Annotated in this window: 56 protein-coding genes and 4 pseudogenes (1 of these 60 running past the window's edge); 15 read left to right on the top strand and 45 right to left on the bottom strand. The window is 39.3% G+C overall.

The window, feature by feature from the left end:
* A protein-coding gene (gene pbp3, locus BN1356_RS11515; protein WP_093651526.1) for a D-alanyl-D-alanine carboxypeptidase PBP3 crosses the window boundary here: on the top strand, positions 1-749 show its 3' portion. Its footprint begins 493 nt before the window's first position; 749 of the gene's 1,242 nt are visible here — the last part of the coding sequence; its start codon lies beyond the left edge, outside the window; it ends in the stop codon at positions 747-749.
* Between the two features lie 328 nt (positions 750-1,077).
* On the opposite strand, the gene sufB is transcribed toward pbp3, so the two are convergent.
* From sufB to BN1356_RS11475, 8 genes are all read right to left on the bottom strand, one after another.
* The gene (sufB, locus tag BN1356_RS11510; RefSeq protein ID WP_093651525.1) at positions 1,078-2,490 is read right to left on the bottom strand and encodes a Fe-S cluster assembly protein SufB; all 1,413 of its coding nucleotides are present in this window, start codon (positions 2,488-2,490) and stop codon (positions 1,078-1,080) included.
* Positions 2,491-2,746: 256 nt separating this feature from the next.
* Complete coding sequence (gene sufU, locus BN1356_RS11505; protein WP_093651524.1) at positions 2,747-3,190, bottom strand: Fe-S cluster assembly sulfur transfer protein SufU; 444 nt, start codon at positions 3,188-3,190, stop codon at positions 2,747-2,749.
* Positions 3,177-4,409 (bottom strand): cysteine desulfurase, encoded by a 1,233-nt coding sequence (locus BN1356_RS11500; protein ID WP_093651523.1) that lies wholly within the window; start codon positions 4,407-4,409, stop codon positions 3,177-3,179. The genes sufU and BN1356_RS11500 overlap by 14 nt, the downstream gene beginning before the upstream one ends.
* Before the next feature lies 1 nt (position 4,410).
* Positions 4,411-5,673: a Fe-S cluster assembly protein SufD gene (sufD, locus tag BN1356_RS11495; RefSeq protein WP_093651522.1), complete on the bottom strand. Its 1,263-nt coding sequence runs from the start codon at positions 5,671-5,673 to the stop codon at positions 4,411-4,413.
* A 124-nt stretch (positions 5,674-5,797) separates the two neighbouring features.
* Entirely contained in the window at positions 5,798-6,574 is a 777-nt protein-coding gene (gene sufC / locus BN1356_RS11490; protein WP_093651521.1) for a Fe-S cluster assembly ATPase SufC, read from the bottom strand.
* 149 nt (positions 6,575-6,723) lie between these two features.
* On the bottom strand, positions 6,724-7,884 hold the full coding sequence (locus tag BN1356_RS11485) for a glycosyltransferase family 4 protein (RefSeq protein WP_093651520.1): 1,161 nt from the start codon (positions 7,882-7,884) through the stop codon (positions 6,724-6,726).
* Positions 7,881-8,606, bottom strand: coding sequence for an adaptor protein MecA (mecA, locus tag BN1356_RS11480; protein ID WP_093651519.1), 726 nt, complete (start codon positions 8,604-8,606; stop codon positions 7,881-7,883). Before mecA ends, BN1356_RS11485 begins: the two co-directional genes overlap by 4 nt.
* An 85-nt stretch (positions 8,607-8,691) precedes the next feature.
* Positions 8,692-9,540, bottom strand: coding sequence for an undecaprenyl-diphosphate phosphatase (locus tag BN1356_RS11475; RefSeq protein WP_093651518.1), 849 nt, complete (start codon positions 9,538-9,540; stop codon positions 8,692-8,694).
* Between the two features lie 162 nt (positions 9,541-9,702).
* Here BN1356_RS11475 and BN1356_RS11470 point away from each other — a divergent pair, with 162 nt between their 5' ends.
* Together BN1356_RS11470 and BN1356_RS11465 are read left to right on the top strand one after the other, a co-directional pair.
* Positions 9,703-11,229 (top strand): ABC transporter substrate-binding protein/permease, encoded by a 1,527-nt coding sequence (locus tag BN1356_RS11470; RefSeq protein WP_425423532.1) that lies wholly within the window; start codon positions 9,703-9,705, stop codon positions 11,227-11,229.
* Positions 11,229-11,969 carry an amino acid ABC transporter ATP-binding protein gene (locus tag BN1356_RS11465; RefSeq protein WP_093651516.1) on the top strand — a complete coding sequence of 247 codons (741 nt, stop codon included), beginning with the start codon at positions 11,229-11,231 and terminating at the stop codon, positions 11,967-11,969. The genes BN1356_RS11470 and BN1356_RS11465 overlap by 1 nt, the downstream gene beginning before the upstream one ends.
* Before the next feature lie 553 nt (positions 11,970-12,522).
* On the opposite strand, the gene BN1356_RS11460 is transcribed toward BN1356_RS11465, so the two are convergent.
* The 6 genes from BN1356_RS11460 to BN1356_RS11435 form a co-directional block, all read right to left on the bottom strand.
* Positions 12,523-12,732: a capsule biosynthesis transcriptional regulator gene (locus BN1356_RS11460; protein ID WP_018166113.1), complete on the bottom strand. Its 210-nt coding sequence runs from the start codon at positions 12,730-12,732 to the stop codon at positions 12,523-12,525.
* Positions 12,733-12,848: 116 nt separating this feature from the next.
* Complete coding sequence (locus BN1356_RS11455) at positions 12,849-13,736, bottom strand: SPFH domain-containing protein (protein WP_093651515.1); 888 nt, start codon at positions 13,734-13,736, stop codon at positions 12,849-12,851.
* Between the two features lie 26 nt (positions 13,737-13,762).
* A complete protein-coding gene (gene ilvA / locus BN1356_RS11450; protein WP_093651514.1) occupies positions 13,763-15,013 on the bottom strand; it encodes a threonine ammonia-lyase IlvA in 1,251 nt (416 codons plus the stop codon).
* 252 nt (positions 15,014-15,265) lie between these two features.
* Positions 15,266-16,288 (bottom strand): ketol-acid reductoisomerase, encoded by a 1,023-nt coding sequence (ilvC, locus tag BN1356_RS11445; protein ID WP_093651513.1) that lies wholly within the window; start codon positions 16,286-16,288, stop codon positions 15,266-15,268.
* Between the two features lie 95 nt (positions 16,289-16,383).
* Positions 16,384-16,860, bottom strand: coding sequence for an acetolactate synthase small subunit (gene ilvN / locus BN1356_RS11440; RefSeq protein WP_093651512.1), 477 nt, complete (start codon positions 16,858-16,860; stop codon positions 16,384-16,386).
* Positions 16,853-18,556: an acetolactate synthase large subunit gene (locus BN1356_RS11435; RefSeq protein WP_093651511.1), complete on the bottom strand. Its 1,704-nt coding sequence runs from the start codon at positions 18,554-18,556 to the stop codon at positions 16,853-16,855. The genes ilvN and BN1356_RS11435 overlap by 8 nt, the downstream gene beginning before the upstream one ends.
* Before the next feature lie 349 nt (positions 18,557-18,905).
* On the opposite strand from BN1356_RS11435, the gene ilvD reads away from it, so the two are divergent.
* Positions 18,906-20,624 carry a dihydroxy-acid dehydratase gene (ilvD, locus tag BN1356_RS11430; RefSeq protein WP_093651510.1) on the top strand — a complete coding sequence of 573 codons (1,719 nt, stop codon included), beginning with the start codon at positions 18,906-18,908 and terminating at the stop codon, positions 20,622-20,624.
* A 125-nt stretch (positions 20,625-20,749) separates the two neighbouring features.
* On the opposite strand, the gene BN1356_RS11425 is transcribed toward ilvD, so the two are convergent.
* The 7 genes from BN1356_RS11425 to BN1356_RS11395 all read right to left on the bottom strand — a co-directional run bounded on the left by BN1356_RS11425 (position 20,750) and on the right by BN1356_RS11395 (position 28,237).
* Positions 20,750-21,094, bottom strand: a complete 345-nt coding sequence (locus BN1356_RS11425) for a metal-sulfur cluster assembly factor (protein ID WP_093651509.1) — start codon at positions 21,092-21,094, stop codon at positions 20,750-20,752.
* Positions 21,095-21,192: 98 nt separating this feature from the next.
* Complete coding sequence (locus BN1356_RS11420) at positions 21,193-21,642, bottom strand: pyridoxamine 5'-phosphate oxidase family protein (protein WP_093651508.1); 450 nt, start codon at positions 21,640-21,642, stop codon at positions 21,193-21,195.
* 99 nt (positions 21,643-21,741) lie between these two features.
* Positions 21,742-21,861: a putative metal homeostasis protein gene (locus BN1356_RS12680; RefSeq protein WP_093651507.1), complete on the bottom strand. Its 120-nt coding sequence runs from the start codon at positions 21,859-21,861 to the stop codon at positions 21,742-21,744.
* A gap of 365 nt (positions 21,862-22,226) precedes the next feature.
* Positions 22,227-22,586, bottom strand: a complete 360-nt coding sequence (locus BN1356_RS11410; protein WP_141651845.1) for a DUF7296 family protein — start codon at positions 22,584-22,586, stop codon at positions 22,227-22,229.
* Between the two features lie 58 nt (positions 22,587-22,644).
* A complete protein-coding gene (locus tag BN1356_RS11405) occupies positions 22,645-25,284 on the bottom strand; it encodes an AAA family ATPase (protein WP_176694280.1) in 2,640 nt (879 codons plus the stop codon).
* A gap of 251 nt (positions 25,285-25,535) precedes the next feature.
* Positions 25,536-26,291 carry a hypothetical protein gene (locus BN1356_RS11400; RefSeq protein ID WP_093651535.1) on the bottom strand — a complete coding sequence of 252 codons (756 nt, stop codon included), beginning with the start codon at positions 26,289-26,291 and terminating at the stop codon, positions 25,536-25,538.
* Positions 26,292-26,497: 206 nt separating this feature from the next.
* Positions 26,498-28,237, bottom strand: coding sequence for a KAP family P-loop NTPase fold protein (locus BN1356_RS11395; protein ID WP_093651505.1), 1,740 nt, complete (start codon positions 28,235-28,237; stop codon positions 26,498-26,500).
* A gap of 164 nt (positions 28,238-28,401) precedes the next feature.
* Here BN1356_RS11395 and BN1356_RS12940 point away from each other — a divergent pair.
* Positions 28,402-28,989 (top strand): annotated as a pseudogene (locus tag BN1356_RS12940) (site-specific integrase); the annotation flags it as partial.
* A 948-nt stretch (positions 28,990-29,937) separates the two neighbouring features.
* Here BN1356_RS12940 and BN1356_RS11385 read toward each other — a convergent pair.
* Positions 29,938-31,542, bottom strand: a complete 1,605-nt coding sequence (locus tag BN1356_RS11385) for a hypothetical protein (protein WP_093651504.1) — start codon at positions 31,540-31,542, stop codon at positions 29,938-29,940.
* A gap of 219 nt (positions 31,543-31,761) precedes the next feature.
* Entirely contained in the window at positions 31,762-32,088 is a 327-nt protein-coding gene (locus BN1356_RS11380) for a helix-turn-helix domain-containing protein (RefSeq protein ID WP_093651503.1), read from the bottom strand.
* A 121-nt stretch (positions 32,089-32,209) separates the two neighbouring features.
* On the opposite strand from BN1356_RS11380, the gene BN1356_RS11375 reads away from it, so the two are divergent.
* From BN1356_RS11375 to BN1356_RS12675, 3 genes and pseudogenes are all read left to right on the top strand, one after another.
* Complete coding sequence (locus BN1356_RS11375; protein ID WP_093651502.1) at positions 32,210-32,392, top strand: hypothetical protein; 183 nt, start codon at positions 32,210-32,212, stop codon at positions 32,390-32,392.
* Positions 32,393-32,479: 87 nt separating this feature from the next.
* Positions 32,480-33,594, top strand: a pseudogene (locus tag BN1356_RS11370) (transposase).
* A gap of 379 nt (positions 33,595-33,973) precedes the next feature.
* Positions 33,974-34,207, top strand: a complete 234-nt coding sequence (locus tag BN1356_RS12675; RefSeq protein WP_176694279.1) for a hypothetical protein — start codon at positions 33,974-33,976, stop codon at positions 34,205-34,207.
* A gap of 134 nt (positions 34,208-34,341) precedes the next feature.
* On the opposite strand, the gene BN1356_RS11365 is transcribed toward BN1356_RS12675, so the two are convergent.
* Complete coding sequence (locus BN1356_RS11365; RefSeq protein ID WP_093651501.1) at positions 34,342-35,445, bottom strand: hypothetical protein; 1,104 nt, start codon at positions 35,443-35,445, stop codon at positions 34,342-34,344.
* A gap of 207 nt (positions 35,446-35,652) precedes the next feature.
* On the opposite strand from BN1356_RS11365, the gene BN1356_RS11360 reads away from it, so the two are divergent.
* The 5 genes from BN1356_RS11360 to BN1356_RS11340 all read left to right on the top strand — a co-directional run bounded on the left by BN1356_RS11360 (position 35,653) and on the right by BN1356_RS11340 (position 39,872).
* Positions 35,653-36,000, top strand: a complete 348-nt coding sequence (locus BN1356_RS11360) for a hypothetical protein (protein ID WP_245620347.1) — start codon at positions 35,653-35,655, stop codon at positions 35,998-36,000.
* 239 nt (positions 36,001-36,239) lie between these two features.
* On the top strand, positions 36,240-37,286 hold the full coding sequence (locus BN1356_RS11355; protein WP_245620346.1) for an FtsK/SpoIIIE domain-containing protein: 1,047 nt from the start codon (positions 36,240-36,242) through the stop codon (positions 37,284-37,286).
* Between the two features lie 136 nt (positions 37,287-37,422).
* Entirely contained in the window at positions 37,423-38,274 is an 852-nt protein-coding gene (locus BN1356_RS11350; protein WP_093651498.1) for a rolling circle replication-associated protein, read from the top strand.
* 47 nt (positions 38,275-38,321) lie between these two features.
* Positions 38,322-38,582 (top strand): helix-turn-helix domain-containing protein, encoded by a 261-nt coding sequence (locus tag BN1356_RS11345; protein WP_093651497.1) that lies wholly within the window; start codon positions 38,322-38,324, stop codon positions 38,580-38,582.
* Positions 38,583-38,651: 69 nt separating this feature from the next.
* Positions 38,652-39,872 carry a site-specific integrase gene (locus BN1356_RS11340; RefSeq protein ID WP_093651496.1) on the top strand — a complete coding sequence of 407 codons (1,221 nt, stop codon included), beginning with the start codon at positions 38,652-38,654 and terminating at the stop codon, positions 39,870-39,872.
* A gap of 110 nt (positions 39,873-39,982) precedes the next feature.
* On the opposite strand, the gene rpsI is transcribed toward BN1356_RS11340, so the two are convergent.
* The 6 genes from rpsI to rlmB form a co-directional block, all read right to left on the bottom strand.
* On the bottom strand, positions 39,983-40,375 hold the full coding sequence (gene rpsI / locus BN1356_RS11335; protein ID WP_093651495.1) for a 30S ribosomal protein S9: 393 nt from the start codon (positions 40,373-40,375) through the stop codon (positions 39,983-39,985).
* Between the two features lie 19 nt (positions 40,376-40,394).
* Positions 40,395-40,841 carry a 50S ribosomal protein L13 gene (gene rplM / locus BN1356_RS11330; protein ID WP_093651494.1) on the bottom strand — a complete coding sequence of 149 codons (447 nt, stop codon included), beginning with the start codon at positions 40,839-40,841 and terminating at the stop codon, positions 40,395-40,397.
* A 272-nt stretch (positions 40,842-41,113) separates the two neighbouring features.
* A complete protein-coding gene (locus BN1356_RS11325) occupies positions 41,114-41,305 on the bottom strand; it encodes a helix-turn-helix transcriptional regulator (RefSeq protein WP_093651493.1) in 192 nt (63 codons plus the stop codon).
* Positions 41,302-41,820: a hypothetical protein gene (locus BN1356_RS11320; RefSeq protein WP_093651492.1), complete on the bottom strand. Its 519-nt coding sequence runs from the start codon at positions 41,818-41,820 to the stop codon at positions 41,302-41,304. Before BN1356_RS11320 ends, BN1356_RS11325 begins: the two co-directional genes overlap by 4 nt.
* 598 nt (positions 41,821-42,418) lie before the next feature.
* The gene (locus BN1356_RS11315; RefSeq protein ID WP_093651491.1) at positions 42,419-42,931 is read right to left on the bottom strand and encodes an NYN domain-containing protein; all 513 of its coding nucleotides are present in this window, start codon (positions 42,929-42,931) and stop codon (positions 42,419-42,421) included.
* A gap of 26 nt (positions 42,932-42,957) precedes the next feature.
* Positions 42,958-43,713, bottom strand: coding sequence for a 23S rRNA (guanosine(2251)-2'-O)-methyltransferase RlmB (rlmB, locus tag BN1356_RS11310; protein WP_093651490.1), 756 nt, complete (start codon positions 43,711-43,713; stop codon positions 42,958-42,960).
* A 152-nt stretch (positions 43,714-43,865) separates the two neighbouring features.
* On the opposite strand from rlmB, the gene BN1356_RS11305 reads away from it, so the two are divergent.
* Entirely contained in the window at positions 43,866-44,825 is a 960-nt protein-coding gene (locus BN1356_RS11305; RefSeq protein ID WP_093651489.1) for an aromatic acid exporter family protein, read from the top strand.
* A gap of 26 nt (positions 44,826-44,851) precedes the next feature.
* Here the strand turns inward: BN1356_RS11305 and BN1356_RS11300 are convergent, their stop codons facing one another.
* From BN1356_RS11300 to BN1356_RS11270, 9 genes and pseudogenes are all read right to left on the bottom strand, one after another.
* A complete protein-coding gene (locus BN1356_RS11300; RefSeq protein ID WP_093651488.1) occupies positions 44,852-45,259 on the bottom strand; it encodes a Mini-ribonuclease 3 in 408 nt (135 codons plus the stop codon).
* Positions 45,252-46,595: a cysteine--tRNA ligase gene (gene cysS, locus BN1356_RS11295; protein ID WP_093651487.1), complete on the bottom strand. Its 1,344-nt coding sequence runs from the start codon at positions 46,593-46,595 to the stop codon at positions 45,252-45,254. Before cysS ends, BN1356_RS11300 begins: the two co-directional genes overlap by 8 nt.
* Positions 46,596-46,612: 17 nt before the next feature.
* Complete coding sequence (locus tag BN1356_RS11290; protein ID WP_093651486.1) at positions 46,613-47,134, bottom strand: dihydrofolate reductase family protein; 522 nt, start codon at positions 47,132-47,134, stop codon at positions 46,613-46,615.
* Positions 47,135-47,308 carry a hypothetical protein gene (locus tag BN1356_RS12670; RefSeq protein WP_176694278.1) on the bottom strand — a complete coding sequence of 58 codons (174 nt, stop codon included), beginning with the start codon at positions 47,306-47,308 and terminating at the stop codon, positions 47,135-47,137.
* Between the two features lies 1 nt (position 47,309).
* Positions 47,310-47,486, bottom strand: coding sequence for a hypothetical protein (locus BN1356_RS12665; protein ID WP_176694277.1), 177 nt, complete (start codon positions 47,484-47,486; stop codon positions 47,310-47,312).
* Positions 47,480-48,262 (bottom strand): nucleoside phosphorylase, encoded by a 783-nt coding sequence (locus tag BN1356_RS11285; RefSeq protein ID WP_093651485.1) that lies wholly within the window; start codon positions 48,260-48,262, stop codon positions 47,480-47,482. The genes BN1356_RS12665 and BN1356_RS11285 overlap by 7 nt, the downstream gene beginning before the upstream one ends.
* A 20-nt stretch (positions 48,263-48,282) precedes the next feature.
* Positions 48,283-48,906, bottom strand: coding sequence for a serine O-acetyltransferase (gene cysE / locus BN1356_RS11280; RefSeq protein WP_093651484.1), 624 nt, complete (start codon positions 48,904-48,906; stop codon positions 48,283-48,285).
* A gap of 234 nt (positions 48,907-49,140) precedes the next feature.
* Positions 49,141-51,381, bottom strand: coding sequence for a polyribonucleotide nucleotidyltransferase (gene pnp, locus BN1356_RS11275; RefSeq protein ID WP_093651483.1), 2,241 nt, complete (start codon positions 51,379-51,381; stop codon positions 49,141-49,143).
* Positions 51,382-51,616: 235 nt separating this feature from the next.
* Positions 51,617-52,773 (bottom strand): annotated as a pseudogene (locus tag BN1356_RS11270) (ISAs1 family transposase).
* 156 nt (positions 52,774-52,929) lie between these two features.
* Here BN1356_RS11270 and BN1356_RS11265 point away from each other — a divergent pair.
* Positions 52,930-53,457 carry a GNAT family N-acetyltransferase gene (locus BN1356_RS11265; protein ID WP_093651482.1) on the top strand — a complete coding sequence of 176 codons (528 nt, stop codon included), beginning with the start codon at positions 52,930-52,932 and terminating at the stop codon, positions 53,455-53,457.
* Between the two features lie 176 nt (positions 53,458-53,633).
* Here BN1356_RS11265 and BN1356_RS11260 read toward each other — a convergent pair whose 3' ends face one another.
* From BN1356_RS11260 to BN1356_RS12935, 6 genes and pseudogenes are all read right to left on the bottom strand, one after another.
* Positions 53,634-54,434 (bottom strand): formate/nitrite transporter family protein, encoded by an 801-nt coding sequence (locus BN1356_RS11260; RefSeq protein ID WP_093651534.1) that lies wholly within the window; start codon positions 54,432-54,434, stop codon positions 53,634-53,636.
* A gap of 161 nt (positions 54,435-54,595) precedes the next feature.
* Positions 54,596-54,835, bottom strand: coding sequence for a GlsB/YeaQ/YmgE family stress response membrane protein (locus BN1356_RS11255; protein ID WP_093651481.1), 240 nt, complete (start codon positions 54,833-54,835; stop codon positions 54,596-54,598).
* A 62-nt stretch (positions 54,836-54,897) separates the two neighbouring features.
* A complete protein-coding gene (locus BN1356_RS11250) occupies positions 54,898-55,674 on the bottom strand; it encodes an ABC transporter permease (RefSeq protein WP_093651480.1) in 777 nt (258 codons plus the stop codon).
* The gene (locus tag BN1356_RS11245) at positions 55,667-56,308 is read right to left on the bottom strand and encodes an ABC transporter ATP-binding protein (protein ID WP_093651479.1); all 642 of its coding nucleotides are present in this window, start codon (positions 56,306-56,308) and stop codon (positions 55,667-55,669) included. Before BN1356_RS11245 ends, BN1356_RS11250 begins: the two co-directional genes overlap by 8 nt.
* 673 nt (positions 56,309-56,981) lie before the next feature.
* Positions 56,982-57,251, bottom strand: a complete 270-nt coding sequence (gene rpsO, locus BN1356_RS11240) for a 30S ribosomal protein S15 (protein ID WP_093651478.1) — start codon at positions 57,249-57,251, stop codon at positions 56,982-56,984.
* 238 nt (positions 57,252-57,489) lie between these two features.
* Positions 57,490-57,671, bottom strand: a pseudogene (locus BN1356_RS12935) (IS5/IS1182 family transposase); the annotation flags it as partial.

The raw sequence follows: 57,671 nt of genomic DNA, 5'->3' as shown, positions 1-57,671 counted from the left end.
ACAGTTATCTCGGTGATAATCTCTACCCAAATTCAAGCAAAGAAGATGAGAATCAATTGTCTGCCATGGATGTAGCTGTCATTGCTCGTCGCTTAATCTTAGATTATCCCCAAGTATTGAAAATGACTTCGCAATACAGCTATAACTTCCAAGGATACACTTATACTTCTACTAACCAAATGTTGGCAGAGGGTACTTATAAATATCCTGGAGTCGATGGTTTAAAGACAGGAGCAGGGGAAAAATCAGGTACTTCTTTTGTGGCAACCATCCAACAAAATAATATGCGAATTTTGACTGTTGTTCTTGATGCAAACGATAGTCTAGAATATCCTGACAATCGTTTCTCAGCGACAAACGAATTAATTAAATACATTTATAATACATTCACACTAATTTCCTTGGTCGAGAAAGATGAAAGTTATCAATCTTCTAATATAGAAGTTTTCAATGGACAAACAAAAGAAGTCAAATCCGTTGCTGCTAAGGACTTAAATGCTATTGTTCGAAAGGGTGATCAACCCGCCATCTCAGCTAAATACAGTGCTAAAAAAGATACTTTGAATGCCCCTGTTCAAAAGGGACAAGTTCTCGGGACATTGACTTTAGTAGACAAAGACTTAATCGGAAAGGGTTACCTAGAAACACAACCCAGCGTTGATATGGTCACTGCCAAAGACATCTCAGCCGCTCCTTGGCCTGTCTCTTGGTGGAATCATTTTGTCCGCTATGTTAACGAAAAACTGTAAGAAGACTAGCGATGACTGAGCTTTCTTTTGATTGTAGGGTAAACCTATCCAATACGACAGAGAAAAAGCCTTTATTTCCCGGTTTTTCAATTCGATATTATACTCACAACAACTGACAAAACCTTCCGCACGAGCGAAAGGTTTTTCAATTTCCAAGATCCGTTGGAGTAATATTGGATTGGATCTAACCCAACGAATGAGGAAAATCAGAGAATTTCCTTATCTCCCGCTTCTATCTTGGTGGGAAAAGCCTTGCTTTTCCTAATGATATATCGAAATTTTGTAAATTTCGAATTCAGTCGGCAAAAAAGAGTCCCCCGACTCTTTTTTATCCGACTGAACCCTCCATCTCATAGGCGATCAAGCGGTTGAGCTCGACGGCATATTCCATTGGGAGTTCTTTGGTAAAGGGTTCGACAAAGCCCATGACAATCATCTCTGTTGCTTCTTGCTCTGAAAGACCACGGCTCATAAGGTAATAGAGTTGCTCTTCTGAGATTTTAGAGACTTTGGCTTCATGCTCCAAAGCTACTTGTGAGTTATGAATTTCATTAAAGGGAATGGTATCTGAACGAGAAATATCATCCATAAGAATGGTATCACACTCAATATGGCTGATGGATTTCTTAGAATTTTTGTTAAAGGTTACTTGACCTCGATAATTGACCTCTCCGCCGCCACGAGCAATCGATTTAGAGACGATAGAGGAGCTAGTATGGGGAGCATTGTGAATCATCTTGGCACCCGTATCCTGATGCTGACCTTTGTTAGCAAAGGCAATAGAAAGCATGGTTCCACGCGCACCTTCTCCCTCAAGATAGACGGCTGGATACTTCATAGTGGTGTGGGCTCCTAGGTTTCCATCAATCCACTCCACAGTGGCATTTTTCTCGGCACGCGCACGCTTGGTAACCAGGTTATAGACATTATCTGACCAGTTTTGAATGGTAGTATAACGCATATAGGCGTCATCATGGGCAATGATTTCGACAACAGCAGCATGGAGACTGGCTGTTGTGTAGGTCGGTGCAGTACAACCCTCTACATAGTGGATGCTGGCACCCTCGTCCACGATAATCAAGGTCCGCTCAAACTGACCAGTTCCTTCGTTATTGATACGGAAATAGGTTTGAAGTGGGATTTCACATTTGACACCTTTTGGCACATAGATAAAGGTCCCTCCAGACCAAACGGCAGAGTTGAGGGCAGCCAACTTATTATCTGTTGGTGGTACCAATTTGGCGAAGTACTTTTTGAAGAGTTCTGGGTGCTCACGTAGAGCAGAATCAGTATCTGTAAAGATGATACCCAACTTGTCGTATTCTTCTTTCATGTTGTGGTAGACTACTTCAGATTCATACTGAGCAGCAGCACCAGCTAGGTAAGCACGTTCTGCTTCTGGTATACCAATCCGTTCGAAGGTTTCCTTGATTTTATCTGGGACATCATCCCAACTACGAGCTGGTTTTTCAGAGGCTTTTTGGTAATAGATGATTTCATCGAAATCCAATTCAGACAAATCAGCACCCCAGGTTTGCATAGGCATTTTTTTGAATGCTTCATAGGATTTTAAGCGAAAATCCAACATCCATTCTGGTTCATCCTTGGCAGCAGACAACTCACGAATAACTTCTTCGCTAAGCCCCTTTCCTGTCGAATAGATGGGTTCTACATCATCATGAAAACCAAATTGGTATTCACCCAGATCAATAGCTGTTGGTTCTACAATTTCTTCTGACATATTATTCCTTTCATAAGATACTAAGGCGTTTAGCGACATACGGTAAAATAAGCGGTAAGTCAGAAATCTTTGATTTCGTTGACGCACCCTCGTCAGGACTACTAGAGCTCTCAATGTCTGCGAAGGCGAAGAGAGTTCAGACGTCCACGACGTTTTTAAGACGCAGATGTTTTCCACATCTAGGAAGACTTTGTCTTTTTACAAAGTGTCGTAGCCGGGTTCAATTCATAAGATACTGACCTAGTAATCAGTTTCTTTATTTTTGTTCTTGATGACGTTCAATCGCTTTCTTAAGAGCATTCCAGGAAAGGGTAGCACATTTGATGCGTTGAGGGAACTTGCCTACACCCGCTAATAGTGCGGCTTCCCCTAGACTTTCTTGCTCCTTTTCTTCATGACCTTGAATCATAGAAGAAAAAATGTTTGCCAAATCTTGCGCCTCATCCAAGGTTTTGCCAATAACGGCATCGGTCATCATGGAAGCTGAAGCGGTCGAGATGCTACATCCATCTCCGTCAAAAGCAATATCAGCAATTTTTCCTTGTTCATCAATTGAAATGGATAGTTTAATCACATCCCCACAGGTGGGATTATGCATCTCTAGCACTTCTACATTGTCCAACTTCCCACGGTGATGGGGATGTTTGGAATGGTCGGATATAACTGCCATATAGAGAGAGTCTAATTTAGAGAGTGCCATTGAAAAACTCCTTTGTTGCAAGGATAGCTTGGATTAACTTATCGCAATCTTCCTTACTATTATAAATATAAAAGCTGGCGCGAGCAGTTGATGCAACACCTAGATGTGCAATGAGCGGTTGGGCACAATGGTGACCAGCTCGAACGGCCACTCCTTGATAATCTAGGGCTGTGGCTACATCATGAGGATGCAAGTTATCTATATTGAAAGAAATGACACCTGTGCGTTTGGCCAAATCTTGACTGCCATAGATCGTCAAGCCTGGAATGTCTTGTAATTTCGGAAAGACATACTCCATCAATTCTAATTCATGGTCGGATATGGCATCCATACCAATCTCCGTCAAGTAATCAATGGCTGCACCTAGGCCAATTACGCCAGCAATATTGGGCGTACCAGCTTCAAATTTCCAAGGTAGTTCTTTCCAAGAGGCCGATTGTTGACGGACAAAGTCAATCATTTCTCCACCGAATTCGACAGGTGACATAATCTCTAGGATTTCCTCTTTACCATAGAGAACACCGACACCAGTTGGACCCATCATCTTGTGAGCTGAAAAGGCAAAGAAGTCCACATCCAAATCTTGAACGTCAATAACCATGTGAGGCGTTGACTGGGCACCGTCCACCACCATGTATGCACCAACTGCATGAGCTAGTTGAGCAATTTCTTTGATGGGATTGACCACACCTAGAACATTGGACACATGGGCCAAAGAAACAAAGCGAGTTTTTGGACCAATCAGGTCTCTGAGACCTTCCATGTCCAATTCTCCATCTTTGAGGTAAATATAATCCAGCTTGGCACCTGTTTTTCGACAGGCTTCTTGCCAAGGAATAATATTGGAATGGTGCTCCATGATGGAGATAATAACCTGATCCCCTGGTTTTAACATTTCCTCTGCAAAACGTGCCACCCAGTTTAGGCTGGTGGTTGTTCCTCTAGTAAAGAGAATCTCCTTGGTTGACTTGGCATGAATAAAATCCGCCACCTTCTGGCGCACTCCTTCATAAGCTGCGGTTGCTCGCTCTGCCAAGGTGTGTACACCACGGTGAACATTGGCATTATCCTTTTTGTAGTAGTGCTCGACCGCCTGTAAGACCTGCACTGGCTTTTGCGTTGTGGCCGCATTGTCCAGATAAACGAGAGGTTCATCATGAACTGTTTGTTTTAAAATCGGAAAATCTTGGATCAGTCTTTCAAAATCAATTTTTGTCATATTATCTCTTGCTCAATTGGTCTTCGATAACCTGGACCATCTCATCACGAACTTCTTTGACTGGAATCTCAGTAATAACCGACCCCAAGAAACCACGGATAACCAAGCGTTCAGCTGTAGCTCGGTCCAAACCACGACTCATCAAGTAGTACATATCTTCTGGATCTACCTGGCCGATGGACGCGGCATGACCTGCCGTGACTTCATTTTCATCAATAAGCAAAATAGGATTAGCATCTGAACGTGCCTTGTCCGATAACATAAGAACCCGACTTTCCTGCTGAGCATCGGCTCCCTTGGCACCGCGAATGATATGCCCGATACCATTAAAAGTGAGCGTTCCACGTTCTAAAATAACACCATGTTGAAGAATGTGGCCGACTGAATGCTGGCCATAGTTGGTCACTCGACTGTCAATCCCCTGAATCTGACATCCGCTGGATAAAGCGACAACTTTGAGGTCAGCATGACTACCATTCCCCATTAAATCGCTATCGAAATCGGCCACAACATTTCCCTGATTCATCACACCTAGTGCCCAGTCAATGCTGGCATCTTTTGATAGACGACCACGACGGCTCATATAAGTCGTCACGTGTTTGCCCAGGCGATCAATAGCTGAGAACTTGACCTGACTACCTTCTAGCGCCAATACTTCAACAGTGATATTAGCAGATACTTCCAGTTCACCATTTCCTAGGCTTTCAAAACGTTCTAAGTAGTTGATCTGGCTATTTTTACCAGCAATAATGAGGACACGTTTATTAAAAGGTACAGAGCTGGTTGCATCTTGGTAGTAGAGCCCCTCAATCGGTTGTTCTACAACGACATTATCTGGAACATATAGGACAGCGGTCGCATTAAAGTAAGCTGCATTGTAAGCTGCCAATTTGTCTTCATCAATTTTGAGGGCTGTTCCAAAATATTTTTTAATAACTTCTGGAATAACTTCTAAGGCCGAATAAAGGTCCGTGAAGACGACACCTTGTTCTACTAAATCAGCTGGTAGTTGCTCCAGAACAGTTTGTGTCCCAACTTGAACAAGCTTAGGGTTATTATCAAGGGCAGTAAAATCTGGAACATTGGCTAAGCCTTCATTTTCAGCAATAGTGCCATCGCCTAAGTTCCAACGATGCAACTTGACACGTTCAATAACTGGCAACTCTAGGCGATCAATCTGTTCGAAAGCTGACTGGCGTAAATCGGACAACCAAGCTGGTTCAGCATGTTCTAAAGAAAAATTTTGAATCTGTTCTTTGGTCATTTATTCTCTCTTTCTAAATAGCAAAAGTTGTACTAACAAATAGATAAAACTAAGGAAGAAGATAATACATCAATGAAAACAAACAGAATCCTAAGCTTCATGCAATTTGCTACAATGACAAAGATTAGGCTTCTTCTTGCTCTGAGTAGTCAATACCCAGTTCAGCTGCTAAATGAATGTAACCTTCTTTTTCAAGACGTTGAGCTAATTCAGGTCCACCCGAAGCCACTACACGACCTTCCATCATGACATGAACCACGTCAGGCGTGATATAGTTGAGGAGGCGTTGGTAGTGAGTGATAATCATAGCACCAAAACCTTGACCACGCATAGCATTGATCCCTTTAGAAACGACTTTGAGGGCATCAATATCCAAACCTGAATCAATCTCGTCCAAGATAGCAAAGGTCGGCTCAATCATCAGTAATTGCAAAATTTCATTGCGTTTTTTCTCACCACCAGAGAAACCTTCGTTCAGGTAACGCTCTGCCATTTCTTCCTTCATATTGAGGAGAGCCATTTTCTCATCTAACTTTTTAATAAATGGAAGAACAGCTATTTTCTCATTTTCTTCTTTGCCAGCATTCATGGCCGCACGTAGAAATTCAGCATTGGTAATTCCTGGGATTTCTGATGGGTATTGCATAGCCAAAAAGAGGCCCATGCGTGCACGCTCATCCACTTCTAATTCCAAGATGTTAACGCCATCAAAGAGAACCTCTCCTTGAGTTACTTCATAACTTGGATTTCCCATGATAGCTGCGGACAAAGTTGATTTCCCTGTCCCGTTTGGTCCCATAATAGCAGCAATTTCACCTGTTTTTAGAATCAAGTTGACACCTTTGAGGATTTCTTTTCCTTCAATCTCAACATGTAGGTCTTTAATTTCTAATACTGACATGACAAACTCCTTCTCAAGATATGTGTTTAAAATTTTATTTTGCTATTATATCAAATTTTCCCCCTTTTTTCTCCTCCGAGGTCTTGTAAAAGGAGGATCTATCCTATTTTTTAGGAGTAAAAAAGAGCTTCTCAGCTCTTTCCTATTTCTTATTTAGAATGTCGACTTTTCCATTTGGCGATGGCTTCCTGCCTGTAGGATGAATTCCCAATAAATTTAAGGGTATTTAGAAGGGGTGTTCGATTTTCTCCAAAAATGCCTATCATCTCACTAAGAATCAAGACTCCTAAAACCAAGGAAACCATGAGCAATACGCCACCAAAACGGCTGGATACATTCAGCAGGAGTGACGTTAAGGAGAAAATAAAGGAAATGGCGTAGATAACCAAGACTGTTCCTCGATGAGTCAGTCCCATTGAAAGAAGGCGATGATGGAGATGCATACGGTCCGCTTCATAAATCTTCTTTCCAGAAAGACTACGGCGAATGATAGCTACCACAGTATCTGTAATGGGGACACCCAAAATAACCATGGGAGTTACCACCGCAACAGCTGTTGAATTTTTCAACCCTTGTAGGGACAAAACCCCTATCATAAAACCAATAAAGAGGGCACCTGTATCACCTAAATAGATGATAGCCGGGTGATAATTATAGGGTAAAAAACCTGTAATAGAGACTGCCAAAATAAAGATTGTCAGGGGAAGAAAAATATTACTATCATGGAGAAAAAAGTAAGAGACCAAGCCCATTGTGGTTAAAGAGATGATAGACACCCCTGATACCAGACCATCTAAACCGTCGATTAGATTAACAGCATTGGTAATCGCCACTATCCAAAGGATGGTTAAAAAGAAGGAGAGCCATGTGGGGAAAGCCAATAGTGGCCCACCAAAAGGAATCTTAAAGTGATCAAACTTAAAGTCTGTCCAAATCCAGATAATACTTGCAGCCAGGAGAATCCCCATCAATTTAGGCAGGGGTTTCAATTCTTTGATATCATCAACCAAACCTGTGACAATGATAATGCCCCCGGCAATGACTAGGGGCAAAACGTAATGGAAATAAGCACCATTACCATTCAGGTGCTGGATGATACGTGGTAGTAATCCCAGAGTTGAGACAGTAAAAGCAAAAAAAACAGCTAAACCACCAGCCGTAGGCATGGGAACCTTGTTAATACGGCGGGCATTGGGATTGTCCACGGCACCTATTTTGAAGGATAAAAAACGAACAAGAGGGGTAGCTATTGCAGAAACAATGAGAGTTGAAATCAGGACGATGATATATTTCAATGCGAATGGTATCATGTCAAGTCAACCTTTCTCAGCTCCTCAACTGCATCTGTCGGCAAAATCAGTTTCCCATGTTCTTGAAGAACAGGACGACTGATAGCCGTATCATCTGCATGTTCCAACATGCGTGACAAAAGATAATCCGGATATTGCCTAGATCGGTTTTCGACATTAATGAGCACAGTCATAAAATAGCGAGAATCCATCTTATACAGTTCTGAAGTATCTACTTGAAAATCAATGGTCTTGGCAAAACGAACGGCTTGTCCCAGATCTTTAAAATCTAAAATATAGTAAATATATTTTTGTTCTTCATCATCTTCTTGATCTAACTCTTCTACCTCTTCTAGATGGCGAACAGCTGCTTGATCTCCCCTAGCCAAACTCTTATCACGGGTTGATTTTTCCAATGTTTTCAAAAACTCATCCGGTGTCATTTGCGAGATTTCTTCCAAGTTTGCAAAATCAGCCAAATCCTCAAAGTCCATATTGCGATCAATATCGGACTTGGTCACAAAAATATCCACCTTGTCTGGCTTAGGCGTCACACGAAAGCTCAACATTCCACTCTCACGGAAGGTAATCGGCAGATCTAATTCATCCAAAACGGCATAGAAAAAGTCTTCTGTCTTCTCTTGCGGAATCAGAAAATCTGCTAGTTCCATACCTCTTTCTTCTAAATCATCCATCTTGATGGTGATTTTCAGTGTTGAATCACTGATTTGTTTCATCTTCATAGCACTACCTCATACATTTGTCTATCCATTATACAGGAAAAGACACATTTTTACAAAGGAAAAGCCGGACAAGCCGACTTAACTACTACCATTTAAAAATTAGTTTAGCAAGATAATAAGCCATCAACACAGCGCCCAATCCGATACGGTATTTACCAAAAATCGTAAAGTCATGTTTTTTCACATAATCAGTCAGGAAACGAATAGCCAGGATAGAAACTCCAAAAGCTGTTACCATAGCCAGAATCAAGAGCAACCATTGTCCCCCTGTTACCGAAACCCCACTGGCTAGGATCTTAACTAACTTGAGGAAACTTGCTCCAAACATAATGGGAATTCCGAGGAAGAAGGTGAACTCAGTCGCCACTTGACGACTAGTTCCCAGCAAGATACCGCCCAAGATAGTGGCACCAGAACGGCTGGTCCCTGGAATCAGAGCCAAAACTTGGAAAAAACCGATGAAGAGAGCTGTCTTATAAGGTAAACGACTCAAACTAGAAACCGAAGGTTCTAAATTTTCATTTCGTTTCTCAACATAGAGAAAAGCAAAACCATAAGCAATGAGCATGAGAGCAACCGTGATAAAGTTATAAAAAGTTGCATCTAACCAGTCATCTAAAAAGAGCCCCAAAACTGCAGCTGGCAATGCCGCTACAAGCACTTTAGCCCAGAGTTGCCATGTCAATCGAACTTGTTTTTCGCTTTTGCCCCTTTGGAAAGGATTGAGCCTTTCAAAATAAATGACCATAACCGCTAGAATAGCCCCCAGCTGGATGACCACATTAAACATGGACATAAAATCATCACTGACATTGCTGAATTTAACAAACTCTTGTACCAAAATCAAGTGACCTGTACTAGAAATAGGCAACCACTCTGAAATTCCTTCGACAATTCCATAAAAAATGGCTTTTAAAATCTCTAAAATCATGATTTTCCCTCTCTTTCGCTTGTATTATTATATCACACTTCCTAATAATCATAGAAAAAAATTCAAGAGATTGAAATTTTTCAGAATTTTTTATACAATGTAACAAATACTTTTTAAATAGGAGAATTTATGAAAAAGAAATTTGGCCTGCTCATTTTGCTCTTCATGGCCTTTGTAAGTACAGGATTGAGCGTCAAAGCAGATGATTATCTCCGCGTCGGTATGGAAGCAGCCTACGCCCCATTTAACTGGACACAAGACGATGCTTCAAATGGAGCTGTACCAATTGAAGGAACTAGCCAATTTGCCAATGGATACGACGTTCAAATCGCTAAGAAAGTCGCAGCGGATATGGGCAAGGAGCTCTTGGTTGTCAAAACATCCTGGACTGGATTAATTCCAGCTTTAACTTCAGGGAAAATCGACATGATTGCCGCGGGAATGAGTCCTACGGCTGAACGTAAAAAAGAAATCGCCTTTTCAGACAGTTACTATACCAGCTACCCTGTACTGGTTGTTGCAGCAGATGGAGTTTATGCAGATGCTAAATCTATTAATGAGTTCAAAGGTGCGAAAGTCACTGCTCAACAAGGTGTTTGGCACGTTGACCTCTTGACTAAAATTCCGGATGCCGTTCCACAAACACCGATGGGTGACTTCTCTCAGATGCGTCAGGCACTCTCATCAGGTATCATTGATGCCTATATTTCCGAGCGTCCAGAAGCTATTACAGCTGAACAAGCAGATAAGAAATTCAAGATGATTGCTTTGGAAGAAGGATTTGAAGTCCCTGAGGAAAATGCTGCAACTGCTGTTGGACTTCGCAAAAATGATACAGAGACTTTAGAGAAAGTCAATGCTGTGTTGGCTACTATTACCAATGAAGACCAGGTAGCTCTCATGGATCAGATGATTGAAATCCAACCAGTTGAAAATGCTGATCAAGAAACACCTAGTTTCTTCCAGCAGATGCTTACTATTCTGACCAACAACTGGAAACAATTCTTACGCGGTACAGGAATCACTCTTCTTATTTCTATGGTTGGTACCATCACAGGACTTCTTATCGGACTCCTTATCGGGGTCTACCGTACTGCTCCAAAAGCTGCTAACAAAGGCCTTGCTATCCTTCAGAAAGTTTTTAGTTGGTTACTGTCAGCCTATATCGAAATCTTCCGCGGCACCCCTATGATTGTACAATCTATGGTTATCTACTACGGAACTGCCCAAGCATTTGGTCTTTCTCTTGACCGTACTCTAGCTGCCATCTTTATCGTTTCCATCAATACAGGCGCTTATATGAGTGAAATTGTTCGCGGGGGTATCTTCGCCGTTGATAAAGGACAATTTGAAGCAGCTACTGCTCTCGGATTTACTCATGGACAAACCATGCGTAAGATTGTTTTGCCACAGGTTATTCGCAATATTTTACCAGCAACTGGTAACGAATTTGTTATCAATATCAAGGATACTTCTGTATTGAACGTTATCTCTGTTGTCGAACTTTACTTCTCAGGAAATACAGTGGCAACTCAGACCTATCAATATTTCCAAACCTTTACCATTATCGCTATCATCTACTTCATACTCACCTTTACTGTGACTAGAATCCTCCGCTATGTGGAGAAACGTTTTGATGCCGATAACTACACCACTGGTGCTAATCAAATCCAAACGAAGGTGGTTAAATAATGTCACAAGCAATTTTAGAAATCAAGCATTTAAAGAAATCTTTCGGTGCCAATGAGGTCCTCAAGGATATTTCATTAGCCGTCCATAAAGGAGAGGTTATCTCCATCATTGGTTCATCCGGTTCTGGTAAATCAACCCTTTTACGTTCTATCAACCTTCTAGAAGAGCCTTCTGGCGGCCAAATCATTTTCCATGGTCAAGATGTTTTGGAAAAAGGTTATGATTTGAATACTTACCGAGAAAAATTAGGGATGGTTTTCCAATCCTTTAACCTATTTGAAAACCTCAATGTCCTGGAAAATGCCATTGTAGCCCAAACAACTGTCCTCAAGCGTTCTCGTACAGAAGCAGAGGAAATTGCAAAAGAAAATCTCAACAAGGTCGGTATGACGGAGCAGTATTGGCAAGCAAAACCAAAACAACTTTCCGGCGGTCAAAAACAACGGGTTGCTATCGCTCGTGCTCTCTCTGTCAATCCAGAAGCCATGCTCTTTGATGAGCCAACTTCTGCCCTGGACCCAGAAATGGTCGGTGAAGTTCTCAAGACAATGCAAGAGTTGGCTGAGACAGGATTGACCATGATTATCGTGACGCATGAAATGGAATTTGCGAAGGATGTTTCAGACCGTGTCATCTTCATGGACAAAGGTGTTATTGCCGAGCAAGGAACACCAGAAGAAATTTTTGAAGATCCCAAAGAAGAGCGGACAAAAGTTTTCTTACAACGTTTCCTAAAGTAAAAATAGAGAAATCTCCCAAGTTTATGGAACTGGGAGATTTTTTATAAGTTCATTTATCAAATGAATCCTTAAAGAATATCAAAGCAGGTAAGCTAAAGCGGTATAGACATCCTTGGTAGTAAGCAAGAAGCCTTAACAAAGCATCATCTTGATTGTCAAAGAGTATAAGTTAGACATTTTTTCCGCCCAAGCAACTTGATTCTCATGAAAATTTTCTTCTAACAAACTATAACTCTAAAAAATAGTTTCTCAATTACACAAGAAGAATCCCCAGTAAATTAAATGCATTTTTATTATAAATTTAGGGTCTTTTATCAACTTATCAAAGGAGACTTTTTACTCATTTATCTATTTTATTTCTTATCTACAAAGAAAAGTAAAAATAGGTAGGGTCGAGCGACGTAGATATCCTTAGCACTAGGAAAGGAACTTCTAAAAAATAGCTTTTTGATTATCAAAAAGTATGAAAATCCATCCTATCACTCATTATTATCTATTTTTAAACAGAAAACGCAACTCCTTCGAGCTGCGTTCATTGTTGAAATGAATACGATTATCCTTCGTATTTTTTATGATTTTTGTCGTAAAAATCAATCAAACCCAAAGCAGTCGCAAATGAGATATTATCAATCTTTGCTCTACCTTGTGCAAGGGCAATAACAGACATTTCGCGGGCATTTGTTTCTTTGCTGATACGGTATCCAGTGATTTTTTTATCACGGACCCAACCCACTACTGCTGCAACCTTTTCATAGCTTGTCATGAGGAACCCCTTTCTTTTAAACTATTTATCTTAGTAATTATAGTATAGCTTTTTTAGAATGTCAAGATACATCAAGCTATTTTTCGAACAAAATTGGACATTTTATTCAAAAAAGTCTATTTAGCCTTTAAGGCCGACAACATTTGACTTCTGATATCTTCAACTCCATTTGGTGAATTCGGCAGAAATAGAGTTTGATTCCCTGCTTGAGCAAACTGATTAAGGGTATCCAAATACTGGTTGGTCAAGAGGATAGCCATAATTTGTTCTTCGGACATGCCAATATTTGCTTCCTTGAGTTCTGCAATGGAGTCTGCCAGCCCATCCACAATGGCTTTACGTTGTTGAGCAATACCAACACCATGAAGTCGATCCTTTTCAGCTTCCGCTTCTGCAGCAGTAACAATCTTAATTTTATCTGCATTGGCCAATTCTTGAGCAGCTACACGTTTACGCTGTGCAGCATTAATTTCGTTCATGGATTGTTTCACTTCAGAATCTGGTTCCACTTTGGTAATCAGAGTTTTCACAATAATATAGCCATAAGTAGACATTTCTTCTGCTACTTGTCGTTGAACTTCTAAAGCAATTTCATCCTTTTTCTCGAAGAGTTCGTCCAAGGTCAACTTGGGTACTGAAGACCGCAGAGCATCCTCAATATAGGACTTGATTTGCTCTTCTGGTCGCATCAGTTTGTAATAAGCATCCATAACGTTTTGCTCGTTGACACGGTATTGAGTCGCAATGTTGAGGGTAACAAAAACATTATCATTTGTCTTGGTTTCCACAATCAACTCACTCTGAAGCAGGCGAAGTTGAATGCGGGCTGCAATTTTATCAATTCCAAATGGCATACGGACATGGATACCACTTGAGACGGTTGCTTGATATTTACCAAATCGCTCGACAATGACCACTGTCTGCTGCCTAACGACATAAAGTGTACTAGCGATAATAGCCACTGCTACAATGATCAAAAATAATGGAAAAATAAGATATACCATATAACACCACCTTTTCTAAAAAAATATTAAACCAACATTTGATAGAGAGAGTCATTCTCATGCAAGTTTACGTAGTTAGGGTCAAATGCTTCTAGGCGTGCAATGAAATCAGGGTAATCATTTTTATCACCTAGAGCAATACCAATCAATACAGGGCCAGTCCCTTTATTCGCACGCTTAATATACTCAAATCGTGTAATGTCATCCTGCTCTCCTAGAATATCATTTACAAATTCCCGAAGAGCACCTGGACGCTGTGGAAAATTAACAACGAAGTAATGCTTGACACCGGCATAAATGAGAGAACGTTCTTCCATTTCCGGCATGCGGTTAATATCATTGTTGCCCCCTGAAATGATACAACAAATTGTCTTGCCTTTAATCTGGTCTTTGATAACTTCTAGAGCAGCAATCGACGCTGCCCCAGCCGGTTCAGCTACAATTCCTTGTTTGGAATAAAGATCCAAAATCGTCTCGGAAATCCAACCTTCATCCACCCCAATCAACTGATCAACATATTTACGGGACACTTCATAAGTAGTTGTTCCAACCTTTTGAACAGCAATGCCATCTGCAAACTTATCAATATGATCCAGTTTGACAGGCCGGCCTTTATCAAAGGCTGCTTTCATAGACCGAGCTCCGCTAGCCTCTACACCTGTTACTTTAATTTCAGGTGCCCGATCTTTTAGGTAAGTTGAAACTCCAGCAATGAGTCCACCACCACCAACTGGAATAAGGAGTTGATCGAAGGCAATGCCTTGATGATCAGCTTGCTCTAAGATCTCAACCGCTACTGTACCCTGACCGGCTTGAACATCCTCGTCATCAAAGGGGTCAATAAAAGTCTTATTGCTTTCTGTGCTATAGTCCAAGGCTGCCCGTGCCGATTCATCAAAGGTATCACCCGTAAGGCGAATAGTGACCTGGTCCCCACCAAAAAACTTTACTTGGCTAATTTTTTGTTGAGGTGTCGTGACTGGCATGAAGATGGTTGCTGGAATTTTCATTTCATTACAGGTGTAGGCAACACCTTGAGCATGGTTACCAGCTGATGCACAAACAACTCCAACTACTTTTTCCTCTGCGGACAACTGGGAAATAGCATAATAAGCTCCACGAATTTTAAAGGAACGAACTCTTTGTTCATTCTCTCGTTTGGTATAGATTTCCGCCCCATATTTTTCTGACAAATATCGGTCATAGTGCAAAGATGTTTTGACGACCACATCTTTTAAGACCTGATAAGCTTCTTCGACATTTCTAGCTGAAAGCATGTTCTTAACCTCCTCGTTCATTACCAAATATGGTTCCATTTTATCACAAAGTCTTAAGCTCCGTGCAAGTTATAAGATAATTTCTCTATAAACTGACACAGATTTCAGCTCTTTTTTATTATAGCACCTGTCGAAAGTTTAAGCAAATAAATTATAGAAAGTCCTTACAATTTAATTTAACGGGCTCTATTCTTTGTGATTTTGATGCGAAAAAACGGGTTTCCCCGTTTTTCGATATTTTATTGGATTCAATTAATTATAGATTTTAAAGGAATCATCGTCGTTACGACCAACAAACGGCATGGCTTTGCGCAATTCTTCACCGACTTTTTCGATTTCAAGACCAGCTGCTGCATCACGGTAAGCTTGCATTTTCGGACGACCAGCCTTGTAGTCATTCACAAAGTCGTTTGCAAATTTACCAGATTGGATATCTGCCAAGACAGCCTTCATGTTTTCTTTCACTTGATCTGTGATAACACGAGGTCCGGATACATAATCACCATACTCGGCAGTATTTGAGATAGATTGGCGCATCTTCTTAAAGCCACCCTCATAAACCAAGTCAACGATGAGTTTCATTTCATGTAGTACTTCGAAGTAGGCCAATTCTGGTGCATAGCCAGCTTCTGTCAAGACTTCAAAACCAGCTTCCATGAGGGCAGTCAAACCACCACATAGTACAGCTTGCTCCCCAAAGAGATCTTCTTCTGTTTCTTCTTTGAAGCTTGTCTCCAAAAGACCTACGCGTGCTGAACCAACACCCTTGGCCCAGTCCATGGCAATATCTTTAGCATTACCCGTCGCATCTTGGTAAACTGCGTAAAGGGCTGGAACACCGAAGCCTTCTTCAAAGGTACGACGTACCAAGTGACCCGGTCCTTTCGGCGCACACATGAAGACATCTACATCTGCAGGAACCTTGATAAATTCAAAGTGAACATTGAATCCATGAGCAAAACCGAGGGCATTACCAGCTACTAAGTTTGGCGCGATTTCTTCATTGTAGAGGTCCGCTTGAATTTCATCTGGTGCCAAGACCATGATGACATCCGCCAATTTAGCAGCTTCTGCCACTTCATAAGTCTCAAAGCCATCTTCTTTCGCCTTGTCGAAGGATTTACCAGCACGCACACCGATGATGACATCGTGACCTGTATCACGTAAGTTTTGTGCATGAGCATGGCCTTGTGAACCATAACCAACTACTGCGATTTTCTTGCCATCAAGGGCTGGAACTTTTACATCTGCTTCATATTGCATTTTAACTGCCATTTTTTTCTCTTTTCTATATTATTCTTGATTGCTGAAGACACCTATAAGAATCAGTATCAGATAATGGGCGCAACACTCTTTATTGTTAAAGATTCTCAATCACGGCTAAAGCCAGTTGCTCCTGTACGAGCTAAGTTTTTAATGCCATAAGGCTGAACGACGCGAAGAAGAGCTTCAATTTTTGTTCCATCTCCTGTCATTTGCACGGTTATAGAATGAGGTGCTACATCGACCACACTCGCACGGAATGGTTGGATAATAGCTAAAATTTCAGCACGCTTATTTGCCGGTGCAGAAATCTTAACCAAGAGAACTTCTCTTTCCAAGTGTGGGATATCTGTGATGTCTTTGACGCGAACTACATCAATTAGTCGGTTGAGTTGCTTGGTGATTTGTTCTACCTCATCCAGCGTTTCCACCTCAATGATAACGGTCACCCGAGATATGCCAGCTACTTCTGTTGGACCCACTGAGATAGAATTAATATTGACCTGGCGACGGGATAGAACTCCGGTAAAACGGTTGAGAACTCCCGAAGAATCTCTCAATTTTGCTGTTAACATTCTACGCATTGAACTTCACCCCCAACATTTCATGATTGGCCTTTCCAGATGGCACCATAGGGAGTACATGCTCTCTATTTGAAATCGATACCTCAATCAACATAGGCTTATCTTCTAAGATCACTTGGAGGTCTTCCCTAATACTAGCTGGCTCTTCAAAAAGATAATGGGAAATCGAGTAGGCTTCTGCCAAGAGTTGGAAATTTGGCTCATCATCAAAGGTCGAGTGGCTGCGGTGTTCATTGTAGAAGGACTCCTGCCACTGACGAACCATTCCTAGGGAGTGGTTATTAAGAAGAACGACCTTGATTGGAATGCCGTAACCATTGAGAATGGCCAGCTCTTGATTGGTCATTTGGAAACCACCATCACCGACAAAGAGAATCACTTCCTTATCCGGATTAGCTAGTTTAGCTCCAATGGCAGCAGGAATTCCAAAGCCCATGGTTCCCATACCACCAGATGTAATTAACTGGCGCGCATTTTTGAAGGGATAATACTGAGCTGTCCACATTTGGTGCTGGCCAACATCTGTCACAATAATAGCTTGACCATCTGTCAATTGGCCAATGATTTCAATCACTTCCTGTGGTTTGACAAAATTTTTATCTTCATCATAAGCAAAAGGAGCCCGGCGCTTATTGTCTAAAACATGTGCCGTCCATTCCTTAAAGTCCGTTTCCACCTGATCAAAACGGAGTAGCATTTCCAAAGTTTTCTTTGCATCGCCGACGACTGGAATGTCTGTCTTAATTACCTTGCCAATCTCGGCAGGATCAACGTCGACATGAGCGACCGTCATATCGACGGCAAAACTGTTGACACGACCGGTCAAACGGTCATCAAAGCGAGCCCCAATATTGAGGATAAAATCTGCTTCTGTCAAAGCCATATTGGACGCATAGGATCCGTGCATGCCACCCATGCCCAGCGACAAGTCGTGTTCAATGGGCATGGCCCCCAGACCCAGCAAAGTTGAAACGACTGGAATCTGGTAGCGTTCTGCAAAGGCAATCAATTCTTGATTAGCATCGGCATAATTGATACCACCACCCGCTAGGAGAACAGGTTTTTTCGAAAGGGTCAATTGATGCAAAATCTTCTTAACTTGCAGACCATTTGGCTCGACTGTCGGTTGATAACTTGGTAAATGAACGGTCGGATCATGATGGGCTTCTACCATCCGTTCTTGAATATCTTTAGGAACATCGATGACTACAGGACCTGGACGTCCAGTCGTTGCAATATGAATGGCTTCTGTAATAATCCGAGGAATGTCTTCTGTGTGGCGAATCTGATAATTATACTTGGTAATCGGCGTTGTAATCCCGATGATATCGGCCTCCTGGAAGGCATCTTTCCCGATACCCGGAGTAGCTACTTGACCAGAGAAGACAAGGAGAGGAACACTATCGCCCATAGCATCTGCAATACCCGTGATTGCATTTGTCGCACCAGGCCCACTTGTAACCACGACCACGCCAATACGACCACTAGATTTAGCATACCCTTCGGCAGCATGGACGGCCCCTTGTTCATGACGAGCAAGGATGTGCCGTATATTCTTATAATGAAAGATAGCTTCATAAAGCGGCAAGACCGCTCCGCCGGGATAGCCAAAAATCGTTTCCACACCCAGCTTGGCAAGGGTATCCAAAATCAAGTATGACCCCGTTCGAGCGGTATCTAATTGTATTTGTTGCAAGAAAATTCCTCCCTTCTTTTCTCCTATACTTATCACACTTCAGTAACAAGGTAAATATCATAAAATTTTTATTTATCTACTATCATATCACAAATCAAATCAAAGTCAAAGGAATTTTCTGAAAATTCCTAATTTTCCACAATAAAGTCATTTTCAAGCAAAAATCCCGAACGTTCTGCATTTTACGAAGGATTAAATTCTTATGGCAACAGTATTTTTAAGGCATTCGCTTGATAAGATTGAATATTCAGAAATTACTAATTATTTAAATAATTTACTTTCTTAAACTGATTTTTATGCTATAATAATAGGAAGAATGAGACTGTTAGACCAAGAAAGGAAGCTCCCCATGACCAAAGAAGAAAATCTAAAAAAAATCAGACACCGCTCCGAAGTTTATGATAGCATGGTAAAATCTCCCAACCGTGCCATGCTTCGAGCCACTGGAATGACCGATGAGAACTTCGATCAACCCATTGTTGGGGTAATTTCCACCTGGGCTGAAAATACGCCTTGTAATATTCATCTCCATGATTTTGGTAAATTGGTCAAAGAAGGCGCTAAGGAAGCTGGTGCTTGGCCTGTTCAATTTGGTACCATCACGGTTGCTGATGGGATTTCCATGGGAACTCCCGGCATGCGTTTCTCCCTGACATCACGTGATATCATCGCGGATTCTATCGAAGCAGCCATGGGCGGTCATAACGTGGATGCCTTTGTGGCTATCGGAGGCTGTGATAAAAACATGCCTGGTTCCATGATGGCCATCGCCAATATGGATATCCCAGCCATCTTTGCTTACGGCGGGACCATCGCTCCGGGAAATCTTAATGGCAAAGACATTGACCTCGTTTCTGTCTTTGAAGGGATTGGTAAGTGGAACAATGGCGATATAACAGCCGAAGAGGTTCGAGAGATTGAATGCAATGCCTGCCCAGGACCTGGTGGTTGCGGTGGTATGTATACTGCCAATACCATGGCTACCGCTATCGAAGTTTTGGGTATGAGCTTACCAGGTTCTTCTTCTCATCCCGCTGAATCAGCTGAGAAAAAAGCAGATATCGAGGAAGCCGGACGCGCTGTTGTCCATATGCTCAAACTAGGTCTTAAGCCTTCTGACATCCTGACGCGCGAAGCCTTTGAAGATGCTATCACCGTTACCATGGCCTTGGGTGGCTCAACCAATGCGACCTTGCACCTCTTGGCAATGGCACACGCAGCGAATGTTGACTTGACCTTGGAAGATTTCAATGATTTCCAAGAAAAAGTTCCACACTTGGCAGACTTGAAACCATCTGGACAGTATGTCTTCCAAGATCTCTATGAAGTTGGTGGTGTCCCAGCAGTTATGAAATACCTCTTGGCCAACGGTTTCTTGCACGGAGACCGAATCACTTGTACTGGCAAAACAGTTGCTGAAAACTTGGCAGAATTTGACGATTTGAAGCCAGGACAAAAGGTCATCATGCCTTTGGATAATCCAAAACGTGCAGATGGTCCACTCATCATTCTCAAAGGTAACTTGGCACCGGATGGAGCAGTCGCTAAAGTTTCCGGTGTAAAAGTTCGTAAGCATACTGGTCCAGCCAAAGTCTTTGACTCTGAGGAAGAAGCTATCGAAGCGGTCCTTGCTGATGACATTGTAGACGGTGATGTCGTGGTGGTTCGCTATGTGGGGCCAAAAGGCGGTCCTGGTATGCCTGAGATGCTTTCCCTTTCTTCTATGATTGTCGGGAAAGGACAAGGCGATAAGGTAGCCCTTCTGACAGATGGTCGCTTCTCTGGTGGTACCTATGGCTTGGTGGTCGGACATATCGCTCCTGAAGCTCAAGACGGCGGACCCATTGCTTACCTACAAACTGGTGATAGGGTTACAGTCGATCAAGATACCAAGGAAATCACTATGCATGTATCGGACGAAGAAATTGAAGCCCGTAAGGAAACGACTGTTATTCCACCGCTGTATAGTCGTGGTGTCTTAGGTAAATACGCCCATACCGTTTCCTCTGCTTCCAAAGGTGCCGTAACAGACTTTTGGAATATGGACCGAAGCGGAAAATCTAAATAAGAGTAGAAAAATAGCTTAGAATCATCGTTTCTGATAACGTAATTCTAAGCTATTTTTAATTGTTTAGACCTTTTGCCCAATTGATAGTATAACCTATCAAGATTCATTCAAATGACTATCATCTATCATCTCTTGGGACTAATCCCTAAAGTAATGCGACCGACACGACTGATGCGGGTCATCTTCCATACGGGAGACCAAACCACCTCAACCTTAGCATCTTCGATCCCATCGATTTTCTTAAGAGCCGCCACCAAATCAATCGGCAAGGTTTCGGCACAACCACACCCTACATCGGTAAAGGTCATCACAACTGTGCAAAGGCCTTTTTCATCCAAATTGATCTCATAAACAAGACCTAAGTTATAAATGTCTAGTTCTAACTCCGGGTCATAGATAGACTCCAATGTCGCAACCAATTGATCCGATAAGGCAGCAGCACCTTTGTTGATTAAAATATCCTCTCTCATCCTATACCTCTCACACGTTTCTGATTGATCCGTTTATTATAGAAATATTTTATCACAAAATGCCAACATCTGCTCTATTATTTTTCTGAAAAAATAGCTTAAATAGTCTTAGCTGTACAATCTTTTCCTCCACCAATAGGGAATACATACTTGTGATTTTGGGTCAAACTATGGTAGAAACCTTGTCCATCATAAATTTGGAAGACCTGCATATCATGACTATCATTATCTTTATAAATGTGAGCATAATAAGGATTATCAGCAAAAACTTGCTTCAAATAATCATTTTCCACCGGCCGAGCCAAGCCTTTGATACGAATGACCTGGATCAAATAACCTTCTTCTGTCATAGCTGTCAAAGCTACTCGCTGGTCCGACATCAACTGTTGGTAAAAATGTGTATCAGGGCTGGTCATGAAAAAGATACCATCTTCTGTCGCAGCAGTAAGGTGAGCATGACGAGCATGGGGATTGCCATCTTTATCGACCGTCGCAAAGACCCCAACCTTCATATCTTCTAACAAGTGCATCAAATCTTTCAGTTCCATAGTGCGCCTCCTGAAATCGTTTTCTATTAGCTACAGTATAGCAAAAAAGATGGAACTTGTTAAGTAGAAATCAGAAATGAAGACAAAAGAAAAAGAGCCTCAACTCTTATTCTTTTGTCGCTTATGAGCTTGGATTACAGCCAATGCCCGTTTTCGAGTCTTAATGTTGGGACTCTTTAATTTACGATAAGCACTGGATAGGTCTAGTCTTTCTGCCATGTCTATCTCCTTTCTCTATCTAAGAAACTATTTTACACAAAATTAATTAACCAGTCAAGTAATTTTGATAAAAAAGCCTTTTATGTGGCCGTTGAGACTTAAAAAATGCTATTAGACCGATCTGTTCAAGCATATATAAAATAATACTAAAATTTGTTCCAATTTAAAGAAAGTGCTTTATAAGATGGATTAAGCAGACTTAAACTATGCTTTATCTTTATAATCTAGCTTTCAGGTGGCCACTCTTTTTCTATCTCTATATGTTACCGTACTTTGTTAGTTAGAACTTCTCCTATTCCCTATTTTATTTCTACATCAAAATTAAAAAATCGTAGCCCAAAAATGGATTACGATTTTTTTAGTTTCTATCTCAATGAATCGCCAGTAGGTTTCGTGAGTAAAACATCATACAATCCATATCTTTGCCAGGGTATCCTCATCTTAGTTCCGTCTGCCTTGTAAAGAATTGCCGTGTGACCCGTATCTAAACCTTTGAAATCAACAGTTTTATACTCAATCGGAGATCCTGGAGACCACCTGGGACCACAACAAGAACAATAGGATTTATACTCTGAATCTATAGCTAAGATTTCCTCTAGCTTAGCAACAGCATCCGATAATTGACAAGCTTGAATCACTACCTCCGAAGAAATATCTTCATTTTCAATCCAGTATCCTCCTGAGTTATTTTGACGAAACACAAGATATGAAAACTCTTGGTTCATTATCTCACTCTCCGATCTAACCATTCAGTATGTTCCTTCTCGTAAATCTTTATCCGACTTAACCAATCACCTCAAAATGCAATTGATTTTCAGATACACTGACCTCCATTTGGCTGTTCTTTTGAAGTTCTCCGGAGATAATCTTTTCTGCTAAGGGAGTCTGAATCAGTCGCATGATACCTCGGCGTATTGGTCTAGCGCCATTTTCAGGGTCGTAACAGACTTTTGCCAGATATCTGATTGCCTCTTCGGTGAAGCGAATTTGATACCCCTGCTCCTTGATATGATCAATCTCCTCCTCAACCAAAAGCCGTGTAATTTGCAGAACTTCCTCTTGGTCAAATGGTTCAAATGTCACAACCTCATCAATACGATTTAACAGTTCTGGACGGAAGAATTCCTGACAGGCCTCCAAGGTCTTCTGTCTGATAATTTCTGCATCTAACTCTGGATTTTGAACACGATTAAAACCAACCGCCTTATCCTTCCGAACAGCATTTGTGCCTAAATTTGATGTCAAAATAATGATAGTCTTGGTAAAATCAACCGTCATCCCCATTGAATCTGTCAATCGACCATCATCAAATACCTGCAGTAAGATATCAAAAATTTTCGGATGAGCTTTCTCGATTTCGTCAAATAAGATAACGGATGTCGGATTTTTTTGAACCGCATTCGTTAATTGACCACCCATACCAAATCCTACAAAACCTGGTGGAGACCCAATCAATTTCGCCACTTCATGCTCTTGTTGGTACTCAGACATGTCAAATCGAATCATATCATTCTTACTTCCAAACAACTCTTCTGCAAGCACCTTGGCAGTCTCTGTCTTACCTACACCTGTCGTTCCTAAAAACAAGAATACACCAATCGGCTTTTTGGGATTACTAAAGCCCTTCTTAGAGCGAATGACAGCATCAGCCACTGCGGATATAGCGTGACTTTGCCCAATAACTTTTTTGTTGAGATTCTCTTTTAAATGCAGTAACCTTGCGTTCTCCAAAGACATCCCCTTATCACCAACATACAGATCATACTCTTGAACTGTTTTACCTGACTTCTGCTCCACTGCTCGTTTAATATCTTCCGGTAAAATTTTCAAGGTATAGTTATCGCTACTGAGTTGGTTTCGGTCCTTCTGGAAAGATTGTTCAAGAACATCCATCTGATTCCTTAGACGTTCAACCTCATCTTCATTAAATGCGATAGCTTGGGCTAGCTTTAGTTCCTCACGTAATCTGTCCAATTTTTCTTGATACTTTGAGACCATCTCTACACTATGATTTGACTCAATCCGAACCAAGGCACCGGCATTGTCAAGGATTGTAAAAGCCGAATCTGGCAACTTGTCTCCCTCAAGATACTTTTTAGCCAGCCGAACTGCCAGCTCCAATGCAGCTTCACTATAATTTGCCTGATGGAATGTTTCATAAGCAGGGGCAATCGTCTTCACAATTTCAATCGCATCATCAACAGATGGCTCATCAATACTTATTGTTTCAAAACGACGGACCAAGGCTGTATCAGAAGCAATGTATAGACGCCACTCTGTCGGTGTAGTCGCACCGATTAAACGAAAATCGCCGCGGGCCATCAGAGGTTTAAAGGCATCTGTAATGCTTTTCACATTCCCAAGCATATGGACTTCATCAACAAAAAGAATGATATTCTTTTCCCGCTTCATCTCATCAATAAATCTCAAAATACCATTTTTAGAATCCTCACTAATAACAGACCACAAGTTATTCAAACTAAATTGCAAAATACGCTTGCCTGCTAGGGAAGGAACCTCTCCATTTACAATCTTAAGAGCTAAACCATCTACAATAGCAGATTTCCCGACACCTCCAGGACCAATGAGGGCCACATTGTTCTTATCCCGTCGCGTCAGTGCTATTTCCATCTGTCGGATTTCTTTTTCACGCCCCACGACCGCCATCAATTCTCCAGCACACGCTTGCTCCGTAATATCGGTCGCAATATCTTCCAAAATAGAATAATCTGGATTTTCAAGCTTAGATGTAAAACGTTTAGATTGAGCCTGTTTCGTTGCCAGTTCCTTGGCCGCCTTTCCATCCGAATACTCATAAGCAAGATTGTACCTTACCGGAAAACAATCCACTAGGTCCTCCCCAGAGAAGAAGCGGTCAAATAAAAGCATTTGCTTCTCAATGATATAAAAAGCATTACACTCCTCATCTTGAACAGAGCCTATGAGGAGCCAGTAGCTATCCAGCACACCATCTGGCGAGAGTTGAAGACGCATTTCTTCCGCAAAGTCAAAAATCCCTTTTACATTCTCAGAGATGGGAAAGTCACCAGCGTATTTTAAAAGTTCCCCGGTCGACTTCTCCTTAGCTAACTGAACAGGTTTGGTCTTTTTATACTCTCTTTTCTCATCCCTAATAAGACCCCGACTTCCAAAACTCTCCGGATCAATTTTCGATACAAAAGGTTTTCGGGTATGAACCCGCTCCCCTCCAGCAATTTCCTTTGACACCTTACTTCTCGTAATCGACGAACGCCCAAGGGCATGACCTGCACCCGTGTCAATGGTTGAAACAATGGACAACAAAATATCCTGAGACTCTATAACCTTGTAATCCTTTTGTTGCACTATCTCCTCTATCAGTTCCAAAGCAGTCTTCAACTCTCGACTGACCTGATAATTCAGCATGCCCGATTCTTTTTTCATAGAGATCTCCTTTTACAATTATTAGAGTACAAAAATCTGCAGATTAACATTTTCAACTTTTTTATCACTAAAGCTAGGCTAAATTATAAACCATCTCGAAAAACCTGTAAATAGCTAAAATGAAATTATTTTTTGATTATTTTTATATAGAGTTTTCTCCGAGATAGCACTGGAAAGGTTGTTGTGCTCTTGTAAACAATCTTTTTTGAACTTAGCAAAGATAAACTCACATAGATAATAATTAATCAATTTTAAAAATCCTCAAAATGACTTTTTATTTGGTCTATTAGCCTACCTCTAGAAAATGCATCCATATTGCCCCGAGACAACATTCCTCCATAAAATACTTTTATGGAATCTATTATATCCATAGTTTTAATACTATCACCGCACAACCATTTGGATACCTGGGCATTATTCACATATATAAATTTTATACTTTTCTTAGATTCTCTGAGTACTTTTATATGCAGTTTCAACATATCTCGACAGTACTCGGAGTAATTTGTCTCTTTGATTAATGGTAACATTTTCGATTTAGTCTCATGATAGTAAAACATATCCCCGATATAAAGTGTAAACCTACGATCCTTATGCTTATCGAATTCTAACTTTAACTTCTCTTTATAAATAGAAAGTTTATTTTTGTCAAATTCAGTATCAAGCTCATCCCAAGATTTATTACACCAGGGCCATTTAACATTATTACCTGTTATTTCTGACATCAACTTATAAATTGGGCGATAATAAGAGTTATAAACATGAGTAGTTTTGATATTATCCTGACTAAGACTATTTAGATTGAGTCTTTCTTCACTTTCGTGTTTAACAACATTCTCCCCTCCTGCAGGATTAAGTCCTATGACAAGAATACAATCTTCATTTGTATTTGATTCATTGAATTCAAACCCCAATTTACAAAGCCTTTTATCATTCCCTTCAATATTCAACCCAGTTAAAGTTCTTTCAATAAATTGATTATTTTTTGATAATTTCTTTCCGTACATCTGTTCACGCTCCACTCTTACTATTTTCTTGATACTGCTAAAAACTAGTTGTAACTTTTAGTGATCACAACCGTTCCATTGTTAAAAGTAAACTTTTATCCCTAGGAACCATTTATATTTAATTAATTATGATATAAATGGACTCCTACTATAAAAAAAATTCACTATTTATTTAGTAATTAATAACTCATTTCTTTTCTCCTATTCTATCTAGTAGTTTCAAATAATTGATATCGATAATCAAGAATAATCCTAATGACCTCTTCTTCAAAAGCTCTATAAATTCCTTCATCATCTCTCAATTTTTGTGCATCTAAACAAATGTCCGAACTAAACGATTTTTTCGCAGAGATTTTTTCATTTATCCCTTGTGAGCTTGTAAATTCTTTTACTATCTTGCCTCCGGAGGTGCCAGCCAAATATCCTTCAAGTCTATCTTCATCTGATGCATCATTAGAAAAGACTAAACTATAGCCACTTCCTCTCGTTAAACGAACAGATCTAAAAGCAGACTTATTTAATATATCCTTACCCAAAGAACCTTTTCGAATGTCTAACGGTTCTTTTCCAAATGATTCAGGATTATCAAGTGAGATGATGTCTTCTCCTCTTAAAGAATTATACAATTTACGGATCACATACTGCATATCTAAATTTGGACAACTTTCACTAATATCAGCATTTCCTGTTGAAACTATATTTGACAACTTAATACTACGGATCAAATCTCCCAACTCCTCCTCCGTCATTTTATTGTTTTTTTCAATATTTAATACTTCTTTTAGATACTGATAAAATCTTTTAAAACGCATCAAATCATTAGACAGCAGTGAGTTATCTTCATCTTTCTCCATCTTAAAATTATTTTCTAAAAGATTTATCAACTTATCGAAAGTAGGCTCGTACTCCCCTGCTTCACTACCCACTTCATAAGCACTCAAAAAACGATTGTATATTTGCTCAAATTCAAGTTGCCAACAGACTATCGCTAGAATTAGTTGCTTTTCCCTATTGTCTTTTGAATCCATACCATCTACTTCAAAAAGGAGGCTTGTTGAGTTTATTAGACGATTTATGCTTCTAGGATTTGTTCCAATCGATGATTTTATAAGATTAACTTCAATAGAAGCACTATCAGCTTCAGAACCAGTTCCATCAAACCCTAATTCTTTCAAAGAATCCTTGATATAACTATTAATGTTATAACTGGCGGTAGGCACTGTAAAAGGAACTTGAATAATTTTATCAAAAAAGGCTCGACCCTTATCCCTGTCAAAATCTTCACCGTACTTACTCTTAACGCCCCGAACAACCACATCATAGTCAATCGCTAAAACGAAAACACAACGTTCACAATCAAAAAACAATTTCAGGATTTCCAAGAGTTCAATTGCTCTTTCTGGAACTAGTCTGTCCAGGTCATCAATAAAAATAACAATACGATCATGTTTTCCTCTAGTGTTATTAATTATGTCATTAAATTCCTTTTTAAATTCTTTTATGGTTTTATTCCTATTTGATAAATATTCAAAATAACTAGAAATATCTTCCGAAATTTTTTCACCATTTATAACTGGAAGGTCGATATATTTTATGCCTTTTGATAATAGGTCCCATGATAAAAAGTTCCATCTTTTTTTCCTGTTGGCACTATTACCTCTTTGTTCTAACTTCTCAATAAATTCAATTATAAAAGATAGCCCCAACTCTTCCGACATATTGAACTGTGAATACTGCCAAGTATTAAAGAATATCGTCTTTATATCCTTACCTAACGCACTATTAACCTGTTTCATAATACTTGTCTTTCCACTTCCCCAATCCCCTTGAACAGCAATTGTCAACGGCGTGTCGCATTTTTCAATAAAACGTGCAAGGCCATTGACATATTTTTCTATACCAAGTAAATCTTTATCCGCGGGACGATCTGTTTTTGTAATAACCATGAGTAGTCTCCTTTTGATTGATATGCTTTGTTGATTTTTCACTCTTCATTATAAAACACCAAGTATTCATATTTTGATTATTTGGTGTTATTCCCAAATAATTTATCAAAAAAACTTGGCCTTGACCATAAGATCTCTATCAATGCCGTACTCCAGTTGATGTTTTTATAAAAGGCTTAGACAATGAGAAAATATCTCTGAAAGATTATGTTCTATTTTTTACAACCTTTATCCTAAGTGATAAAAAATCTGAAAACTATGCCCTGCATCGGAAAAATATCAACTTAGAAAAAGTGCAAATCGATTTGCGACATGCACTTGATAATTATAAGAACCTAAAAATACTAACGATAATAAGAAAACTATCTTCATAATACATCCATATCTCGTTGCTCTACTTACTGGATGGAAAATCCAACAACGTAAGAACCTGCGCAATTCAAGATTATGCAAATACCTGAACAATTTGGTATTTACCTGTATAGATACTAAGGATAATGTAAACAGTCCTCTATATGTTGATTGTTTGAAGAACAAAATGAAGTCAGCCAAATGTCGTCTTAAAGAGTTGACACACGCCACAAACTACGCCATACTGGGGCAACACTTGCTAAACAAACAGGAACATCCATAGAAGCCATTTCAGAATCCTCATATACAGCGATACCTTCACAACCAAAACTTATGTCAACACTTCAAACGTTGTACCAATGGCTGTTGGAGAAATTGCCTATCGCAATCTTAAAAAGTAATGGTGTGAATCTGGTGTGAACTTTCCATTTTTTGCACCAAAAAACACCCCCTGGTGTGAACCATGAAGTGTTGTAAATGCTGTATTGTAGCTGGTCCTTAACGTTTAGAGAACTGTCTAGCTTTACGAGCTTTCTTAAGACCTGGTTTGAACAACTTTTGTTTGAATAATTCTCAAAAAGTTTTAATACCAGCGTTTTCACGAGTTTTCAAAGTTCAATATTTCATCTAATTTGACCTAATTTTATTTGAATGGTGTGAATTTTACCCCTAAAATATCCGAATTGAGCTAAAAAATACTAATTGTTCACACCATTTAGATAAATTGGTTTCAAAACCATTTTTATCAATATCATATTAGATAACTAAATGATAAAATTATCCCCTCAAAATTTTTGTAGACAGATTTCTAAATTTTAAAAACCCATCAAATTTGAAATTCTGATGGGTTTTTATCATTATGTCTTAGTGTTAGCCTTATTCATGGGTTCATCTAGTTGTTCTCCAATTATACTTTCAAAGTCACTTGGTGAAATTAGCTGAGCTGGTGCTTGGGGAACCTGATATTCAGGTGCTGGCTGAGTAGCTATAACTGGTGGCGTTTGAGAAGCTACGATAGCAGCATTGACTAACTCAATTCTATCTTGAAGTTCCTCTCATTTTTTTATCACTCAAGCAATTAACAACATCTTGAGCCGACTGGATATTCTCAGAAACTTATGTATCAGCGTTTTCTTAGCAACACTAACTTATTACTTATTCACCAAACGTAAACAAGTTTTTGGCTCATACCCAAACTTACACACAACTACTTATAATAACAGTATTTATTAGACCCATATTATTAACATATTTTACTTATATACAAATAAATTATTCTATACGGTATCAAAAAAGGTATCAATAATAGTTTTGGAGCTTATAAAATAGAGAGGTCAAAAATGTTTTTTCTAACTATCTCTTTTTTCTAATTTTATATTTCCCTGAACAACATCAGGTAAATATTTTGATGTAATTTCATAAGTTATTGCTTCTGGAATATTTTTAAACATCAGTACAGATGGGAAAGCCATTGAAGAATTATGCTTTAAATACTTAATATGTAAGACTAGAACATCAAATTCTGCACTATCAAATACCTTATATGAAAACAGTGAATCTAATGAATCTAAGTAATTATTTTTATTCTCTTCATATTTATCAGATATACTCTTTTGAAAAAAAGGATTGGGACTTGGGATATTATTAAAATTTAGATGTTCTGTTTTAGAATAGCTATACTCACTTACTATTTCAGTTTCTTTTATTGAGAACACATAATCAGTAAAATTTATATCTATTAAATACTCAATGATATTTAAACCTGGAAAAGGGATTTCTTGGTGCTTTAACAAACATCCTTTAGGTACCTTTAATGTAACATCAATATCTTCATCATATTTCTTTCCTGAATTTGAAATCATAAATCTAACTTGCTCAATACCATCAATATATTGAAAGTAATCACAGTATTCAATATATTTTTTTACTTTGGTAAATAAATTTTTTATTGATTTGAAACGATTTTTTTCTAGTTCCGTACCTAAAAAAGATTTTCCTTTATTCCCAAAAGGTACATTAAAATTTACAACATAACTCTGCAGATTCCCTAAATTCCAGAAATCATCGTCTAATTCTATATTATTTTTTATTGCAAAATCATTTATAGTATTTTTCCAACTAACATCAATTTCTACATCAGTTATATTGCTCCGTAAACTTTTAACATTAATATTTAAACTTGAAAAATCAGGATTAACAGGCTTGTTTGATTTAACTACAGAATCACTCTCAACATTTCTTAATTCTTCATTACCTCTTTTAGGTAAAACACTATTTTCCAGGAATCTAATTTCATTAATAATCTCTTCTTTTTTTTTATCAATAAATTCTGATTCCAATAGCAGACTTTTTTTAGGTGTGAAAAATTTATCTGAAAAGGTATCAAAATCCTTTATTATCAAATTCGGTTGTAATTCTTCCTTTGATTCTTGGACTGTCCCAGATATCAAACTTAGAAAATACATTGCTAAATGATTTGAAAATTGACGTTGAAAATCATGTTCATCTTTAATTACCCCAAACACTCCCCTATCTTTATACTTTTCTTTGAAGTCAATTACTTTTTGATATTGTCCCATATCGACTTCTGATGGGTTTACGGGTGCATCTAAAAAATACATAAAAACTTGTTTATCAGCAGATAACATTTCTTCAATTTCTTCTTCTGTTCCAGAACCAAATTTATCAGTTGGTGTACCAAATCTGGTCCAAAATATTACAACTGCTGCATCACAACCTCTAACAAATTGCTTGTTTAACAATTCCTGTGGTCTATTTCCTGATTCTGGATAACTATCTGTAGACCAATGTTTTGTCACTACTTCAATATTATTTAATGCTCCAAATGCCCTGTTAAAATTTTCAACACTATCTTTTAATATTCCAAGGTAACTATTAACATCTCCGGGACAAGAGATTAGCAAATCATAAATTGTTATTCCTTCTCTAGGCATAAAATAAATCTCCTCCTGTTCATGCTTATTATTGTGAGATGAAGAACTATTAGTTAATCATCTTTGAGAGAGAAAATATAGCTATGTTCCTTTATTCTAGGATTCATTGTCTAATTCATCTGATAGCCATTCACTATTAAATGAGTATTGAGTATAATAGCACAAACTATTATACCATTACCTTCTTTTTAGGTGACAGAAAATCCAAAGCCTATTTTATCATTTCAACAATTGAAGAATGGCTTTTACTTTAAGTATCTGTTCTTCTTCTGATAAAATCGCTAATTTAGATAAAAGCTCATTCACAATATTATTTTCACTTATTTTTGGGAGTTCAAAAAAATCTAGATAATCTACTTGCAATGCATCTAGAATCTTTGATAGAGTCTCTAATCTGATTTTATAGCGACCATTCTCAAGCTTATTAATATATTTAGGGTCAAGCTCCGCTTTCAATGAAAGTTGTTCTTGGCTCAATTTATTTTTTAAGCGTAAATCTTTTATTCTGTTTATTGTAAAATCTGTTAATCTACTATTATCAACCATAAAATGTTCCTTTTAGCGATAGAATATCATCAATCAACAACACTTTAAACGCATAAAAAGGAACTTGGTTCCCTTTTATGAACTTTTGTGATATAATTATTTTTAAATGTAGGAGGTTTTCATGAAAGCACATAAATTTATAACAGCAAGTATAATATTACTTGCCTCTATCACTCTCTTAAGTGCCTGCTCTACTACAAATAAGCAGACTCAAACAGCACCGACAAAAGCGAATGCAACACAAAACTCGACAACAACTATCGGAGAATATATAGAAAACAGTACAAAGCCTGTTCCAGACTGAAGACAAAGTCCTCGGAATTAGGTTTCTAAGGGCTTTTCTTTGTGAATAGGAGTATAATTACAGTATCTAGTATGAGGAGGTTTGGCTATGCTTCATAAGGAAAAACCAGATTACAACCGCAATCAATATGGTTTCTATACACTGATGACCTTGTTCCAATTGATCATTTCCTTCGTCAAGTTGATGAGGTGATTGATTTTAACTTCATTTATGAGTTGGTAGAGGACACCTACTCAACCGATAATGGTCGTCCGAGTTTAGATCCTGTCATGCTGGTTAAAATCCCTCTTATTCAGTGCCTCTATGGTATTCGGTCCATGCGTCAAACTATCAAGGAAATCGAAGTCAATATGGCTTATCGCTGGTTTCTCGGTCTTACTCTCGATGACAGGGTCCCCCACTTCACTACTTATGGGAAGAATTACAGTCGAAGATTCCAAGAAAAAGAGCTCATCTCTGAGATTTTCTCTCGAATTCTCAATCAAGCCTTAAGAGCTGGTTTGATTGACCCTTCTGAAATTTTCGTGGATGGAACTCATATCAAAGCTGCGGCGAATAATCACAAGTACACCAAGCAATTAGTGGAACAACAAGCCAAGTTTATGAGTGACCAACTGGAACTTGAGATTGATTTAGATAGGAAAAAACAGGCAAAAGATTTTATCTACGATGAGTATTTCGACTGTTACCTTTGTCCAGAAAATCAAGAACTAACCTATCGAACAACAACCCGTGAGGGCTATCGTGAATACAAGAGTGATCCTAAAATTTGTGCACAATGTCCTTTACTATCTGTCTGTACAGAAAGCAGAAACCATCAGAAGGTTATAACACGTCATATATGGAAAGAGGCCCTTGAGATTTGTGAAGATATCCGACATCAAAAAGGAATGAAGGAGCTTTATCAGAAGCGTAAGGAAACGATTGAACGGCTCTTTGGAACAGCCAAAGAGTACCATAATTTGCGCTATACAAGAGAAAGAGGAAAGTCCAAAATGGAAGACAAGGTTGGACTGACTTTGGCATGTCTTAATATCAAAAAACTGGTGAAAATGATGGCTGGGAAGCCTTTTTATTTTGTCCAAATCTGTCAATTTTCACTACATTTCGCATCATTATTCCGAAAATACAAAAAAAGACAAACCTCAAAAATGAAGTTTGTCTACAATCTGAAACAGTACAAAGCCTGTTCTTTTCTTTGAAATCAGCGAAATTGATAAAGAGGCCAAAACCCACTCAATCTATCTATTTAAGAACGGTAAAATAAAAGAATATAGTCTTTCTATACCACTAGGAGAACTAGCAAAACTAGATACCGAGGAAACCATTGAATTACTCGACAATAAACAGTCTCAAAAACTACAAAAAAAATATGAAAGTCAGCTTAAAAGTTTAGAACGCGAAGAACCAATAAATGAGACAGATAGACAAACTTTAGAGTCAAGTATTGCTGAGTTAAAAGAATTCAAATCAACTATAGATTCTTTTGAGCTCAAATTTTTTCCCTATGAGATAAATTTAACGACAGATTCTTCTGGAAACACTACCTCAGCTGAAAAATTTGAATTCAAATCCGAACAAATGCGTATTGGTGCGATGGCTTATATAGAATCAGAATTGGGAGCACAAACAAGAACAACAAATTTTGAAGTGACTTCATACTCAGGAACATATCAAATATATGATACATCCTTTGCAACTTTCAACACTACATATATGCGTTCTCCAGCATATATAATTACCCCTATAAAAAACGAAATCTCATTTACTCTTGACCAACCAGATACAAAATTAAAAAATGTTAAAATAGAATGATTGTTGACCATAACTAAAAAGAAATTTTATGTTTAAATGTTACTATAGGAAAAGCCTTGTCAATTTCGACAAGGCTTTTTGTGTAATAATTTATTTGTAATTGAACCGTTGTAACCAACTGAGAACAAGAGCAATTATATTTCAAACCAATTATATTTTAATTTATCTAAATATGCAGTACTCCAATCCTCAAGTTTACAGGATTTCTTTTTAATTTTACTGGTTTCTTTTTGATAAGTTTCAAGTTGCTCAATATAAGACAAAGATACATTTAGTAACATTTTCTCTTTCTCCAATATATCTAAATCTAAATCCTGATTATCAATAAATATATCTAATTTACGAAGCTCTAAAAGATACTTTTGCTTTTTAACAGAGACAACATCATTTTTTATGATTTGTCTTACTCTATGTCCAAGTGAGCTCATTATAAACTCATCCTTGCCTCCTCTTTGATTTATAAGTTTTGTTAGAGCAGGAATTAAAAATTCATCCCAAAAATTATCCATATGTTTGGAAAGTTGTTTGAAAGATTTCAAGGAATAGAAAAAGCTCTTGATGTTTTCAGTAAACGATTCGTTTATTTCACAATAGATTTCATAAATCCTTAATTGCAGTAGACACTGTCTATCTTCACTTATGCGAATCTGGTCATCCACTTGTTTTTCATTACTTTCTAAAGAAAAATTAAATATAGTCCAATTCTCGGGATTAAAATTAAAATATGGATGGAAATCAATATCTGCTTTTTTCCAAAATCCCAATATTTGATTAACTTCTTGCATAAAATGATTATATTTAGTTATAAATTTATCTTGTTCCATTATATATCTATCTAAGTTCATTTGATTAAGCGTTTGTCTGTTATATCCCCTCTCAATTAACTCAGATTCAAATAACTCAAAAAAAGTTTCAGCTTTAGAATATGCCACACTATCGAGCAGTAACGTTTCAATAATATCAATTCCTTTTTTACTGTATAACATATCCATAATCATTTGTTGAAATAACAACGGTGAGAGCATTTCAAGTTCCCATTCATCTCCAAAAAGCATAGAACATTCACTGGAAAACCTCAAGTTAGTTTTTAATAAATTAATATAAGAAGGTGGTATTAAAAATGGATTTGGAGAACGACGATTGGGAAAAGCTTGATATTTATTATTCATTATTCTAGAAATTATAGCTGGATTTCCAAAATCTTCGTTTTCATCATAAGCAATATCTTCATTAGTCAAATTAAAGTATTGTTTCCTAATAGCTAGACGCTTTGAACAAATATAAAAAATTAAATCAGTTGTATTATAGTTCACACCACTCTGCCCTTATGTACTTTTTTAGTTAATTTTAACAAAAAATAGATATTTTGTACATAATAAACTTGTGATAGACTGAATAGTGTCAAATAGCGCTATAAGACAATACAAACAAAAAGGAGTTCTATAATGAACAATTTACGTCAATTTTTGAGTTTCAAACATCAAGAGTTTTTAGAAAAGAAAAAACTTTTCTTCTTAGCTGTCAAGCCGATAGCCAACGGAGATGGTGTGAAAGTAAGTGTACTTATTTTAGAAGATAAGACGACTTATCAGAATGAGAAAAATAATCTCGGTGAGCAACTTCTTGTCACAGTCGCAAATAAAACTGTAGATGATTTTATTAGTTTCAAACCTTTGCAAACTGAGTGCAAAGTGATAAATGTAGTCAAAGCCTCTATTTATGGTGATTATCAAAATCAACTGTCCATTCATGCGGATGTAGTTGCTGTAAATATTGAGGGTGAGAAGAAGTGAGAAGAGTAAGCGCTAGTTGGTCGTACCCATTTTGGGCAAGCTTATCATTTATAATTTGCTCGAGTATGTTGCTAGTTTTGATTTATAAGTATATAAATCCGATTTTTTTAAGTTGGTTTGGTAGAACTTATAATCTATACTTCTACACTCTTCTAGTTTTAGTAGGTTGCCTTTATATCTTCGGTTTATATAGACGTAATGTCTATATAAATCGTAATAAACTGAAGCAGTTCATTTTAATGAATCACTTATATGAAACAGAAAAAACTTATAATGGTAAAAAAGTAATAACTGATTCTTTAGAACTTGATTGGATTGATAATAAAGATTGTATAGTAATCCGAGCATATAAAACTGGAGATTTACTTGATGATATTGTCAGCGAAATAGGGGATAGACTTCAAGCGTTTCTTAAGTTAAAACTAATCAGAACGAAAGATGAAGCATTTCTAACTGACTATGTTTTTGAAGTCGTCTCAGATAAAAGACTATTCTTTTTTAACTCAGATGAGAAGAAGTATATCAATAATACAATGATTCAACTGACAGAAAAGATTCAATATGATGTTTCGAAAGTGAGTCATGGATTAACTGTCGGTTCAACTGGTTCTGGTAAGACTATGTTTATAAACTCTAAAATACTGGCTTATGCAAAGATGAAAGCAGATATATTCATTTGTGACCCTAAAAACGCAGATTTAAGTTTATTAAAATATGTTGAGGGCTTCCCACAATCTCACATTGGTGTATCACACGCACAAATTTGTAGAATTTTGCGATTAGTCAATGAGGAAATGGAACGACGGTATGAACAATATTTTTCGAATAAATTAGCTTTTGGGAAAACGTTTATTGATTTTGACTTATCTCCAGTTGTTATCTTTTTTGACGAAGTAACGGCATTTATGAAAACTGCTGATAAAAAAATGAGTTCAGAAGCAAAAGAATATCTCTACGCTCTGATAATGAAGGGCCGTCAAGTAGGTTGTTTTGCAGAGATAAGTATACAGAGACCGGATGCCGAATTTTTAGATGGAGCAATCCGTGACCAATTAGGATGTCGTGTTGCACTCGGGAAAATGTCAAAAGATGGCTATAGAATGATTTTCGATACGGCTGATTTTGAATATTATGATTCAGATACCATTGGTAGTGGTTATATTACAATCACCGGTCAAATTACTGAGCCAACCTATTTTGAAACTCCGTTTTTTAGTGATGATTTTGACTTTATTGAAGAATTAGAAGTTTATTATGCTGGGAACATCTTTGAAAGTGAAGAATAGGGATGCTCGGCTCGGAGAGCAAGAGCAAGTGGAACGCTCATCTTTCTTCACTTGAAAAGATATCCGCAAACAGAAGCGCGCTTCTGTTTGCTTTTACTTGATAAGCGTCAAACAATAGAGCAAAATAGGAGTTTTTATGTCTGAAATAGGTAATGAAGATATTGTAAAAGCCTATGTTTATGGTGATACGGTTGAATTGACTACTGCAAATGGTCAACAGAAACAAAAAATAAAAGTCATCAGCGGACGGCGTTATGTAAATCTTGAAACTGGTCAGATTCATGACATGGATATTTCGAATACCACACGATTTGATAATTTGAAAACGGTTAAGCAAACAATGAAGAAACTAAGGCGATTGGTTGCTCATAACTTTACTGGTGGTGTCAATCAACTTTGGATAACACTGACTTATAAAGTACATATAATAGACCCAGATATTGTTTATAAAGACTTCAAGATTTTTATTCGCCGTGTTCGTAAAATATATGGACATATTGAATATATTGCTGTGATTGAACCACAAGCAAGTGGACGGTGGCATCTGCATGTACTGATGAAAAGTGATTCACCTTTATTTATTCCGAATAGCGAATTGGCACATTTTTGGCGTAAAGGTTTTACAAAAACGAAACGTCTAAAAAGAGCGGATAAAATTGGAAATTATTTAATTGCTTATTTATCAAATCTTCAAATCAGTGATGAAGATTCAAATAGTAAAGCCACTGCCAAAGGTGCAAGACTTTATATGTATCCTAAAGGTATTCGAATTTATCGGACTAGTCGAGGGATTGAAAAACCACTAGAGCTTACTACAAAGAAAGGAGTAGTTATTGAAACTTTTAAAATTAATAGTCCACCAGATTTTTCTAGGACTACCACCCATGAAACCCACTATGGAATAAAAGAGTATACAACAGAGTTTTACGATAATATAAAAAGCCTGTCAGACACTTTTAGCGGAGAGACTGACAGACCTCAAGAGTAGTGAAAAAATCACTACTTCTATTTTAACATAGAATAGGAGTAATCCAAATGCAAGTAATTCTTCCTGATGAACAGATACATCAGATTCAGCTTTTGATTTCTGATTTAATCAAACAAGAAATTGAAAATCGTCTGAATAACAGCAACTTAGAGAGTCCATTTTTGAATAAACAGCAGACCTGTGACTATCTCGGCATTTCAAATAATACGTTAGATACTTGGATTAATAAGGGGCTGCCAATCATTCGAGTTGGAAAAACAGTTCGATTCGATAGGTTTGAACTCACTAAATGGATGCACAAACAATAGCAATTTTACCTTGGTTTGGTTATAATTAAGCCAAGGTATTTTTCTAGCTCAATTCACAAGGAGAATACTATGTCAATTACAAAAACAAAAAACGGAACTTATCGCCTTCGTGTTTATATCCCAGAAGAGGCTAAAACTTCACTGGGAATTGATAAGAAGGTGATTGAAAAACGTTTTAAATTAAGGAGCGATGCCAAAAAATATGAACTAGAGTTACAAAATAAAATCAATAGAATACTAAGCGGAGGTTCTGTTTCATCACTTGAAAAAACTGGCTCTATTCAATTCAAAGAATTTTACCAGCAAGTTTGGTGGGATTCCTATATTGCAGGACAAACAACCACAACAAATAGACCACCCTCTCAAGCAACAATTAGCGGTACTGAAATAGTGTTTAGAAAACATATCTTACCACTATTAGGAAACTACTCTATTGATTTTCTCAATCAAAACAAACAAGTGGTTTTGAATTTACTTACTCAAAAAGCTGAAGAGTATGCCAATTTCAAGGTAATCAGAAGCTATGTCAATTCTATCTTTGATTGGGCGGAGGAACTCGAATATATAGAGACCAACCGTATCTCTAAAACTATCAAGCGAATTAAAGCTACTAAGAAGATAAAATTGCAGGATGCTAAACGTGACGAGGATTTATATCTCACACAAGAAGAACTCCAAGCATGGTTCACCGCATTTGAAGAGGATTTAGAAAATGAAAAACTCTCGTTCAAAGACTATGTACTATTTTACACAACGTTTTTCTTGGGGGATAGAAAGTCTGAGAGTTATGGTCTCCAATGGAAACACATTAACCTAAAACATCAGGAAATTCAGCTAATACAGGCATTAGATAAATACAAGAATCCAAAATCTACAAAAGGAAATAAAAAGACTACTTTTGGAATTCCTGCTGAACTAACGGACTTATTAATTGCATGGAAAAAACAACAACGGTCAGAATTAGCTAAGTTCGGCATTATCCAATCTGATGAACAATATGTCTTCACCTACATCGACATGAAAGGTAACGTGAACAGCCCCCTACATGCAGATTACCTCAATAATAAGATGAAATCTGTTAAAAGGAGACACAAGGAACTGTCACACGCTACACCACACAAATTACGCCACACTGGAGCAACTCTTGCTAAGCAAGCAGGAACTTCATTAGAAGCCATTTCAGAGGCTCTCACACATAGTGATACCATCACAACTAAGACTTATGTCAACACTTCAAACGTCGTTCCAATGGCTGTTGGAGAAATTGCCTATCGCAATCTCAAAAAGTAATGGTGTGAATTTGGTGTGAAAAGTGGTGTGAATTTCGCTAAAAAACATCAAAAAAACACTCCATGGTGTGAACCATGAAGTGTTTGTAAATGCTGTATTGTAGCTGATTCTTAACGTTTTGAGAATTGTGAAGCTTTACGAGCTTTCTTGAGACCTGGTTTCTTACGCTCAACTTTACGTGAGTCACGTGTAAGGAGACCAGCGCGTTTCAATGAATCGCGGAAGTCTGGGTCTACTTGGAGAAGAGCGCGGGCGATACCGTGACGGATAGCGCCTGATTGACCACCGTATCCACCACCATTAACGTTTACGAAAACGTCATATGAACCTTGAGTTGATGTAACTGCGAAAGGTTGGTTGATAACAAGACGGAGGTCAGCGTGTGGGATGTACTCTTCTACATCTTTTTTGTTAACAGTAATTTTACCAGTACCTGGAACCAAACGAACGCGTGCAACAGCGTTTTTACGACGGCCAGTACCTGCATATTGTGCTTGTGCCATTATTTAATGCTCCTTTCTCTTAGATAAGTCCTGAGATATCAAGTACTTCTGGTTGTTGTGCAGCGTGTGTGTGCTCAGATCCAACAAATACTTTCAATTTCATGCCTTGTGCGCGTCCAAGAGTGTTGTGTGGAAGCATACCTTTAACTGATTTTTCGATCAAACGCACAGCGTTTTTAGAACGAAGCTCACCAGCAGAGATTTGTTTCAAACCACCTGGGTACATTGAGTGAGTGTAGTAGATTTTATCCGTTGCTTTTTTACCAGTTAACTTGATTTTTTCAGCATTGATAACAATTACAAAATCACCTGTATCAGTGTGTGGTGTGAAAGTTGGTTTGTTTTTTCCGCGAAGTACGCTAGCAACTACTGCAGAAAGACGACCAAGAGGTACATCAGTAGCGTCTACTACGTACCATTTGCGTTCAACTTGGCCAGTTTTAGCCATGAAAGTTGTTTTGTTCATGATTTCTCCTATACGAATTCGTAATATTTGTTTACAGGGTGGTGGGTGTTCCGTCCCACGCAAAGGTATTTGGAAGGTTCCGGGGCCTTTCAAATGGGGTAAACAATACCGTCTTCTATCATACCAAAAAAACAGGCCCACCGTCAAGCGATTCGAGCCTGTTTTTTATTTTTATTTTCTGTCAAAAGGCAGGGCCCTTAAGCTGATTTGGTGCAACTTGTGAGTAAATCGTTTTCTTGGAAAATGAACTGATTTGTAAAACAAAATCCTCATCACTCCCAGAATAGCTCATCCAAGGTCTTATCTAGAGCCTTACAAATAGCCAGACAGAGATTGATAGTTGGATTGTAGTCCCCTTTTTCTACTGCTGCGATGGTTTGTCTAGATACTCCGACCAAATCTGCTAGGGCTTGTTGTGACAAATCTTTTCCTGCACGCGCTGCTTTTAATTTGAGATTTTTCATTCCTCAACCTCGTGCTTGTCTTTCCAACTCTTATAGGCAGTTGTCAGTAAGACAAAACCAAACGTGATGATAAAGACAATTGGTACAGAATTTTTAAATGTCATATAGAGATGACCATTTTGGAAAAAATCCCCGTCCTGCCATTGATTAAGCACAATCGCTAATTGAAGCGTGGAGACTAAGAGAAACAAAACCACCATTCTTTTCTTTTTCCGAGCAGAAAAGTAGGCATCGTATAAGATACTAGAAACAGCAAAAACACCCGCAATTAGAAAGATGGTGACAACTCCGACGGAAGACAAGGACATAATCTTCATCAAACTATCTCCCTCAATAAATACAAAGATATTAAAAATTAAAGCAGCCCAAGCTGCATTTGCGTAGGATTTTTGGCGATAGAGAATCTGTCTTTCATCAAAGTCCTCATCCACTTGATGATCCGAGAAACGTTTTAAAAATATTAATACTGTGATGACCACTAAAACAAGTAAGATTTTTTGTAATAGACTAAACATAATATTCCCTCCTAACAAGAATCGTTGGTATTTCATTTTTCACCATCATCATACTCCTTCAATAGCAATTTGTCAACTATATTTTACAAAAAGTTATCTATATAACACAAAAACCATCCCAACTTGGAATGATTTTTTTCACTTAGACTAATGAAGTTCTTTTTCGATAGCTAAGACCACTATGGTATAGAGGCTAACACGGGTAGCAACAACCGGACCAAGTAGCATTATCAATAGCTAATCAACGTTTGAATATTCCTAGAGAATTTCTGACGGATTATGATTACTGAAATAAGCGACGAATGGTTCATTGAAACGAACCGATCTTGATCGGGCTGATTCTTGGTGTGTTGCCGGATTCCATAGCTTTCAAGAGAAGCTCAGCATCAGACGGGTTTCGCTACTTGTCATACACTACAACACCCAAACTAATATGAAGACCTAAAATATCACTTTCCTTTTCTTTAGTCCAATTTTCAGCCACATCAACTGTCGAATCCATCATTAATTTAAAAGCCATTATTTCTTTAAAGATTTAAATTTTTTCCAAACCGAACCCTATGACCTTCTATCAAGAAGCAAGTATAGCAGCTTGACTTCACAAATCTTTCATCAAATCTTGTAACGCTTCGTAATTGCCTTTTGTCCATGGATTCAGGCGGGGTGTATAGAGTTCTACTTGATCAACAAAGGAGTCGACCTCTTTCTTGACAGCAGAGACCCGTTTCTCCAACTCGCGGGCAGATACACGCAAAGCTCCCTGGGAGAAAACCACCCACTGCTCATTCAAGTCACTGGTCGCCACCGATACGGTCAAGCGGGAGGTGTTGAGTTCTGCACTCATCCGCTCAATATAAGAATCCGCTGTTTCCTCTTCCTCAGTGAAGATGACCGTGACATTGTATTGGTCATAACGCTGGCGCAAACCAGGCACATACTGGGCATCAAAGACACAGATGATTTCCATTTCTTCAAAAGAGGCGTAATTGGATAATTTGTTGAGCAAAATAGAGCGGGCTTCATCCAACTTCCCCTGGCGAAAGGCTTGTTTGGTAGACTGCCAAAAAGCAATCATGTTGTAGCCATCGACCAATAAAATCTTCTCTTTCATGATTGCCTTTCTTTTATCTGGACAGTTTACAATTTATTGCGAAAAACCTCGTACATGAGAACAGCAGCGGCCACACTGGCATTCAGACTTTGCACATGACCGTCCATGGGAATGGTGATCATCTCATCTACCTGTTTCTTGATATTGGTCGAGATACCCTTACCTTCATTTCCGATGATCAGAGCCAATTTACCAGATGTATTCCACTTATGAGAGGGGGTCCCGTTCATATCCGTGCCAAAAATCCAAAAACCATCTTCTTTGAGTTTGTCTAGGGTCTGGCTCAGGTTGGTCACTCGGGCAATAGGGACATGCTCCACCGCACCTGTTGAAGTTTTGGCCACGACAGGAGTCACACCAACTGCACGGTGCTTCGGAATGATGACGCCACACACCTTTGTCGCATCAGCCGTTCGCAAAATAGATCCGAGATTATGAGGGTCAGTTAAACCGTCCAAGATTAGAATGAGGGGATTGTCTTCCTGCTCTGCTTTTTCCAAAATAGCCTCAAACTCGGTATAGGCAAACTCAGAAACCCGCAGAACAAAACCTTGATGGACAGCACCGTCCGTCATATCCGACAAGGTCTTCTTTGGAGTCCATGAGATAGAAACCTTTTTGTCTGCTGCCAGGTCCTTGATTTTCTCCACATTTTTGCCACGAAGGTCATCCTGAATATAGAGTTTATTTCCTGTATTGGCCTGAATAGCCTCTGCTACCGCATGCACACCATATACAATATCTGTTGCAACTGATTTTTCTTTAATGTCTTTATTTTTCATAGTGCTATTATAGCATGAAAGAGAGGAAGTGTGGACTTTGATGGGCACTTTATGATCCAATAAATCATCCTAAGCAAGTAGGATTTCCATTTTTCTTTCTTCTAGAAAAAATATGTTACAATAGTCCCATCACTTACCGAAAAGAGTTCTCTATGCCTATTCTTGAACGGACCATTAAATTAATATTGGCCACTGTCTTGGCGATTTATTTAGCAGAGTTTCTAGGTTTGGCCTATGCCACCTCTGCTGGTATCATCGCTATCCTCAGTCTCTTAGATACCCGTAAATCTTCTCTCAAAATGGCCCAAAACCGCCTCTTCTCAACCTTTTTGGCTCTGGCCATTGCTTGGGGGATTTTTAGCCTGATAGGATTTGAGATATGGACCCTGGCACTCTATCTGCTTCTCTACGTTCCAACTGCCTATTATTTTAGGTGGGAAGCTGGTATCGCGCCTTCGACCGTCCTGGTCACCCATCTTCTTTTGGAAAAAAATACTAGTCTGGTCTTTTTAGGCAATGAAGTCGCTATTTTCTTGATTGGGGCTGGTTTAGCCTTAGTTTTTAACCTCTATATGCCCTCGCAAGAAGCAAAAATCCAAAGCTATCACCATCAAGTTAAGGATCTACTCCAACTCATTCTCCTGCGTTTCCAAGATTTCTTGCTCAAAGGGGATGGTCGCAACGAAGCCAGTCTCATCAATCAATTAGATGATTTATTGAGCCAAGCTCTTAAAGTTGTTTATCTGGACCGCCACAATCAAGTCTTTCATCAAACCAACTATCAAGTCCATTATTTTGAGATGCGTCGAGCACAAAACAAGGTTCTACGAAGAATGGCGAAACTCATCAACGCCTGCCAACTAGAAGCCAGGGAAAGCATCATCCTAGCTAGCCTCTTTGAACGGACTGCCCAGCAACTCAGTCGGGAAAATCCCGCCCTCGAATTACTAGATGATATCGCTCTTTTCCACCAGACCTTTCGGGAACGACCCCTGCCCCAGACACGTCAAGAGTTTGAAACAAGGGCAACACTCTTTCAACTCTTACAAGATATGGAAGAATTTATCCAACTTAAGGTCGATTTTTACCAAGAATATAAGGAAGAAATGTAAATAAAAGGAGCCTGAGATCAACTATCTCAAACTCCTTTTTCTTTTCCTGAAATGTGTGCAATACACCAATCGATTAAGATTTCAAGACGGTCTATTTGCTCTGTCATATGCAAGTAGCCCATGACCGCTTCAAAACCAGTTGACATCTTGTAGGTAACAATATCCGTATTCTTAGCCTTTGTATTGGAGTTGGCGTTACGACCACGCTTGTATATTTCCTGCTCTTTTTCTGTCAGAAAATTTTCTTCCAACATGAGATTGATCAGCATAGCCTGGGCCTTAGCCGATACATACTTAGTGGCTAGGCGATGCAGCTGGTTGGGTTTTGTCTGCCCTGTAAAAATCAGGTAGCGGCGGACATACATGGAGTAAACCGCATCCCCTTCAAAAGCTAAGGCAATACCATTGATCAGGTTGACATCCAACTTAGTCACGCGTCCACCTCACACCATCCTTGGTATCAAGGAGTTTGATGCCTTGAGCTGCTAATTCATCACGAATGCGGTCAGCTGTGGCAAAATCACGCGCGCTACGCGCAGCTTGACGCTCCTCAATCAACTTCTCAATATCCGCGTCCAGAACTTCTTCTTGGAAGACAATGCCAAAGACCCCTAGCACTTTAGCGAAATCAGCCTTAATTTGCTCATTGTAATTTCCTGAGTTGATCCACTTGGCCATGTCAAAGACAAGGGTAATACCATTAGCAGTATTGAAATCATCATCCATAGCACCTTCAAAATCAGATAAGAGTTCCTGCCATTTTCCTACTTCTACTTGGTCTGTGAACAGTTGATTGAAGGTGTTTTTCAGGTATTTGAGATTGGTTTGCGCGTCCTGAATGGCTTTCTCTGTGTAATTAAGAGGACGACGGTAATGTTGGGTTGCCAAGAAAAAGCGCAAGACTTGTCCATCAATCCGCTCCAACATATCGTGGGCTGTCACAAAATTCCCTAGAGATTTGGACATCTTTTCATTGTCAATGTTGAGCATAGCATTGTGCATCCAGTAGTTGGCAAAGGTACAACCTGTTTTGGCTTCTGATTGGGCGATTTCATTGGTATGATGGGGAAATTCTAAATCCGCACCACCGCCATGGATATCAATCGTTTGACCAAGGATTTCTGTCGCCATGACCGAGCACTCGATATGCCAACCTGGACGACCGGCTCCCCAAGGACTCTCCCAAGAAACTTCACCTGCTTTGGCAGATTTCCAGAGCGCAAAGTCAAAGGGATGTTCCTTGATGTCAGCTTCATTGTCCACACGGCCAGAAGCACCTACCTCTAAGTCAGCCAAGGTTTTATTGGCTAACTGGGCATAGTTCTTAGATTTTGCAACACGGAAATAAACATCCCCTGCCGCTTCATAGGCAAAACCCTTGTCAATCAAGGCTTGAACAAAATCGATAATTTCATCCATATAGTCAATCACACGAGGATTTTTACTAGCTGGTTTGACACCCAATTTTTGGACATCTTCTAAGAAAGCTGCGATGAACTTGTCCGAAAAGGCTTTTGTATCCATACCAGCCTCCGCCGCACCCTTGATAATTTTATCATCAACATCTGTAAAGTTGGAAATATAGGTCACGTCATAGCCCCGATACTCAAAATAACGGCGGATCGTATCAAAAGCTACTACACTGCGGGCATTCCCAATATGGATATAATTGTAAACCGTTGGTCCACAAACATACATCTTGACCTTGTTTTCCTCAATCGGCACAAAATCACGCAAGGTCCGGGTCATGGTATCGTAAATTTTAATCACTGCATCCTCTTTCTTTTCTAACTATCAATCTTTCTGCTAAACACCAACTCCGCAAACTGGCCAAACTGTCTGACTTGGTCCAGTTGATAAAATCTCAGGTATTCCTCTTGGGTAAAGAGCTTAATGCCTTTGCCCAGAATCACCGGAGCAATTTGGACAATGAGATGATCAAATAAATCCGCATCTAAAAGCGGAGCCACTAATGAATTGCCACCGACGACAAAAACATTCTTTGCTGGATCCAATTGACGGATGAACTCTACGACATCGCCAGAAATAGGTTGGTAGTTTTGAGCAGGGATCACCTCGTCATGGGTAAAGACATAGTTTTCCGTCGTAGCATAGAAGTCTTCCACTTCAGGCATCCCTTGAATTTCTTCAAAGGTCCGTTTGCCCATGATGGTCACATCCATCTCTTTATAAAAGTCTTCATAACCTGTATCCTCGATGGTTCCGACTTGGTGCAACCAATCAATCTTGTATTGACTATCTGCTAGATAGCCATCTAAGGTGATACAACCATAAAAGTATACTGCCATTTAGCGGTCCTTATCTTTCTGATACTGATTAACCCAGCTAGCTAGAGCTACCAATCCAAAGACTCCCCAAACGAAGGAAAAAATCCATCGACCTTGCCCGGCATAAAAGGCAGCGAGTACAATTCCTCCAAATAGTTGCAGAAGATAACCCCAGTATTTTTTTATATCAAGCATACTATCTCTCCTTTTCTTTTTGTGACATGTGCCAAAGATAACTACCTACGATAGCAGTGGCAAGACCAGTCACAAAAGCAGCCTCACTCTTTCCTTGGAAAAGGGTCGCTAGACAGGTCAAGGCTAAAAAGAGCCATACCAGACAGATAAACTTATTCTTTTCGTAAAAATCTAACATTCTTTCCCTTTACCCACTTCTCGGGCAATAGCTAGAGCCACATCAAAGAAAGTCATGACATCTGACGTGCGTTCTTCGTGGCGAGTATCCCACTCATTTTTATGGTGGTCTACGTAATCAGCCGTGTAAAAGAACTGGTAAACAGTAGCCTGTCTGAACTGAGCCCATGCCATGATGGCCGATGCTTCCATATCCACCACTGTCGCACCAGCTGCTAGGCGACGTTTGACCTTATCCGCTGTTTCCCGAAAGAAAGCATCTGTGGTCCAAGTCTTGGTCCGAATATGCTCAATACCGGCCTTTTCAAAGGCTGTTTCCATGGTTGAAAGCAGGTGTTCATCATAGGCCATTTCATCTGAAGCAGGTGCGTAATGATAGCTAGTCCCTTCATCACGCAAAGCAGAACTGGGCAAAATAATCTTATCTGCCTCAATGGATTTGTCCAAAACACCACAAGAGCCCAAAACAATAAAGTTTTTAAAGCCCATAACTTTCAATTCTTCCAGTTGGCCAACTGCCATGGGCGCACCGATTGGTGCTAACGTTACAGCCAATTTCTGTCCTTCGTTTTCCAAAATATACCAAGGATGTTTCCCATTCAAACTCTTGATATAACCACCCTCATAGACATCTCGCATCCACTTGACACGGTTGACAATTTCCCCATTGAAAGAAAAAATAAGGGTATCACAGATTTCACCAATCCCAGCAATAGCATCGCTAGCATGACTAGGCTCAATGACGGCTGGAACAGCTTCAAATTCATCTAATAACATAGGATAACTCCTTTTGCTCTTTACAAATGAGACGAATGATGGCTGCAATCCTTGAGTTTTTCCATTTTCGAAGTGTAGTAGAGGGTTTCTCTTTCTTCTTCAATCTGATGGATGACCAAATCGTCTTTCTTACCATGAATGCGGACTACTTTGGCTGGAATCCCAACCACTGTCACCTCTTCAGGTACATCCGAGACCACTACTGCTGCAGCACCGACTTTAGAGTAACGTCCTATTTCGATAGGCCCAATCACTTGGGCATGGGCAGAGATGAGAGCTCCCTCCCGTACAGTGGGATGGCGTTTCCCAGTATCTTTTCCTGTACCGCCAAGAGTAACACCATGATAAAGAAGAACTCCTTTTTCGATGACAGTGGTCTCCCCGATTACCAATCCAGCACCATGGTCAATGAAGACTCCAGCAGCTATCTCAGCACCTGGATGAATTTCAATTTGGGTCCAGAAACGCCAAAATTGACTGTGCATACGAGCCAAAAGCTTGAGATTATTTTTCCATAGGAAGTGTGAAATGCGATGCGCAGCTAAAGCCTTAACACCAGGGTAGGTCAAAAGTACCTCAGCACTGGTTCGTGCTGCTGGGTCATTTTCTTTGACGATGTTTATGGTTTCTTTCCACCAACCCATAGATTCCTCCTATTAGTGAGAAAACATCCGGGACAAGGTCGTCCTAGATGCTTCCATCTATATTACACAAAATTTTGTCTTAGACAGCTGCCTTCTAAGGTACAGATGCCATTCGCTTTTGGATCGTTAGTTGTACTCAAATGCTAGATCAACGAAATCCCTTTTAACAAAAGTTAGACTTCATTCATTTCTAAGCTAAAACGGGCTACTAAGTATTTTTAGCTGACTGATAGTCTATTTTTCTACCTTGTGGAATTTGAATTCCCCGAAAGATTTTTTATCTTTATTGTCATGCTTGTCGTGCTTGTCATACTTGTTGTGGTGCGGACGGCGTGGACGGTCAGAATGTTCTTTCTTTTCTTCTATTTCAAGACCTTCTGGACGAGGCAACAGTACTTTCATAGAAGCATCTACGCGACCTTTTTCATCAATCTTCATGACTTTAACATCGACTTCGTCCCCAATTTCAACCAGGTCTTCTACACGATTTGTCCGTGTCCATGCCATTTCAGAAATGTGAACCAAAGCATCTGTCTTTTCAAAGAGATTGACAAAGGCACCGAATTTTTCGATACGAACAACTTTGGCCTTATAGACTTCACCGACTTTAGCTTCACGCACCAAGTTTCCGATGATTTCTTTAGCACGGTTGATGGCATCTTGATCAGATGAGTAGATCGAAACATTTCCTTCGTCATCAATATCAATCTTAACGCCAGTTTCCGCGATAATTTTGTCAATTGTTTCGCCACCCTTACCGATAACCACCTTAATCTTATCCACATCAATCTTGATTGTGTCAATTTTTGGTGCAGTTGGAGCCAATTCAGGACGAGGTTCCGCAATGGTTGCTTCAATCAAGTCCAGGATTTCAAAACGAGCCTTCTTAGCTTGTGCCAAAGCTTCTTCCAAAATCTCAGGAGTGATCCCGGCAATCTTAATATCCATTTGAAGGGCTGTGATTCCCTCACGGGTACCAGCTACCTTAAAGTCCATATCGCCAAAGTGGTCTTCCAAACCTTGGATGTCTGTCAAAACAGTATAGTTTGTGCCGTCAGAAATCAGACCCATCGCAATGCCAGCTACTGGAGCTTTAATCGGCACACCACCAGCCATGAGAGCAAGCGTTCCTGCGCAGATAGAAGCCTGTGAAGAAGAACCATTTGATTCCAAGACTTCCGCTACCAAACGGATCGCATATGGGAAGTCTTCCAAACTTGGCAATACTTGCTCAAGAGCACGCTCACCTAAAGCACCGTGACCAATTTCACGACGACCTGGTGCACCATAACGACCCGTTGATCCAACAGAATATTGTGGGAAGTTATAGTGGTGCAGGAAGCGTTTTTTGTACTCATCATCCAAGCCATCGATAATTTGAGTTTCACCCATTGGTGCCAAGGTCAGAACAGAGAGAGCTTGAGTTTGCCCACGTGTGAAAAGACCTGAACCGTGTACTTGTGGCAAGAAGTCTACTTCGGCATCCAAGGCACGAATTTCATCAACCTTACGGCCATCCGGACGAACCTTGTCTTCTGTAATCAAACGGCGTACTTCTGCATGCTCCATTTGTTCCAAGATTTCAACCACATCACGCATGATACGGTCAAATTCTTCGTGGTCGGCATATCGCTCTTCGTAAGTTGCTTTCACCGCATCACGAACTGCATTGGTCGCATCTTCACGCGCCAATTTTTCTTCGACTTGGACAGCTTTTTGCAAATCGCCATTGTAAGCTGCGACGATTTCGGCCTGCAATTCCGGATCGACCTGAAGAAGCTCCACTTGAGCCTTTTCTTTACCAACTGCTGCGACGATTTGGTTTTGGAAATCCAAGAGCTCTTGAATAGCCGCATGTCCTTTGAGCAAAGCTTCCAAGAGGATCTCTTCTGACAATTCTTTGGCTCCAGATTCAACCATGTTGATGGCATCCTTATTACCAGCTACAATCAAATCAAGGTGGGAAGCTTCTTGCTGGGCTTGGTCAGGGTTGATGATCAGCTCACCATCCACATAACCTACTTGAACACCAGCGATAGGGCCTTCAAATGGAATGTCAGAAATAGCCAGGGCCAATGAGCTACCAAACATAGCTGCCATTGGGGCAGAGGCATTTTCATCGTAAGAAAGCACTGTGTTGATGACTTGAACTTCATTACGGAAGCCTTCCGCAAACATGGGACGAATCGGACGGTCAATGAGACGGGCTGTTAAAGTCGCGTCTGTTGAAGGACGACCTTCACGCTTGTGGAAACCACCTGGGAATTTACCCGCAGCATACATTTTTTCTTCGTAATTGACTTGCAAAGGGAAGAAGTCACCCGTTGCCATCTTTTTAGACATGGTAGCTGCCGTAAGGACCGTTGAGTCCCCATAACGTACGACAACAGCTCCATTGGCTTGCTTGGCAACTTGACCAGTTTCAACAACCAGTCTTTTGCCAGCGAAAATCGTTTCAAAAACTTGTTTTGACATGAATAGTTCTCCTGAAATATTAGTTTACGTGTTTTCTACAAAGATCAACCCAAGCTGTCTTGAACTCATCTTTGCACAAAACCACGTATCCTTATTATTTTATCATATTTTAGGCAGAAAGAAAGGCTGAAAAGTTGATTTTCACGCCGTACGCATGAAAAGTTTCCCTTAACCTTTTTGTGCCTAGAAACGATTTTTAAGAAGGTAGACAGTTCGTTTGATCATTAATTGGTCTCTACTTTCCAAATAACTGTGGTAAATAATCGTCCAAATGGACAGAAATATAGCGTTGTTTTCTACGATAACTCAGGTCCTTCTTAGGAAATTGAATAACCTTCAAGAAATAAAGACACAATTTTCGAATGGCGTTTAGATTGAAGGCTGCTCGCTTGTCTAAGGTCTGGTTGTGGTCTTCTCGGTAAACAACATCTAGTAACCAGTGCATGCTTTCTACTGACCAATGTCCTCTTACACAAGAGGCAAATGTTTCAACATCCTTTTTAGAACTGATAATAAAGTAACGAACTTCCTCTGTCAGCACACCATCCCTGTCAATAGTATTCTTAGTCATACCAATACCACTCAGTTTCTGCCAATGAGGATGCCTGTCTGACAACCATTTGACATCGTAAGAGACCCAGTATTCTCGAATTTCAATTTGACTCCGAGCTTTCTCCACCGTTTGGTAGTGTTGCCTCTTCTTCATCAGTCTTTCAAGCAATTGGACATCACTAAAATAGAGGGAGATGTCCTCAAATAAAGTCCCCTGATTCCCTTTGACCGCAAGGCAGTAGTTCCCCTTACCTTTGATAATCTCATCTACAATTTCTGTCTGAGTCCCCATAGCATCAATCGTGACAATCCCTTTTCGAATATCAATCATCCTTAGAAGGCGGGGAATCGCCGTGATCTCATTACTCTTCTCCTCAACCACAACCTGCCCTATACTAATCTGATGAGAGCCATCACCTGCCCTATACTAATCTGATGAGAGCCATCATAAGCCGTTACGATGTGATTAGGCTGTTGGTGCTTATTGCCGTTTCCTCGCATGGTTTTACCATCAATAGCTATTAATCGCTCTACGGATAGACAATCGGCAGATTGTTCAAACTCAACTTTTAGGTCGCTCAAAAATTGTGGATTAACCATACTCATAACTCGTTCTAAAGTGTCATGAGATGGACAGCCAACACTTAAATCCACATAGTCTCCTAAAAGTCCCTCATTCATTTCAATAAAATCTTCCATCTCCTTCCAGGTTTCAATACCAGCCAGTTGGCAAACGAAGACTAGAAATAGGATAGTGGATAAAGGGTAACGAATTTTCCAGCACTGACGTCCATCTAATTCATCACTATGCGCATCAATAGAAACAATAAAATCAATCATACTAGTCACCTCTATATCTAGTGTACTACTTTGATTGATTTTGTCATTATGTTTTTCGATTTCTGAAAACGAAATTTTCTTCATGCGTTTGGCGTGGTTGATTTTGACAAGAAATCTTGGCTATGGTAGACTAGAAAAAATTTTAGGAGGAAAAGCATGGACAAACTGACTTTAGTTGTGCCCAATATGGACTGGGAAAAGGAAATTTTGGCTTACAAGGAAGCTTTTCCCGACCAGCACTTATATGGTGGTTCCCGACTACAAGAGACACCCTCTCTTACCGACTGGCTCTTACATCTGGAGAAAACCTCCTCCTATCTAACTGTGGAGGAGGGGCGTTCCCCGTCTACTACTTTTCTCTGCATTCGAGAGAGTGACCAAACTATGATCGGCGTCTGCAATATCCGCCATGATCTCAAGCAAGATTTCCTCATGAACATCGCTGGCCATATCGGCTATTCTATCCACCCTAGTGAGCGACAAAAAGGCTATGCGACAGAGCAACTCCGCCTGGCTCTCTTGGAAGCAAAAAAATTGGGGATTGACCGTATTCTCGTCACTGCAGCTGATTGGAATCTTGCATCACAGAAAACCATCTTAGCCAATGGTGGCATTCTCGAAAATACCTATTATGATGAAAACGATAAGGAAACGATGTTGCGTTACTGGATTGACAACAACTAAGCCGAGCTGATCAATTGTCAACTCGGTTTTTCTTTTTTAAGAGAAAACATATCTAAAGGAATTCTACCAAAATATCCTGTTCATTCTCAAAGACTATAAACTTTGCCTTAGTTTTAGGGCTTTGAACCCACCAAAAAAAACACTTCCTTTTTCAGAAAGTGTTAGAAAATCATATATTAGTCAACATACATATCACTATTGCGGTTGAGCCAACTGTAAAGAAGCCCAATCACTAGACCACCACCCACATAATTCCCAAGACCTGAGAAGAGGAAGTTAGACAGTACTGACAAGAAGTTCATACCTTCTACCGGTCCACCGTTGACGAAAAAGGCTAATGAGAAAGAGACAAAGTTGGCGATAACGTGTTCAAATCCAAGGAAGGCAAAGATAAAGATAATGAAGACCATGGAGAAGACTTTACCAGCATCATCTTTCATCCGAAGCGTACAGAAAACAGCTGTATTAACAACAATATTGGCAAAAATTCCTTCGACAAACTGAGTCCACGGTGTCTTCGCGAGTTTTGCAGAAACGGCCTCAAAAAGATAATTATCCGCTGGTAGGTGATTAAAAGCATTGGTCTGTGCCATAAACCAAGAAAAGAAAACAGCCCCAACAAAGTTAAAGAAAATACAGATGGCTAGAATTTTAGCAGCTGTCAAAAAACGTAGTTTGTTGTTATAGACAGCACTGGTCATGTACATCATGTTAGAGGTGCCCAACTCTGCATTCATGTAAACAATCATGACCAAGGACCAGCTAAACATAAAGGCATAAAATAGTTTTCCTGCGTGGGGAACGATCGCATCTACGTACATGGAAATATAAAAAGCAATTCCTGTCCCTAAAGTCAAGAACATCGTCGCTAACATAGCACGTACAGCATATTTTTTATAACTGTTACGAGAAAGATTTTCCTTTTTTTCGATTGAATGGGCCAAACTTTCAATCAGGGCGCTGTTTGAAGCCTTAATTTTCATCTTATTTTACTCCTAAAATCCATAATTCATGGTATTATATCATATTTTTGAAAAAATTGAAGCAAATTTCAAAAACAATTTCAAAAGCAATTTCAAAAGCAGAAAACTGCTCTCCAAAAAAAGAGAGGCAGCTTTTATCTGACATTCACAAATCGTTAATTCTTTCTACCAAAGAAAAATTCTACAACAGCTATCACAATGATAGCACCGACAATCGAGGGAATCAATGCCATATCAGCAAGAGTCGGTCCCCAACTGCCTAACAAAGCTTGACCAATGGAGGAGCCAATCAGACCTGCAAATATTTTGAAAAAGCAGCCCATATTTTCTCCACGACTGGTGATAGCACCCGCTACTGCACCAATCAAGAGACCAACAAGCATAGACCAAATCATATTTTCCACCTCCTTTTTATGAGTATACCATACATCATTCGTTTTTTACAGTTGTCTCCATCTTAATCCGCATTTTCTTCAAAATCAAGCTGAGCACGATCGTTAAAATAATTGCGATAGGAGAAATAAGCAGCGATGACAGCTCCCAAACTGGTCGCTGATAAGAGCATGAACATGACCATAATCTGGTATTTGATAGCAAAAATAGGATTGACACCAGCAAAAATCAGTCCGGACATCATACCAGGTAGACTGACTAAACCGACAGTCTTAGCTGAATTGATGGTTGGTTGCATGGCGGTCCGGATGGATTGACGAACAATGGAGGCTGCAGCCAAGTTGACAGGAGCTCCCAAAGCTAATTTTTCCAAAACTTGCTGACGCTGATCGCGAAAAAGACTGTTCATCTCGCGGTAAGAAAGACCAATTGCAACCATACTATTGCTAGCAATCATACCAGTGATGGGGATGAGCTGAGAGGGGATAAATTTAATCGCTCCGGATAAAACTAAAACAGTCAGCGTCAAGCTGGTCGCTAGGAAAATAGCTAAAAAAGATTGGATAAACTTCTTCTTGCCATTTGGATTGCGCTTGTTGGCCTGACGACTGGCGTTGTAAATAATGATCATGACCATGGCTAAGGTCAAGATGACATGGTTCAAATCAAAAATATAATAAAGCAGGTAACCCACTACAGTCAATTGAATGACTGTGCGAATAACACTACCGATAATATCCTTGGTTAAACCAAGTTTTTGTTTGCTCGAGATAGTAATGGCCACAAAGACTAAACTTAAAGCAAGCGCCAAGGACCAATAGGAAACATCCACACTATTCATGCTCTAATCTCCCTTCAACAATTCTGATGAGATTCTTGGCCTGTTCCAACTCACTGGCATCATGGGTTACTTCAACCAAGGTCACTCCCTCTTGATTCAATTCTTTTAGAAAAGCACGTAATAAGCTCTTTGTTTTTTCATCCAAACCAGAACTAACCTCATCTAAGAGGAGCACTTGAGGTTCAAAGAGGAGGTTACGAACCAAGGCAACCCTCTGCTTTTCGCCACCAGATAAGTCCTTAATCGGTTTATCTAAAAACTCCGGACCCAAATTAAGCCGACTGAGAGCTTTCAAAACCTTATCTTGATCAAAAGCCAACTCTCTAATTTCAAAAGGAAAGACCATATTATCCCTTACGCTTTGTCCAAAAAGAACAGGCTGTTGGAAACAATAGGAAACCTGTCTACGATAAGGGATTGGATCTAGTTTAAGAACATCCTGCCCTTGAAAAAGCAAAGTCCCGTGATTGTGAGAAACAAGACCAGATAAAACCCTCAGTAAACTACTTTTACCAGAACCCGATGGCCCTGTAATGGTCAAGTGAGCGCCTTTTTCAATAGTGAGATTAATATTATCTAAAATTTTCTTATCAGGGCTGGATAAACCCACATTTTTCAATTCAAATTCTTTCATAAAATGATTATAACATGTAGAAAGAGGAAAGCAAAATGATTAGAACTATTATAATTAAGAAGTAAAATAGACTCTTGTACCCTTATCTATCCCTTCTAAAACAAACCCTAGACTTAAGTCCGCTGAAAAAGAAACCATGAAGTCTAGTAAAAGACTGTCACATTATCTGCAAACAATTGCGTCTATGTTCTGTTGCGTCTTACAGACCGACAGTCTCTAAGAGACAAAAAAACTCCCTAGAAATCTAGAGAGTAGCATTTTTTTCAGTCAACATCGCTGTAGGCAAGGCAGTTACATTTTGATGAATCTTGGGATGAAAAAAGCACCTCACTAGAGTGAAGCACCTTAACTATTTTAGCCAGTAAAACTGCGTTAGACAAGGAAGGGAAGCTGTAGAGTAGACTTCCTATTTGCCATTTATGTTCTGTTGCAACTTTGAGACAAAAAAACTCCCTAGAAATCTAGAGAGCAGCAATTTTTTCAGATAAAATCGCTTTAGACAAGGCAGTTACATTTTGATGAATCTTGGGATTAAAAAAAGAACCTCACTAGAGTGAAGTACTTTAATTATTTTAGCCAGTAAAACTGTGTTAGACAAGGAAGGAGAGCTGTAGATTAGACTGGAGTCTATCAAAGCGACCTGAGGCCGTATCACACAGTTTTAATGCTAAAATTAACGACGAAGACCAAGAGATTGGATCAAATCACGGTAACGGTTAACGTCTGTCTTACGCAAGTAAGCCAAGAGGTTACGACGGCGACCGATTTTCTTCATCAAACCACGGTAAGTAGCGTGGTCTTTTTTGTGTTCTTTGATATGGCCGTTGAGGTGGTTGATTTCCCAAGTAAGGACAGCAACTTGCACTTCTACTGAACCAGTATCACCTTCATGACGCGCATATTGTGCCATGATTTCATTTTTTTTCTCTTTTGAGATTGCCATGAGTATTTCTCCTTTGTATTTGAGCTGAATCCGAGTGGCAGGTTGGCATATCCTGTAACCAAGACTCGCTAGATCGTCCATTGGACTCCTACTAGTATATCAATCTTTGTTCACTTTGTCAACTACTTGGAGTCAAAACCACCCGTGAAAACGGGTGGCTTGTACACCGGCTATAAGCCGTTAGACTCCAGCAGCATCTAAAGACGCTCGCTGAACTTACGTTCAGGTTATGCTTTGATTACTTGACTAATGAGGCTGGGCAAAAAGTAGCTTCAAATAAAACCACACAGAGATTTCAGTCTTGAAAACAATCAAGATGAAAAAATCACTGTGTGGTTTTTGAGTATTTGAATTTTTAGGGTCGAGATTCTTAGTCAATTTTGTTAGATTCATGCTCATGAATAGGAAGCCGATCTCACG

Source organism: Streptococcus varani (genome assembly GCF_001375655.1).
Classification (GTDB): Bacteria; Bacillota; Bacilli; order Lactobacillales; family Streptococcaceae; genus Streptococcus; species Streptococcus varani.
Note: the sequence above shows the minus strand (reverse complement) of the source record. Positions and strands in the feature narration are given on the sequence as shown.

Bases quoted from the DNA above. Each gene is read 5' to 3' on its own strand.
- pnp (WP_093651483.1), bottom strand. From the start codon at position 51,381: ATGTCAAAACAAGTTTTTGAAACGATTTTCGCTGGCAAAAGACTGGTT.
- BN1356_RS11420 (WP_093651508.1), bottom strand. From the start codon at position 21,642: ATGGAACTGAAAGATTTGATGCACTTGTTAGAAGATATGAAGGTTGGG.
- sufC (WP_093651521.1), bottom strand. From the start codon at position 6,574: ATGTCAGTATTAGAAATTAAAGACCTACATGTTGAGATTGAAGGAAAA.
- BN1356_RS11500 (WP_093651523.1), bottom strand. From the start codon at position 4,409: ATGACAAAAATTGATTTTGAAAGACTGATCCAAGATTTTCCGATTTTA.
- rpsI (WP_093651495.1), bottom strand. From the start codon at position 40,375: ATGGCACAAGCACAATATGCAGGTACTGGCCGTCGTAAAAACGCTGTT.
- BN1356_RS11345 (WP_093651497.1), top strand. From the start codon at position 38,322: ATGCAAGTAATTCTTCCTGATGAACAGATACATCAGATTCAGCTTTTG.
- BN1356_RS11375 (WP_093651502.1), top strand. From the start codon at position 32,210: ATGAAAGCACATAAATTTATAACAGCAAGTATAATATTACTTGCCTCT.
- ilvC (WP_093651513.1), bottom strand. From the start codon at position 16,288: ATGGCAGTTAAAATGCAATATGAAGCAGATGTAAAAGTTCCAGCCCTT.
- sufU (WP_093651524.1), bottom strand. From the start codon at position 3,190: ATGGCACTCTCTAAATTAGACTCTCTCTATATGGCAGTTATATCCGAC.
- BN1356_RS11250 (WP_093651480.1), bottom strand. From the start codon at position 55,674: ATGAATAGTGTGGATGTTTCCTATTGGTCCTTGGCGCTTGCTTTAAGT.
- BN1356_RS12680 (WP_093651507.1), bottom strand. From the start codon at position 21,861: ATGGCAGAAAGACTAGACCTATCCAGTGCTTATCGTAAATTAAAGAGT.
- BN1356_RS11465 (WP_093651516.1), top strand. From the start codon at position 11,229: ATGTCACAAGCAATTTTAGAAATCAAGCATTTAAAGAAATCTTTCGGT.
- BN1356_RS11340 (WP_093651496.1), top strand. From the start codon at position 38,652: ATGTCAATTACAAAAACAAAAAACGGAACTTATCGCCTTCGTGTTTAT.
- BN1356_RS11360 (WP_245620347.1), top strand. From the start codon at position 35,653: ATGAACAATTTACGTCAATTTTTGAGTTTCAAACATCAAGAGTTTTTA.
- rlmB (WP_093651490.1), bottom strand. From the start codon at position 43,713: ATGAAAAATAAAGACATTAAAGAAAAATCAGTTGCAACAGATATTGTA.
- BN1356_RS11315 (WP_093651491.1), bottom strand. From the start codon at position 42,931: ATGAAAGAGAAGATTTTATTGGTCGATGGCTACAACATGATTGCTTTT.
- BN1356_RS11380 (WP_093651503.1), bottom strand. From the start codon at position 32,088: ATGGTTGATAATAGTAGATTAACAGATTTTACAATAAACAGAATAAAA.
- BN1356_RS11325 (WP_093651493.1), bottom strand. From the start codon at position 41,305: ATGAAAAATCTCAAATTAAAAGCAGCGCGTGCAGGAAAAGATTTGTCA.
- BN1356_RS12675 (WP_176694279.1), top strand. From the start codon at position 33,974: ATGCGTATTGGTGCGATGGCTTATATAGAATCAGAATTGGGAGCACAA.
- mecA (WP_093651519.1), bottom strand. From the start codon at position 8,606: ATGAAGATGAAACAAATCAGTGATTCAACACTGAAAATCACCATCAAG.
- BN1356_RS11245 (WP_093651479.1), bottom strand. From the start codon at position 56,308: ATGAAAGAATTTGAATTGAAAAATGTGGGTTTATCCAGCCCTGATAAG.
- sufB (WP_093651525.1), bottom strand. From the start codon at position 2,490: ATGTCAGAAGAAATTGTAGAACCAACAGCTATTGATCTGGGTGAATAC.
- BN1356_RS12670 (WP_176694278.1), bottom strand. From the start codon at position 47,308: ATGCTTGATATAAAAAAATACTGGGGTTATCTTCTGCAACTATTTGGA.
- BN1356_RS11255 (WP_093651481.1), bottom strand. From the start codon at position 54,835: ATGATTTGGTCTATGCTTGTTGGTCTCTTGATTGGTGCAGTAGCGGGT.
- BN1356_RS11290 (WP_093651486.1), bottom strand. From the start codon at position 47,134: ATGGCAGTATACTTTTATGGTTGTATCACCTTAGATGGCTATCTAGCA.
- rpsO (WP_093651478.1), bottom strand. From the start codon at position 57,251: ATGGCAATCTCAAAAGAGAAAAAAAATGAAATCATGGCACAATATGCG.
- BN1356_RS11265 (WP_093651482.1), top strand. From the start codon at position 52,930: ATGGACAAACTGACTTTAGTTGTGCCCAATATGGACTGGGAAAAGGAA.
- BN1356_RS11285 (WP_093651485.1), bottom strand. From the start codon at position 48,262: ATGTTATTAGATGAATTTGAAGCTGTTCCAGCCGTCATTGAGCCTAGT.
- BN1356_RS12665 (WP_176694277.1), bottom strand. From the start codon at position 47,486: ATGTTAGATTTTTACGAAAAGAATAAGTTTATCTGTCTGGTATGGCTC.
- cysE (WP_093651484.1), bottom strand. From the start codon at position 48,906: ATGGGTTGGTGGAAAGAAACCATAAACATCGTCAAAGAAAATGACCCA.
- ilvA (WP_093651514.1), bottom strand. From the start codon at position 15,013: ATGCTTTCAGCTAGAAATGTCGAAGAAGCTTATCAGGTCTTAAAAGAT.
- BN1356_RS11470 (WP_425423532.1), top strand. From the start codon at position 9,703: ATGGCCTTTGTAAGTACAGGATTGAGCGTCAAAGCAGATGATTATCTC.
- BN1356_RS11410 (WP_141651845.1), bottom strand. From the start codon at position 22,586: ATGAACCAAGAGTTTTCATATCTTGTGTTTCGTCAAAATAACTCAGGA.
- rplM (WP_093651494.1), bottom strand. From the start codon at position 40,841: ATGAACAAAACAACTTTCATGGCTAAAACTGGCCAAGTTGAACGCAAA.
- ilvD (WP_093651510.1), top strand. From the start codon at position 18,906: ATGACCAAAGAAGAAAATCTAAAAAAAATCAGACACCGCTCCGAAGTT.
- BN1356_RS11460 (WP_018166113.1), bottom strand. From the start codon at position 12,732: ATGACAAGCTATGAAAAGGTTGCAGCAGTAGTGGGTTGGGTCCGTGAT.
- BN1356_RS11305 (WP_093651489.1), top strand. From the start codon at position 43,866: ATGCCTATTCTTGAACGGACCATTAAATTAATATTGGCCACTGTCTTG.
- BN1356_RS11355 (WP_245620346.1), top strand. From the start codon at position 36,240: ATGAATCACTTATATGAAACAGAAAAAACTTATAATGGTAAAAAAGTA.
- BN1356_RS11455 (WP_093651515.1), bottom strand. From the start codon at position 13,736: ATGGTATATCTTATTTTTCCATTATTTTTGATCATTGTAGCAGTGGCT.
- BN1356_RS11405 (WP_176694280.1), bottom strand. From the start codon at position 25,284: ATGAAAAAAGAATCGGGCATGCTGAATTATCAGGTCAGTCGAGAGTTG.
- BN1356_RS11385 (WP_093651504.1), bottom strand. From the start codon at position 31,542: ATGCCTAGAGAAGGAATAACAATTTATGATTTGCTAATCTCTTGTCCC.
- BN1356_RS11395 (WP_093651505.1), bottom strand. From the start codon at position 28,237: ATGGTTATTACAAAAACAGATCGTCCCGCGGATAAAGATTTACTTGGT.
- BN1356_RS11485 (WP_093651520.1), bottom strand. From the start codon at position 7,884: ATGATACCATTCGCATTGAAATATATCATCGTCCTGATTTCAACTCTC.
- BN1356_RS11350 (WP_093651498.1), top strand. From the start codon at position 37,423: ATGTCTGAAATAGGTAATGAAGATATTGTAAAAGCCTATGTTTATGGT.
- ilvN (WP_093651512.1), bottom strand. From the start codon at position 16,860: ATGCGTAGAATGTTAACAGCAAAATTGAGAGATTCTTCGGGAGTTCTC.
- BN1356_RS11400 (WP_093651535.1), bottom strand. From the start codon at position 26,291: ATGTACGGAAAGAAATTATCAAAAAATAATCAATTTATTGAAAGAACT.
- BN1356_RS11320 (WP_093651492.1), bottom strand. From the start codon at position 41,820: ATGTTTAGTCTATTACAAAAAATCTTACTTGTTTTAGTGGTCATCACA.
- sufD (WP_093651522.1), bottom strand. From the start codon at position 5,673: ATGACCAAAGAACAGATTCAAAATTTTTCTTTAGAACATGCTGAACCA.
- BN1356_RS11425 (WP_093651509.1), bottom strand. From the start codon at position 21,094: ATGAGAGAGGATATTTTAATCAACAAAGGTGCTGCTGCCTTATCGGAT.